The 55,165-nt window shown below is 68.6% G+C and carries 54 protein-coding genes (1 of these 54 cut by a window edge); 40 read left to right on the top strand and 14 right to left on the bottom strand.

Translation table 11 applies throughout. The features are described from left to right. The 7 genes from ACYVKR_RS00270 to ACYVKR_RS00240 all read left to right on the top strand — a co-directional run. Positions 1–558: the 3' portion of an amidohydrolase family protein gene (locus ACYVKR_RS00270; RefSeq protein ID WP_460478699.1), read on the top strand. It extends 360 nt beyond the left edge of the window; 558 of the gene's 918 nt are visible here — the last part of the coding sequence; its start codon lies beyond the left edge, outside the window; it ends in the stop codon at positions 556–558. 2 nt (positions 559–560) lie between these two features. After that, a complete protein-coding gene (ligA, locus tag ACYVKR_RS00265) occupies positions 561–1,016 on the top strand; it encodes a protocatechuate 4,5-dioxygenase subunit alpha (protein WP_460478698.1) in 456 nt (151 codons plus the stop codon). Between the two features lie 4 nt (positions 1,017–1,020). Further along, complete coding sequence (locus ACYVKR_RS00260) at positions 1,021–1,887, top strand: class III extradiol ring-cleavage dioxygenase family protein (protein WP_460478697.1); 867 nt, start codon at positions 1,021–1,023, stop codon at positions 1,885–1,887. Position 1,888: 1 nt separating this feature from the next. After that, positions 1,889–2,839 carry a Gfo/Idh/MocA family oxidoreductase gene (locus tag ACYVKR_RS00255; RefSeq protein ID WP_460478696.1) on the top strand — a complete coding sequence of 317 codons (951 nt, stop codon included), beginning with the start codon at positions 1,889–1,891 and terminating at the stop codon, positions 2,837–2,839. Positions 2,840–2,864: 25 nt separating this feature from the next. Next, entirely contained in the window at positions 2,865–3,770 is a 906-nt protein-coding gene (locus ACYVKR_RS00250; protein WP_460478695.1) for a 4-hydroxyphenylpyruvate dioxygenase, read from the top strand. A 9-nt stretch (positions 3,771–3,779) separates the two neighbouring features. After that, positions 3,780–4,661, top strand: coding sequence for a sugar phosphate isomerase/epimerase family protein (locus tag ACYVKR_RS00245; protein ID WP_460478694.1), 882 nt, complete (start codon positions 3,780–3,782; stop codon positions 4,659–4,661). A 106-nt stretch (positions 4,662–4,767) separates the two neighbouring features. After that, on the top strand, positions 4,768–5,784 hold the full coding sequence (locus ACYVKR_RS00240; protein ID WP_460478693.1) for an aldo/keto reductase: 1,017 nt from the start codon (positions 4,768–4,770) through the stop codon (positions 5,782–5,784). Between the two features lie 86 nt (positions 5,785–5,870). Here ACYVKR_RS00240 and ACYVKR_RS00235 read toward each other — a convergent pair whose 3' ends face one another. Then, a complete protein-coding gene (locus ACYVKR_RS00235; protein WP_460478692.1) occupies positions 5,871–6,650 on the bottom strand; it encodes an IclR family transcriptional regulator in 780 nt (259 codons plus the stop codon). 158 nt (positions 6,651–6,808) lie between these two features. On the opposite strand from ACYVKR_RS00235, the gene ACYVKR_RS00230 reads away from it, so the two are divergent. The 4 genes from ACYVKR_RS00230 to ACYVKR_RS00215 all read left to right on the top strand — a co-directional run bounded on the left by ACYVKR_RS00230 (position 6,809) and on the right by ACYVKR_RS00215 (position 10,868). After that, complete coding sequence (locus ACYVKR_RS00230) at positions 6,809–8,203, top strand: MFS transporter (protein WP_460478691.1); 1,395 nt, start codon at positions 6,809–6,811, stop codon at positions 8,201–8,203. Positions 8,204–8,240: 37 nt separating this feature from the next. Then, a complete protein-coding gene (locus ACYVKR_RS00225; RefSeq protein WP_460478690.1) occupies positions 8,241–9,074 on the top strand; it encodes a shikimate dehydrogenase family protein in 834 nt (277 codons plus the stop codon). Between the two features lie 28 nt (positions 9,075–9,102). Beyond that, positions 9,103–9,531, top strand: a complete 429-nt coding sequence (gene aroQ / locus ACYVKR_RS00220; RefSeq protein ID WP_460478689.1) for a type II 3-dehydroquinate dehydratase — start codon at positions 9,103–9,105, stop codon at positions 9,529–9,531. A gap of 155 nt (positions 9,532–9,686) precedes the next feature. Continuing rightward, positions 9,687–10,868 carry an MFS transporter gene (locus ACYVKR_RS00215; protein WP_460478688.1) on the top strand — a complete coding sequence of 394 codons (1,182 nt, stop codon included), beginning with the start codon at positions 9,687–9,689 and terminating at the stop codon, positions 10,866–10,868. 54 nt (positions 10,869–10,922) lie between these two features. Here ACYVKR_RS00215 and ACYVKR_RS00210 read toward each other — a convergent pair whose 3' ends face one another. Further along, positions 10,923–11,930, bottom strand: a complete 1,008-nt coding sequence (locus tag ACYVKR_RS00210; RefSeq protein ID WP_460478687.1) for a Bug family tripartite tricarboxylate transporter substrate binding protein — start codon at positions 11,928–11,930, stop codon at positions 10,923–10,925. Positions 11,931–12,056: 126 nt separating this feature from the next. Here ACYVKR_RS00210 and ACYVKR_RS00205 point away from each other — a divergent pair, with 126 nt between their 5' ends. Continuing rightward, entirely contained in the window at positions 12,057–12,944 is an 888-nt protein-coding gene (locus ACYVKR_RS00205; protein WP_460478686.1) for a LysR family transcriptional regulator, read from the top strand. Positions 12,945–13,076: 132 nt separating this feature from the next. Here ACYVKR_RS00205 and ACYVKR_RS00200 read toward each other — a convergent pair whose 3' ends face one another. Further along, positions 13,077–13,862 carry an IclR family transcriptional regulator gene (locus ACYVKR_RS00200; RefSeq protein ID WP_460478685.1) on the bottom strand — a complete coding sequence of 262 codons (786 nt, stop codon included), beginning with the start codon at positions 13,860–13,862 and terminating at the stop codon, positions 13,077–13,079. Between the two features lie 132 nt (positions 13,863–13,994). On the opposite strand from ACYVKR_RS00200, the gene pobA reads away from it, so the two are divergent. The 6 genes from pobA (at position 13,995) to ACYVKR_RS00170 (ending at position 20,714) form a co-directional block, all read left to right on the top strand. Beyond that, positions 13,995–15,170 carry a 4-hydroxybenzoate 3-monooxygenase gene (gene pobA, locus ACYVKR_RS00195; protein ID WP_460478684.1) on the top strand — a complete coding sequence of 392 codons (1,176 nt, stop codon included), beginning with the start codon at positions 13,995–13,997 and terminating at the stop codon, positions 15,168–15,170. Positions 15,171–15,312: 142 nt separating this feature from the next. Then, positions 15,313–16,461, top strand: coding sequence for a homoserine O-succinyltransferase MetX (metX, locus tag ACYVKR_RS00190; protein WP_460478683.1), 1,149 nt, complete (start codon positions 15,313–15,315; stop codon positions 16,459–16,461). Then, positions 16,458–17,042, top strand: a complete 585-nt coding sequence (metW, locus tag ACYVKR_RS00185; RefSeq protein WP_460478682.1) for a class I SAM-dependent methyltransferase — start codon at positions 16,458–16,460, stop codon at positions 17,040–17,042. Before metX ends, metW begins: the two co-directional genes overlap by 4 nt. A 53-nt stretch (positions 17,043–17,095) precedes the next feature. Further along, positions 17,096–18,121, top strand: a complete 1,026-nt coding sequence (locus ACYVKR_RS00180; RefSeq protein WP_460478681.1) for a transporter — start codon at positions 17,096–17,098, stop codon at positions 18,119–18,121. 167 nt (positions 18,122–18,288) lie between these two features. Further along, positions 18,289–19,761, top strand: coding sequence for a M20 family metallopeptidase (locus ACYVKR_RS00175; RefSeq protein WP_460478680.1), 1,473 nt, complete (start codon positions 18,289–18,291; stop codon positions 19,759–19,761). Continuing rightward, positions 19,761–20,714: a class I SAM-dependent methyltransferase gene (locus tag ACYVKR_RS00170; RefSeq protein ID WP_460478679.1), complete on the top strand. Its 954-nt coding sequence runs from the start codon at positions 19,761–19,763 to the stop codon at positions 20,712–20,714. Before ACYVKR_RS00175 ends, ACYVKR_RS00170 begins: the two co-directional genes overlap by 1 nt. 107 nt (positions 20,715–20,821) lie before the next feature. Here ACYVKR_RS00170 and ACYVKR_RS00165 read toward each other — a convergent pair whose 3' ends face one another. The 3 genes from ACYVKR_RS00165 to ACYVKR_RS00155 form a co-directional block, all read right to left on the bottom strand. Next, entirely contained in the window at positions 20,822–21,802 is a 981-nt protein-coding gene (locus ACYVKR_RS00165; RefSeq protein ID WP_460478678.1) for an MBL fold metallo-hydrolase, read from the bottom strand. Between the two features lie 100 nt (positions 21,803–21,902). Next, entirely contained in the window at positions 21,903–22,748 is an 846-nt protein-coding gene (locus ACYVKR_RS00160; RefSeq protein WP_460478677.1) for a helix-turn-helix transcriptional regulator, read from the bottom strand. Between the two features lie 35 nt (positions 22,749–22,783). Continuing rightward, complete coding sequence (locus ACYVKR_RS00155; RefSeq protein ID WP_460478676.1) at positions 22,784–23,728, bottom strand: LysR family transcriptional regulator; 945 nt, start codon at positions 23,726–23,728, stop codon at positions 22,784–22,786. Between the two features lie 99 nt (positions 23,729–23,827). Between ACYVKR_RS00155 and ACYVKR_RS00150 the strand changes: the two genes are divergently transcribed. From ACYVKR_RS00150 to ACYVKR_RS00080, 15 genes are all read left to right on the top strand, one after another. Continuing rightward, positions 23,828–25,051 carry an MFS transporter gene (locus tag ACYVKR_RS00150; RefSeq protein WP_460478675.1) on the top strand — a complete coding sequence of 408 codons (1,224 nt, stop codon included), beginning with the start codon at positions 23,828–23,830 and terminating at the stop codon, positions 25,049–25,051. Then, the gene (locus tag ACYVKR_RS00145) at positions 25,048–25,185 is read left to right on the top strand and encodes a hypothetical protein (protein ID WP_460478674.1); all 138 of its coding nucleotides are present in this window, start codon (positions 25,048–25,050) and stop codon (positions 25,183–25,185) included. The genes ACYVKR_RS00150 and ACYVKR_RS00145 overlap by 4 nt, the downstream gene beginning before the upstream one ends. 242 nt (positions 25,186–25,427) lie before the next feature. Further along, positions 25,428–27,593, top strand: a complete 2,166-nt coding sequence (locus ACYVKR_RS00140; RefSeq protein ID WP_460478673.1) for an indolepyruvate ferredoxin oxidoreductase subunit alpha — start codon at positions 25,428–25,430, stop codon at positions 27,591–27,593. A 12-nt stretch (positions 27,594–27,605) separates the two neighbouring features. After that, positions 27,606–29,102 carry an indolepyruvate oxidoreductase subunit beta family protein gene (locus tag ACYVKR_RS00135; RefSeq protein ID WP_460478672.1) on the top strand — a complete coding sequence of 499 codons (1,497 nt, stop codon included), beginning with the start codon at positions 27,606–27,608 and terminating at the stop codon, positions 29,100–29,102. 12 nt (positions 29,103–29,114) lie between these two features. Further along, positions 29,115–30,104, top strand: coding sequence for a PDR/VanB family oxidoreductase (locus tag ACYVKR_RS00130; protein WP_460478671.1), 990 nt, complete (start codon positions 29,115–29,117; stop codon positions 30,102–30,104). A 60-nt stretch (positions 30,105–30,164) separates the two neighbouring features. Next, positions 30,165–31,136 carry a Bug family tripartite tricarboxylate transporter substrate binding protein gene (locus ACYVKR_RS00125; RefSeq protein ID WP_460478670.1) on the top strand — a complete coding sequence of 324 codons (972 nt, stop codon included), beginning with the start codon at positions 30,165–30,167 and terminating at the stop codon, positions 31,134–31,136. 20 nt (positions 31,137–31,156) lie between these two features. Next, complete coding sequence (locus ACYVKR_RS00120) at positions 31,157–32,488, top strand: aromatic ring-hydroxylating dioxygenase subunit alpha (RefSeq protein WP_460478724.1); 1,332 nt, start codon at positions 31,157–31,159, stop codon at positions 32,486–32,488. After that, a complete protein-coding gene (locus ACYVKR_RS00115) occupies positions 32,485–32,973 on the top strand; it encodes an aromatic-ring-hydroxylating dioxygenase subunit beta (protein ID WP_460478669.1) in 489 nt (162 codons plus the stop codon). The genes ACYVKR_RS00120 and ACYVKR_RS00115 overlap by 4 nt, the downstream gene beginning before the upstream one ends. An 8-nt stretch (positions 32,974–32,981) precedes the next feature. Then, positions 32,982–34,562, top strand: a complete 1,581-nt coding sequence (locus ACYVKR_RS00110; RefSeq protein WP_460478668.1) for an ATP-dependent acyl-CoA ligase — start codon at positions 32,982–32,984, stop codon at positions 34,560–34,562. A 15-nt stretch (positions 34,563–34,577) separates the two neighbouring features. Then, positions 34,578–35,543: a Bug family tripartite tricarboxylate transporter substrate binding protein gene (locus tag ACYVKR_RS00105; RefSeq protein WP_460478667.1), complete on the top strand. Its 966-nt coding sequence runs from the start codon at positions 34,578–34,580 to the stop codon at positions 35,541–35,543. Positions 35,544–35,545: 2 nt separating this feature from the next. Continuing rightward, positions 35,546–36,724: a thiolase family protein gene (locus ACYVKR_RS00100; protein ID WP_460478666.1), complete on the top strand. Its 1,179-nt coding sequence runs from the start codon at positions 35,546–35,548 to the stop codon at positions 36,722–36,724. Beyond that, positions 36,721–37,974, top strand: a complete 1,254-nt coding sequence (locus tag ACYVKR_RS00095) for an SDR family NAD(P)-dependent oxidoreductase (RefSeq protein ID WP_460478665.1) — start codon at positions 36,721–36,723, stop codon at positions 37,972–37,974. Before ACYVKR_RS00100 ends, ACYVKR_RS00095 begins: the two co-directional genes overlap by 4 nt. A 1-nt stretch (position 37,975) precedes the next feature. Further along, positions 37,976–38,782 (top strand): cyclase family protein, encoded by an 807-nt coding sequence (locus tag ACYVKR_RS00090; protein WP_460478664.1) that lies wholly within the window; start codon positions 37,976–37,978, stop codon positions 38,780–38,782. Further along, positions 38,779–39,507, top strand: a complete 729-nt coding sequence (locus ACYVKR_RS00085; RefSeq protein ID WP_460478663.1) for an SDR family oxidoreductase — start codon at positions 38,779–38,781, stop codon at positions 39,505–39,507. The genes ACYVKR_RS00090 and ACYVKR_RS00085 overlap by 4 nt, the downstream gene beginning before the upstream one ends. A gap of 14 nt (positions 39,508–39,521) precedes the next feature. Beyond that, complete coding sequence (locus ACYVKR_RS00080) at positions 39,522–40,508, top strand: Bug family tripartite tricarboxylate transporter substrate binding protein (protein WP_460478662.1); 987 nt, start codon at positions 39,522–39,524, stop codon at positions 40,506–40,508. Positions 40,509–40,628: 120 nt separating this feature from the next. Here the strand turns inward: ACYVKR_RS00080 and ACYVKR_RS00075 are convergent, their stop codons facing one another. Then, positions 40,629–41,108, bottom strand: coding sequence for a MarR family winged helix-turn-helix transcriptional regulator (locus tag ACYVKR_RS00075; protein WP_460478661.1), 480 nt, complete (start codon positions 41,106–41,108; stop codon positions 40,629–40,631). A gap of 22 nt (positions 41,109–41,130) precedes the next feature. Between ACYVKR_RS00075 and ACYVKR_RS00070 the strand changes: the two genes are divergently transcribed. Next, positions 41,131–41,289, top strand: coding sequence for a hypothetical protein (locus ACYVKR_RS00070; protein WP_460478660.1), 159 nt, complete (start codon positions 41,131–41,133; stop codon positions 41,287–41,289). 58 nt (positions 41,290–41,347) lie between these two features. Here ACYVKR_RS00070 and ACYVKR_RS00065 read toward each other — a convergent pair whose 3' ends face one another. The 7 genes from ACYVKR_RS00065 to ACYVKR_RS00035 form a co-directional block, all read right to left on the bottom strand. Then, entirely contained in the window at positions 41,348–41,593 is a 246-nt protein-coding gene (locus ACYVKR_RS00065; RefSeq protein WP_460478659.1) for a hypothetical protein, read from the bottom strand. 55 nt (positions 41,594–41,648) lie between these two features. Continuing rightward, the gene (locus tag ACYVKR_RS00060) at positions 41,649–42,638 is read right to left on the bottom strand and encodes a formylglycine-generating enzyme family protein (RefSeq protein ID WP_460478658.1); all 990 of its coding nucleotides are present in this window, start codon (positions 42,636–42,638) and stop codon (positions 41,649–41,651) included. Next, positions 42,635–44,308, bottom strand: coding sequence for an arylsulfatase (locus tag ACYVKR_RS00055; RefSeq protein WP_460478657.1), 1,674 nt, complete (start codon positions 44,306–44,308; stop codon positions 42,635–42,637). Before ACYVKR_RS00055 ends, ACYVKR_RS00060 begins: the two co-directional genes overlap by 4 nt. Before the next feature lie 369 nt (positions 44,309–44,677). Next, a complete protein-coding gene (gene gyrB, locus ACYVKR_RS00050) occupies positions 44,678–47,254 on the bottom strand; it encodes a DNA gyrase subunit B (protein ID WP_460478656.1) in 2,577 nt (858 codons plus the stop codon). Positions 47,255–47,387: 133 nt separating this feature from the next. Next, positions 47,388–48,506, bottom strand: a complete 1,119-nt coding sequence (gene dnaN, locus ACYVKR_RS00045) for a DNA polymerase III subunit beta (RefSeq protein WP_460478655.1) — start codon at positions 48,504–48,506, stop codon at positions 47,388–47,390. A 55-nt stretch (positions 48,507–48,561) separates the two neighbouring features. Beyond that, a complete protein-coding gene (dnaA, locus tag ACYVKR_RS00040; protein WP_460478654.1) occupies positions 48,562–50,064 on the bottom strand; it encodes a chromosomal replication initiator protein DnaA in 1,503 nt (500 codons plus the stop codon). Then, a complete protein-coding gene (locus ACYVKR_RS00035; protein ID WP_460478653.1) occupies positions 50,057–50,419 on the bottom strand; it encodes a hypothetical protein in 363 nt (120 codons plus the stop codon). The genes dnaA and ACYVKR_RS00035 overlap by 8 nt, the downstream gene beginning before the upstream one ends. 84 nt (positions 50,420–50,503) lie before the next feature. On the opposite strand from ACYVKR_RS00035, the gene rpmH reads away from it, so the two are divergent. From rpmH to ACYVKR_RS00005, 6 genes are all read left to right on the top strand, one after another. Next, complete coding sequence (gene rpmH / locus ACYVKR_RS00030) at positions 50,504–50,638, top strand: 50S ribosomal protein L34 (RefSeq protein ID WP_085754374.1); 135 nt, start codon at positions 50,504–50,506, stop codon at positions 50,636–50,638. Positions 50,639–50,668: 30 nt separating this feature from the next. Next, positions 50,669–51,133 (top strand): ribonuclease P protein component, encoded by a 465-nt coding sequence (locus ACYVKR_RS00025; protein ID WP_460478723.1) that lies wholly within the window; start codon positions 50,669–50,671, stop codon positions 51,131–51,133. Beyond that, entirely contained in the window at positions 51,130–51,408 is a 279-nt protein-coding gene (gene yidD, locus ACYVKR_RS00020) for a membrane protein insertion efficiency factor YidD (protein ID WP_460478652.1), read from the top strand. Before ACYVKR_RS00025 ends, yidD begins: the two co-directional genes overlap by 4 nt. Beyond that, complete coding sequence (gene yidC, locus ACYVKR_RS00015) at positions 51,405–53,105, top strand: membrane protein insertase YidC (RefSeq protein ID WP_460478651.1); 1,701 nt, start codon at positions 51,405–51,407, stop codon at positions 53,103–53,105. Before yidD ends, yidC begins: the two co-directional genes overlap by 4 nt. A gap of 103 nt (positions 53,106–53,208) precedes the next feature. Next, entirely contained in the window at positions 53,209–54,792 is a 1,584-nt protein-coding gene (locus tag ACYVKR_RS00010; RefSeq protein ID WP_460478650.1) for an ABC transporter substrate-binding protein, read from the top strand. 180 nt (positions 54,793–54,972) lie between these two features. Next, a complete protein-coding gene (locus tag ACYVKR_RS00005) occupies positions 54,973–55,110 on the top strand; it encodes a hypothetical protein (protein ID WP_460478649.1) in 138 nt (45 codons plus the stop codon). Positions 55,111–55,165 lie beyond the last annotated feature (55 nt).

Genomic DNA, 55,165 nt, shown 5'->3' with positions numbered 1-55,165 from the left:
GTGCGCGGCGTGCGCTTCAACTTCGTCAAGCGCCTGGTGGACTTCACGCCCAAGGACGAGCTGCTGGAGATCGCCGGCCGCATCGCCCAACTGGGCTGGCACGTGGTCATCTATTTCGAGGCCGTGGACCTGCCCGAGCTGTGGGACTTCTTCACCGCGCTGCCCACCACCGTGGTGGTGGACCACATGGGCCGCCCCGACGTGAGCAAGGGCGTGGACAGCGAGGAGTTCGCGCTGTTCCTGAAGTTCATGCGCGAGCACCCCAACGTGTGGAGCAAGGTGTCCTGCCCCGAGCGCCTGTCGGTGACCGGCCCCAGGGCGCTGGATGGTGAGCAGAATGCCTACCGCGACGTGGTGCCGTTCGCGCGCCGCGTGGTCGAGGAGTTCCCCGAGCGCGTGCTCTGGGGCACCGACTGGCCCCACCCCAACCTCAAGGACCACATGCCCGACGACGGCCTGCTGGTGGACTTCATCCCCCACATCGCGCCCACGGCCGAGCTGCAGCGCAAGCTGCTGGTGGACAACCCCATGCGCCTGTACTGGCCGGAGGAAGCCTGACCATGGCGCTCGAAAAACCCTACCTGGACGTGCCCGGCACCATCATTTTCGATGCCGAGCAGAGCCGCAAAGGCTACTGGCTCAACCAGTTCTGCATGTCGCTGATGCAGGCCGAGAACCGCGCGCGCTTCAAGGCCGATGAGCGCGCCTACCTCGACGAGTGGGCGATGACCGAGGAGCAGAAGCAGGCCGTGCTGGCGCGCGACCTGAACTGGTGCATGCGCACCGGCGGCAACATCTATTTCCTGGCCAAGATCGGCGCCACCGACGGCAAGAGCTTCCAGCAGATGGCCGGCTCCATGACCGGCATGACCGAGGACGAGTACCGCGCCATGATGGTGGCCGGCGGCCGCAGCGCCGATGGCAACCGCTACCTCGGCGAGGATGGCGACGCACAGCCGCACCGCCAGCCCCAAGGTGCTGCTGGCGCGGCCGGACAACCCAAGAAGGAGGGCTGAGCCCATGGCCCGCATCACCGCATCCGTCTACACCTCGCACGTGCCCGCCATCGGCGCGGCCATGGACCTGGGCAAGACCCAGGAGCCCTACTGGCAGCCGCTGTTCCAGGGCTATGAGTTCTCGCGCCAGTGGATGAAGGACAACCAGCCCGACGTGGTCTTCCTGGTCTACAACGACCACGCCACGGCCTTCAGCCTGGACTGCATCCCCACGTTCGCCATCGGCACGGCGGCCCAATACCAGCCCGCCGACGAAGGCTGGGGCCCGCGCCCCGTGCCGCCGGTGGTGGGCCACCCCGAGCTGGCCAGCCACATCGCGCAGAGCGTGATCCAGCAGGACTTCGACCTCACCATCGTCAACCAGATGGACGTGGACCACGGCCTGACGGTGCCGCTGTCGCTGATGTGCGGCGAGCAAGACCCGAAGACTGGCGCCTGGCCCTGCCCGGTGATTCCGTTCGCCGTCAACGTGGTGCAGTACCCCGTGCCCTCGGGCCAGCGCTGCTTCAACCTGGGCCGCGCCATCCGCAAGGCGGTGGAGAGCTACGACGAGGACCTGAACGTCCACATCTGGGGCACCGGCGGCATGAGCCACCAGCTGCAGGGCGCGCGCGCGGGCCTCATCAACCAGGAGTGGGACAACCGCTTCCTCGACCGCCTGATCGACAACCCGCACGGCCTCACGCAGATGCCGCACATCGACTACGTGCGCGAAGCCGGCTCCGAGGGCATCGAGCTGGTGATGTGGCTGATCGCGCGCGGCGCGATGGCCGACATCGACAGCCCCGCCCGGCCGCCCAAGGTGGCGCACCGCTTCTACCACGTACCCGCATCCAACACGGCCGTAGGCCACCTGATCCTGGAGAACTGACATGACCATCAAAGTAGCCCTGGCCGGCGCCGGCGCGTTCGGCATCAAGCACCTGGACGGCATCAAGAACATCGATGGCGTCGAGGTCGTCTCGCTCATCAGCCGCGACCTGGACAAGACCCGCGAAGTGGCCGACAAGTACGGCATCCCGCACGTGACCACCGAGCTGGCCGACAGCCTGGCTATCCAGGAGGTGGACGCCGTCATCCTCTGCACGCCCACGCAGATGCACGCCGCGCAGACCAAGGCCTGCCTGGCCGCGGGCAAGCACGTGCAGGTCGAGATCCCGCTGTGCGACGTGCTCAAGGAAGGCGAGGAAGTGCTGGCGCTGCAGCAGCAGGTGGGCAAGGTCGCCATGGTGGGCCACACGCGCCGCTTCAACCCCAGCCACCAGTGGGTGCACAAGAAGATCGCGGCCGGCGAGTTCAACATCCAGCAGATGGATGTGCAGACCTACTTCTTCCGCCGCACCAACATGAACGCGCTGGGCCAGCCGCGCAGCTGGACCGACCACCTGCTGTGGCACCACGCCGCCCACACCGTGGACCTGTTCGCCTACCAGGCCGGCAGCCCCATCGTGAAGGCCAACGCCGTGCAGGGCCCGATTCACAAGGACCTGGGCATCGCCATGGACATGAGCATCCAGCTGCAGGCCGCCAACGGCGCCATCTGCACGCTGTCGCTGTCGTTCAACAACGATGGCCCGCTGGGCACGTTCTTCCGCTACATCGGCGACACGGGCACCTACATCGCCCGCTACGACGACCTGTACAACGGCAAGGAAGAGCAGATCGATGTGTCGCGCGTCGATGTGTCGATGAACGGCATCGAGCTGCAGGACCGCGAGTTCTTCGCCGCCATCCGCGAAGGCCGCGAGCCCAACTCCAGCGTGGCCCAGGTGCTACCCTGCTACCAGGTGCTGCACGACCTGGAGCGGCAGCTGCAGGCTTGATCCACCGATTGCAGGAAAGGCTTCCATGACCACCGCCACCACCGACCCCAACGACCCGGCCTCCACCGGCCGCGAGCACGTGCCCGAGCGGCCGAACCGCCTCGGCATCGAGGGCATAGAGTTCATCGAGTACACCACCAGCCGGCCCCAGGCGCTGGGCCAGGTGCTGGAGGCCATGGGTTTCCGCCCCGTGGCGCGGCACCGCTCGCGCGAGGTGACGCTGTACCGCCAGGGCGGCATGAACCTGGTGGTCAACGCCAGCACCGACGAGGCGCGCCCCGGCGCCGCGGCATCCGAGCAGCCGGTGATCTCGGCCGTGGCGCTGCGCGTGCGCAATGCGCTGGCCGCCCACACCCGCTGCCTGGACCTGGGCGCCTGGGCCGTGCCCAGCCACGCCCAGGCGATGGAGCTGCACATCCCCGCGATCCACGGGCCGGGCGGCAGCCGCTTCTACTTCGTCGACCGCTGGCGCGAGTTCTCGATCTACGACATCGACTTCACGCCCATTCCCTCGGTCGATCCGCACCCGCCGGCGTTGGCCGGCCTGGGCTACTTCGGCGTGGTGCAGTACATCGGCGCGGACCGCAGCATCGACTGGATCACCTACTTCGAGCGCATGTTCGACTTCCACCTGCTGCCCGACGAGGAGCGCTTCGGCATCCTGCCCAAGGGCAAGCTCATGCGCAGCCCCTGCGGCAGCTTTTTGTGGCAGCTGATCGAGCCCGAGATCGGCCAGGAATGGGAGGACGCCGTGCCCGAGTCGCTGCAGCGCATCGGCCTGGGCGCGCCCGACGTCGAGCAGGCCGTGCAGGTGCTCAAGGGCCGCGGCGTGGAGTTCGTCGAATCGAACCGCCTGCACCCCGACGACCGCGGCGCGCTCACCCGCAACGTGCTCGGCACGGTGGCGTTCGAGCTGGTGCATACCCTCTAGGAGACCACCATGCACTTGCTCGACCGCTACGGCATGGACACGATCACGCTGAACGGATCGCTCGAGGCCAAGCTCGACGCCATCGCCGGCGCCGGCTTCGGCCAGGTCATGCTCAACGCCCGCGACCTGGTGGGCCACCCCGGCGGCGTGCGCGCCGCGGCGCAGGCCGTGCGCGCCAGCGGCCTGCGGCCCACGGGCTTCCAGGTGCTGCGCGACTTCGAGGGCCTGTCAGGCCACCTGCACCACTACAAGGTGGACATCGCCAAGTCCATGCTCGAGATGTGCGCCGAGATCGGCAGCCCCGTGCTGCTGGCCTGCTCATCCACCTCGCGCCACGCCACGGACGACCTCGACGCCATCGCGGCCGACCTGCGCAAGCTGGCGATGCTGGGCATACCGCTGGGCATCAAGATCGCCTACGAAGGGCTGTCCTGGGGCCGCACCATCAACGAGTTCACCACCAGCTGGGACGTGGTCTGCCGCGCCGACACGCCGAACCTGGGCGTGGGCCTGGACTCCTTCCACATCTTCGCGGCGCAGACCCCGCTGGACGAGCTGGAGGGGATCGATCCCGCGAGCATCTTCCTGGTGCAGCTGTCCGACTTCATGTGGAACGAGACGCCCACCTTCGAGGACCGCATGACCACGGCGCGCACCTTCCGCGTCTTTCCCGGCGAGGGCGTGCACAGCGAGCAGCTGGCCGACTTCGTGCGCCGGCTCGACCGCCTGGGCTACGGCGGCGACTACAGCTTCGAGGTCTTCAACGACGACTACCAGCAGCTGCCGCTGGCCATGGTGGCCGAGCGCGCGCGCCAGAGCGCGCTGTGGCTGCACGAGGACGTGCTGCACCAGCCCGCGCCGCTGCCCGCGTGGACGCGGCAGCGCAGCTAAAAACATAGCGGCTGGCGCTTGCCATTCCTGGGTTTTGGTATAAATACCATCCAGAAACCAGGAACAGCGAGCGCCAGCCGCTCATCTTTTTGAGGAAGCCATGACCATGCCGTCGCGCCCCGTGGGGCCCTTTTCCGTCAGCGCCCTCAGCCTGGGCTGCATGAACTTCTGCCACGCCTACGGCCTGCCCACCACCACCGAGCAGGCCCATGCCGTGCTGCACGCGGCGCTGGATGCCGGCGTCACCATGTTCGACACCGCGGCGCTGTACGGCTTCGGCGCCAGCGAACTGCTGGTCGGACCGGTGCTCAAGTCGCACCGCAACCACATCACGCTGGCCAGCAAGGGCGGCATGGCCGGCGTGCGCGGCGATGACGGCGTGGTGCGCCGCGTGATCGACGGCCACCCCAAGGCCGTGCGCCGCAACTGCGAGGACAGCCTGCAGCGCCTGGGCACGGACGTGATCGACCTGTACTACCTGCACCGCTGGGACCCGCGCGTGCCGATCGAGGAGTCGGTGGGCGAGATGGCGCGGCTCAAGGACGAAGGCAAGATCCGCGCGCTGGGCCTGTCCGAGGTCGGCGCGGCCCAGCTGCGCCGCGCGCACCGCGAGCACCCCATCGCCGCGCTGCAGAGCGAGTATTCGCTGTGGTCGCGCAATGCCGAGCTGGGCACGCTGGAGGCCTGCCGCGAGCTGGGCATCGCCTACGTGGCCTTCAGCCCCATGGGACGGGCCTTCCTCAGCGGCAAGCTGCAGGACGTGGCCAGCCTCGCGCCCGGCGACATCCGCAGCACCATGCCGCGCTTTGCGCCCGAGGCCTATGCGCGCAACCTGCGGCTGCTCGCGCCCATGCGGGACATCGCCGAGCGCGCCGGCTGCACGCTGGCCGAGCTGGCCATCGCCTGGGTGGTGAACCAGGGCGAGCACGTGGTCGCGCTGCCCGGCACGACCAGCGTGGACCACCTGCGCGAGAACGTGCGCGGCGCCGCGCTGCGGCTCGACGCGGCGCTGCTGGCCGAGCTGGACGAACTGTTCCGCCCCGAAGCCATCGCGGGCGACCGCTACACGCCGGCCTCGCAGCGCGAGGTCGATACCGAGAAGTACGCTTTCGAGACGGTCTGAGCCCGCCCTCATTCAAAAAACATAGCTGCTGGCGCTTGCTGTATGGGCGCCAGCGGCCAATTTAATCTAAAAGCCTGCTGTCCCCGTCAGATCAGGTTGCGCATGGCCTGCGCGGCCTCGCGCAGCACCGGCAGCACGCGGGCCACGGCGTCCTTGCTGCTTTCCTGGCCCATGGGCATGGTGATGTTCAGCGCCCCGGCCAGCGCGCCGTGGCGGTCGCGCAGCGGCACGGCGATGCCGCGCGAATTCAGGTCCAGCTGCTGCTCGGACAGCGCCCAGTCCTGCACGCGGATGCGCGCCATCTCCTGCAGCATCAGCGCCTTGCTGGCGATGGTGTGGGGCGTGAAGATGCTCAGCGCCCGCGTGGCCATCCAGTGCTGCAGCACCTCGTCGCCGCGCATGGCCAGCATCAGCATGCCGGCGGCCGTCACCTGCGCGGGCACGCGCGCGCCCAGCACGTAGCCGGTGTTCATGTTGCGGTTGGGGCCGTTGCGCGCGATGTAGACCACCTCGTCGTCATCCAGCACCGCCAGGTAGGCGGTCTCGTGCGTGCCGGCCGCCACGCGCTGCAGGAAGGGCTGCGCCACGCGCGGCAGCCGCGCCGATTCCAGGTACGACTGGCCCAGCCGCAGCACCCGCGGCGTGAGCCAGAACAGCTTGCCATCCCCCGCCACATAGCCCATGTGCTGCAGCGTCAGCAGGTAGCGGCGCGCGGCCGTGCGCGTCATGCCGGTGCGCTGCCCGGCCTCGGCCGCCGTCATGCGCGGATGGGCGTCGTCGAAGGCCTCGATGATCGACACGCCGCGCTCCAGGCCGGCGATCCAGTCGCGTTTGTCGAGCTCGCCGGGAGCGCTGCAGGAGTCCATGGCCAGTCCTTCGGTGAAAACCCTGGGTGCGATCGATCATCGTACAGAAATGAGCGATCACCGCGCACGCGTTGGGAAAATGGCTTGGGTCGCGCCGGGGCCGGGAACTACATTCAACCCACGTTCCGGGGGCTTCCCCATTCGATCAGGAGACAAATATGAACACAGCCTCGGCCCATGCGCCACAGGGCCAGCACCAGTCCAAGAAGGCCGCCGCCAGCGGCTGGATCGGCTCGGCGCTGGAGTACTACGACTTCTTCATCTACGCCACCGCCGCGGCGCTGATCTTCCCGCAGATCTTCTTCCCCAAGGGCGATCCGGCCATCGCCATCATCGCCTCGCTGGCCACCTACGGCGTGGGCTACGTGGCGCGGCCCATCGGCGCCTTCGTGCTCGGCCACCTGGGCGACACGCACGGGCGCAAGCAGGTGCTGGTGTGGTGCATGTTCCTGATGGGCTTCTCGACCATTGCCGTGGGCCTGCTGCCCACCTACGAGCAGGTCGGCCTGTGGGCGCCGGCGCTGCTGGTGCTGATGCGCCTGATCCAGGGCTTCGCGGTGGCCGGCGAGATCTCGGGCGCCAGCTCGATGATCCTGGAGCACGCGCCGTTCGGGCGCCGGGGCTTCTTCGCCAGCTTCACGCTGCAGGGCGTGCAGGCCGGCCAGATCCTGGCGGCGGCGGTGTTCCTGCCGCTGGCGCACTACATGCCGGCCGAGCAGTTCAACAGCTGGGGCTGGCGCATCCCGTTCATCCTGAGCTTCGTCGTCATCATCGCCGGCTACATCATCCGCCGGGAGGTGGACGAGACCCCCGCCTTCACCGACAAGAACGAGCAGCAGCAGCGCGCGCGCTCGCCCATCGTCGACGCCTTCAAGCACAGCTCGCCCGACATGCTGCGCGTGGTCTGCATGGCGCTGATGAACGTGATCCCGGTGGTGGCCACCATCTTCGGCGCGGCCTACGCGGTGCAGCCGGCCTACGGCATCGGCTTCGAGAAGGACATGTACCTGTGGATCCCGGTGGTGGGCAACATCGTCGCGGTGCTGGTGATCCCCTTCGTGGGCAACCTGTCCGACCGCATCGGCCGCAAGCCGCCCATGATCGTGGGCGCGCTGCTGTCGGGCCTGCTGGCCTTCGCCTACCTCTACGCCATCAGCATCAAGAGCGTGCCGCTGGCCTTCGTCATCTCCATCCTGATGTGGGGCGTGGTCTACCAGGGCTACAACGCCGTGTTCCCGAGCTTCTACCCCGAGCTGTTCCCCACCCGCACCCGGGTGTCGGCGATGGCCATCTCGCAGAACCTGGGCACGGCCGCCACCGCCATGCTGCCGGCGCTGTTCACCGCCGTGGCGCCTCCGGGCTCCAGCAACATCTGGCTCACCGTGGGCGCCATCGCCTTCGGCATCACCATCGTCGCGGCCATCGCCTGCTGGAGCGCCCGCGAAACCTACCGCATCCGCATCCAGGACCTGGGCCATCCCGGCGCCGAGCCGGTGGACAAGGCCGAGTACGACCGGCTGCGTGCCCAGGCCCTGGCCCAGGGCGGCCGCTGAAACGCCCTCTCTGCAACCTTCCGAAGAGACCCCGAGCATGATTTCCGGCAAGACCACCCTCATCGCCCACATCGGCTACCCCACCGAGAGCTTCAAGGCGCCGATGATCTACAACCCCTGGTTCGAGCGCCGGGGCATCGATGCCTTCGTCGTGCCCATGGGCGTGAAGGCCGAGGACTTCGGCCCGGGCTTCGACGCCATCTTCCGCTTCACCAACCTGCGCGGCGCGCTCATCACCATGCCGCACAAGGTGGCGGTGGTGGACAAGCTGGACGAGGTCACGCCCGCGGTGCACATCGCCGGCGCCTGCAATGCGGTGCTCAGGCGCGACGACGGCACGCTGCTGGGCGACCAGTTCGACGGCGCGGGCTTCGTGCGCGGCGTGCTGCGCAAGGGTCGCCAGCTCGACGGCGCGCGCGTGCTGGTCTCGGGCGCGGGCGGCGTGGGCTCGGCCATTGCCGCGTCGCTGGCCGCCGCCAGCGTGGCCGAACTGGCGCTGTTCGATGCCCGCGCCGACAGCGCCGAGGCGCTGGCCGGGCGCCTGCGCCAGCACTATCCGCGCCTGCAGGTGCGCACCGGCTCCAACGACCCGCAGGGCTTCGACGTGGTCGTCAACGCCACGCCGCTGGGCATGAAGCCGGACGACCCGCTGCCCTTCGACGTGGCGCGCATCGGCCCCGAGACCTTCGTCGGCGAGGTGGTGATGAAGAGCGAGTACACGCCGCTGTTGCGCGCGGCCCGCGACAAGGGCTGCGCGGTGCAGGTGGGCACCGACATGCTGTTCGAGATGATCCCGGCCTACCTCGAGTTCTTCGGCTTCGGCAGCGCCACGGCCGACGAGCTGCGCGAGTCCGCCGCCATCGCCTACTGACTTTCAGACCTCCGCGAAAGACCACGCCATGAAGAAAATCCTCGTGCTGCACGGCATCAACCTCAACATGTTCGGCAAGCGCGACCCCAAGCAGTACGGCAGCGCCACGCTGGCCCAGATCGACGCCAGCCTGCAGGCGCTGGGCCAGGAGCTGGGCTGCGCCGTCGAGTGCTTCCAGACCAACCACGAAGGCGCCATGTGCGAGCGCATCCACCAGGCGCACGGCGACGGTACCGACGGCGTGCTCATCAACGCCGGCGCGTGGACGCACTACAGCTACGGCATCCGCGATGCGCTGGCCATCCTCTCGGTGCCCATCATCGAGGTGCATATGAGCAACATCCACGCCCGCGAGGCCTTCCGCCACCACTCGGTGATCGCCGATGTCGCCCGCGGCCAGATCTGCGGCTTCGGTGCCGACAGCTACCTGCTGGGCCTGCGCGCCGCCGCCGCGTGAAATGAAGCACCCCCTGAGCGGCTGCGCCGCTTCCCCCTCTCTCTTCGGGAGGGGGACGACACCCTCGGTGCGGGGCGGCCCTTCCTCGGTGTCCGGCGATGGAGCGCGCCAGCTCCAAGGTTGGTGATCGGTATGCAGCGCTGTGAATAATTGAGATGACCCACACCAACGCCCTGTTTGGCTGGCTGCTGCCGCTGTTGCTGGCGGCGCAGCCCATGGCCACCGACAGCTACCTGCCGGCGCTGCCCGAGATCGCCCGCGCGCTGGGCTCGGCCAGCACCAGCCTCACGGTGTTCGCGCTGGCCTTCGGCTGCGCCCAGCTGCTGTGCGGCCCGCTGGCCGACCGCTTCGGGCGCCGGCCGGTGCTGCTCGCCGGCCTGGCCGGCTATGCGCTGGCGGCATCAGGCAGCGCGCTGGCCGACAGCGCGGCCTCGCTCACCGCCTGGCGCGCCGGCCAGGGCGCGGCGATGGCCGCCATCCTGGTGTGCGCCCGCGCCGCGGTGCGCGACCTTTACCCGGCCCACGAAGGGCCGCAGGTGATGGCGCGCGGCCTCACCGGCCTGGGGCTGATGGCCCTGGTCGCCCCGGTGCTGGGCGCCTACCTGGTGCAGGGCGCGGGCTGGCGCTGGGTGATGGTGCTGATGGCCGGCTACGCGCTGCTGCTGTGGCTGCTGTGCTGGCGCTGCTTCGGCGAGACGCACCAGCCCGCGGCGCCGGCTGGCGCCGCGCTGCAGGGCGGCACGCGCGCGGTGTTCGCCAGCCCGGCCTTCCGGGTCTGGACCAGCGTGGCGGCCACCACCTATGCCGGCGTGTTCTGCTTTCTGCTGCTGTCGCCCATGGTCTACATCGGCTACCTGGGCATGGCGCCGTCGCTGTATGGCTGGGTGCCGGCGGGCAGTTCGCTGGTCTACATCCTCGGCACCGTGGCCTGCCGACGCCTGCTGCACCGCGTGGGCCCGGTGCGCAGCGTGCAGGGCGCGGCGCTGCTGAGCCTGGCGGGGGCGGCGATCCAGGTGCTGGGCTGCTGGCTGGCGCCGGCCAGTGCCTGGCCGCTGATCGCCGGCCATGCCGTCTACATGCTGGGCCACGGCATCCACAACCCCTGCGGCCAGGCCGGCGCGGTGAGCGAGCTGCCCGCGCTGGCGGGGCGGGCGGTGTCGTGGTCGGGCTTTGCGATGATGATCGCCGCCTTCGCGCTGGGCCAGACGGCCGCGCATTTCATGGACCCCGGCCGCGGCGCCTGGCCCATGGTGCTGCCGATGGCGGTGGCGGCGCTGCTGCTGGTGTCCATCGCCTTTGCGTGGCTGCCGCGTTTGCGGCTCCATCAAAAACAATAGCTTCCAGCGCTTGCTGCACAAGCGCTGGAAGCCAATTTAATGCTTGAAGCCGCGTCAGTCCAGCGAGATGCCGGCCTTGCGGATCACGTCGCCGAAGCGCTTGCTCTCGTCGGCCATGAACTGCTTGAACTCGGCCGGCGTGGGCGCGAAGCTCTCGTAGCCGAAGGCGGCGAACTTCTCGTCCACGTCCTTGCCGGTCAGGGCCTGGCGCACGTCGGCGCGGATCTTGTCCTGCACGGCGGCCGGCGTGCCGGGGCGCACGGCCAGCGCGTTCCAGCCGGTGACCACATAGCCCGCCGGGCCGCCTGATTCGGACACCGTGGGCACGTTCTCGAAGCCGGCGATGCGCTTGGGCGCCGCCACGGCCAGGAAGCGCAGCTTGCCGCCGCGCATCAGCGGGCCGGCCGTGCCCAGCGAGCCCAGCGCAAAGCTGAGCTGGCCGGTGGCCACGCCCTGGTAGAGCTGGCTGGTTTCCTTGTAGACCACGTGCTCCATCTTCGTGCCGGTCATGCTTTCGAGCAGGGCCGAGCCCAGGTGCACCGGGTTGCCGATGGACCACGAGCCGTAGTTGAGCTGGCCGGGGCGGGCCTTGGCGTCGGCGATCAGGTCGGCCATGGTCTTGTACGGGCTGTTCACCGGCACGCAGACGAAGAAGAAGTTGCGGAACAGCGGCAGCAGGATCTCGAAGTCCTTGTTCAGGTCGTAGGGCAGCTTCTTGAACAGGTGCGGGTAGGCGGCGATGTGCACGTTGTCCAGCTGGACCATGTCGGTGCCGTCGGTGGCGCCGCGCTTGAAGGCGTCGATGGCGATGAAGCCGTTGCCGCCGGGGCGGTTCTCCACCACCACGGGCTGGCCCCAGGCGCGGCTGAGCTTGTCGGCCACCAGGCGCGAGAGGCCGTCGGGGCCGCCGCCGACCGGGAAGGGGTTGATGATGCGCGAAGGCCTGGTCGGCCATTTGGCGGCGTCGCCCTGGGCCAGCGCGGGCAATGCCGCCATGGCGCCCAGGCCGCCGAGGGCCAGCACCGCGCGGCGGCGGCTGAAGGGAAGGCTATCGTGCTTCATGACTTGTCTCCTTGGAATGGCCGCATTGTGGATAAGCCGGCGTGAACCGCCTATGCGCTATTGCGGCTAGCAGCTATAGCAAAATGGCATAAGAATACCGAACCCATCCAAGGAGCCGCGGCGGCCATGAACCTGCAGCAGATCGAAACCTTTGTGCACGTGGCCGAGACGGGCAGCTTCAGCAAGGCCGCCGTGCTGCTCGATACCGCGCAGCCCGCGCTCAGCCGCCAGGTGCGCGCGCTGGAGACCGAGCTGCGCGAGACGCTCTTGATCCGCACCGGCCGCGGCGTGACGCTGACCGACGCCGGCCGCCGCCTGCTGGAGCACGGCCACGCCATCATGCAGCGCGTGGCGCAGGCCCGCGAAGACCTGGGCGCCCAGCGCGACGAGCCGGTGGGCCGCATCGTCGTCGGCCTGCCGCCCAGCCTGGCGCGGCGGCTGACGCTGCCGCTGATCGACATCTTCAGCCGCGAGATGCCCAAGGCGCGGCTGGCGGTGGTCGAGGGCTTCTCGATGCACATCGCCGAGTGGCTGACCACGGGCCGCATGGACCTGGGCCTGGTCTATTCGCCCGAGCCGCAGCCGCACATCGAGGTCACGCCGGTGCTGGAGGAGCGCCTGTGCCTGGTCGGCCCGCAAGAGGAGCTGGGCGGGCGCGCCTCGGTGCGCTTCGAGGAGCTGGCCGGCTTTCCGCTCATCATGCCGCAGCATGGCCAGATCTTCCGCAAGCTCATGGAGGCCCAGGCCACGCTGTCGCAGGTCAAGCTGCACGTGGTGTGGGAGGTGTCCAGCGTGCCCGTCATCCTCGACCTGGTGCGCGGCGGCTACGGCTACGCGGCCCTCACCCACAGCGCGCTGAGCAACCACGGCGCCCATGCCGGGCTGGCGGTGACGCCCATCGAGTCGCCGCATGTGCCCATCACGCTGTGCCTGGCGCAGTCGGCCAAGCGCAAGGCGACGCCGCTGGTGCGCCGCACCTCCGAGGTGCTGCGGCAGCTCAGCCTGCAGGTCTAGCGAGGGGCGGGGCGCTGTGTCGATGCTTCAGAAAACATAGCTTCTGGCGCTTGATGTACATGGATTTTCAATCGAATAATATTGGAAATCCAATAGTGGTGGGCGCAAGCAGCTCCTGTTTTTGAAGACGGCCTACAGCAGCGGGCGCAGCTCGCGCGCCGCCTCCTGCAGCAGCGGCAGCAGCTGCGCCACCATGGTGGCCGGCTCCATGCGCTGCGGCGAGGTCACCAGGTTGAGCGCGGCCACGGTCTGGCCGGCCATGTCGCGCAGCGGCACGGCCAGCGCCTGCACGCCCAGCTCGTGCTCCTCGCAGGCCAGGCCATAGTCCTGCTGGCGCACCTGCTGCAGCAGCGCGCGCAGCGCCTCGGCGTCGGTGGCGGTGTGCGCCGTCAGGCGCGGCAGCGTGCGCTCGGCCAGCCACCGCTCCAGCTCGGCCGGCGGCAGCGCCGCCAGCAGCACGCGGCCGGTGGAGGTGGCATGCGCCGGCAGCCGGCTGCCCAGGTGCAGGCCGTGGGCCAGCACGCGCTGGCCGCTGTCTTGCACCGCACTGCGCGCCACGATCACCACCTCGCCGCCGTCGCGCACCACGCACGAGAACGACAGCCCCGTCTGCGCCGCCAGCCGGTGCAGCACCGGCTGCACCAGGCGCGGCAGCCGGGCCGAGGCCAGGTAGCTGCCCGACAGGCGCAGCACCTTGGTCGCCAGCCAGAACTGGCGGCCGTCGGTCTCCAGGTAGCCCAGGTGGGTCAGCGTCAGCAGGTGCCGGCGCGCCGCCGCGCGCGTGATGCCGGCCCGCTGCGCCGCCACCGTGGCATTGAGGCGCTGGCGCTCGGTGTCGAAGCTCTCCAGCACGGCCAGGCCCTTGGCCAGCCCGGCGATGAAGTCTGCGGGCGCGATGGGGAAGGCGGGCTGGGGCATGGCGGCTCGGTGGAGTTTTGGGCGATTGTCGCGCAGATTGCGCGGTGATCGCGCAAATTGCCCGGCGGCCCATCGCTTTGTCCGGGGTACTTCCGTAGCCTGGGAGGCATCAACCATCAGGAGACCCACCCCATGCGAACCCAAGTCGCCATCATCGGCGCCGGCCCCGCCGGACTGCTGCTCGGCCAGCTGCTGTACAAGGCCGGCATAGACACCGTGATCCTCGAGCAGCGCAGCGCCGACTACGTGCTGGGCCGCATCCGCGCCGGCGTGCTCGAGCAGGTCACCGTGGACCTGCTCGAACAAGCGGGCGCCGCCGGGCGCATGCGCGCCGAGGGCCTGCCGCACCAGGGCATCGAGCTGCTGTTCGGCGGCCAGCGCCACCGCATCGACCTGCATGGGCTGACGGGCGGCAAGAGCGTCATGGTCTACGGCCAGACCGAGGTCACGCGCGACCTGATGGACGTGCGCGCCGCCGAAGGCCTGGCCACCATCTACGAAGCCAGCAACGTGCAGCCGCTGGATTTTGACGGCCCGCGCCCCCGCGTGCGCTACGAGAAGGACGGCCAGGAGCACGAGATCGAGTGCGACTTCATCGCCGGCTGCGACGGCTTCCACGGCGTGTGCCGCGCCAGCGTGCCGGCGGACCGCATCCAGACCTTCGAGAAGGTCTACCCCTTCGGCTGGCTGGGCCTGCTGACGGACACGCCGCCCGTCTCCGACGAGCTGATCTACGCCCACACCGAACGCGGCTTTGCGCTGTGCAGCCAGCGCAGCAGCACACGCAGCCGCTACTACCTGCAGGTGCCGCTGACCGAAAAGGCCGAGCACTGGAGCGACGAGGCCTTCTGGGACGAGCTGCGCCTGCGCCTGGACCCCGAGGCGCGCGAGCGCCTGGTGACTGGCCCGTCGCTGGAGAAAAGCATCGCCCCGCTGCGCAGCTTCGTGACCGAGCCCATGCGCTTCGGCCGGATGTTCCTGGCCGGCGACGCGGCCCACATCGTGCCGCCCACCGGCGCCAAGGGGCTGAACCTGGCCGCGTCGGACGTGGGCTTCCTCGCCCGGGCGCTGGCCCAGCACTACGCCGAGCACAGCGACGAAGGCATCGACGGCTACTCCGCGCGCTGCCTGGCGCGCATCTGGAAGGCCGAGCGCTTCTCGTGGTGGATGACCTCGCTGCTGCACCGCTTTCCCGAGGCCGGCGCCTTCGAGGCCCGGGTGCAGCAGGCCGAGCTGGACTACATCGTGCACTCGCCTGTCGCCTCGGCGGCGCTGGCCGAGAACTACGTGGGCCTGCCCCTGGCATGACGCGGGCGGCTGGGGTACACTTTGCGACTTCTGGCGCCGATTTGCTGTAGCTTGCGGGCGCTTTATAAATCCAGCTAAAGACTCGCCCGTCGAACCGACATACCTCCGACCCGGCCCGTTTTTAGCGTTGCCGGGTTTTTTTATGTCATTCATCGCGACACCCCAGTCCATGCATTTCGAGGAGGCGCTGCCGCTGGCCAGCGGCGCGTCCATCCGCGGCTACGACCTCGCCTTCGAGACCTACGGCCAGCTCAACGCCGACAAATCCAACGCCGTGCTCGTGTGCCACGCGCTCAACGCCTCGCACCACGTGGCCGGCGTCTACGAGGGCCAGCCCAAGAGCGAGGGCTGGTGGGACAACATGATCGGCCCCGGCAAGCCGGTGGACACGAACCGCTTCTTCGTCATCGGCGTCAACAACCTGGGCTCGTGCTTCGGCTCCACCGGCCCCATGCACCTGAACCCCGATTCGGGCCAAGTCTACGGCGCGGACTTCCCCGTGGTCACGGTCGAGGACTGGGTCAACGCCCAGGCCCGGCTGCTCGACCGGCTGGGCATCCACAAGCTGGCCGCCGTGCTCGGCGGCAGCCTGGGCGGCATGCAGGCGCTGTCGTGGTCGCTGCAGTACCCCGAGCGCATGGGCCATGCCGTGGTGGTGGCCAGCGCGCCCTGCCTCAGCGCCGAGAACATCGCCTTCAACGAGGTGGCGCGCCGCGCCATCGTCACCGACCCGGACTTCCACGCCGGCCACTTCTACCGCCACGGCGTGGTGCCCAAGCGCGGACTGCGCATCGCGCGCATGATCGGCCACATCACGTACCTGAGCGACGACGTGATGAACGAGAAGTTCGGCCGCCAGCTGCGCGAGGGGCTGGAGCTGAAGTACAGCACGCAGGAGGTGGAGTTCCAGATCGAGAGCTACCTGCGCTACCAGGGCGACAAGTTCAGCGACTACTTTGACGCCAACACCTATTTGCTCATCACCCGGGCGCTGGATTACTTCGACCCCGCCAAGCCGCACGGCGGCAACCTCACGCAGGCGCTGGCCGGCGCCGAGGCGAAATTCCTGCTGGTCAGCTTCACCACCGACTGGCGCTTCTCGCCGGCGCGCAGCCGCGAGATCGTCAAGGCCCTGCTCGACAACCGCCGCACCGTCAGCTACGCCGAGATCGACGCGCCGCACGGTCACGATGCCTTTTTGCTCGACGACCACCGCTACATGGGCGTGATGCGCTCCTATTTCGAGAACATTGCCCAGGAACTGGCCGAGACTTCCAAGGAGGCCGCATGACCGAGAAAGCCACCCTGCGCGCCATCGCGCAACTCGTGCCCCAGGGCGCCCGCGTGCTCGACCTGGGCTGCGGCGACGGCACCCTGCTCGCCTACCTGCAGGCCGAGCGCGGCTGCAGCGGCTACGGCATCGAGTACGACGACGAGAACGTGCTCGCCTGCGTGCGCCGCGGCGTCAACGTGCTGCAGCTCAACCTCGAGGACGGCCTGGCCATCTTCGACGACAATAGCTTCGACGTAGTGCTGCAGATCGACACGCTGCAGCACCTGCGCAATGCCGAGGTGATGCTGCGCGAGACCGCGCGCATCGGCCGCCAGGGCATCGTCGCCTTCCCCAACTTCGCGCACTGGCCCAACCGGCTGTCGGTGCTGCTCGGGCGCATGCCCGTCACGCGCCGCCTGCCCTACCAGTGGTACGACACGCCCAACATCCGCGTCGGCACCTTCAAGGACTTCGAGGTGCTGGCGCTGAAGAACCAGCTCAACATCCTCGACGCCTTCGGCCTGCAGGGCGGCGACGTGCGGCGCTTTGCGCCGAATGCGCTGGCGAGCACCGCCGTATTCCACTTCGAGCACGCCTGAAATCTGTCATCAAACGGTCACGCCCCGCGCCGATGATGGCGGGCTGACCGCCCATGAACGATGTCCATTCCCCCGACGACGCCGGCCTGATCTGCGGCTGGCGCTTTGGCTGCGGCAGCCGCCAGCCCGCGCAGGCCATGGCGCTGCCGGCGGCCGCCGACTGGCTGGCGGCCCGGCCGGGCGAAGGCGCCGGCCCGGGCGAATTCCTCTGGTTGCACTTCAACCTGGCCAACACCCGCGCGCTGCGCTGGCTGCAGCGCCATGCCGCGCTGCCCGAGGCCTTCTACACCGCGCTGCGCGAGGGCCTGACCTCCACCCGCCTGGAGCGCGCCGACGACGCGCTGGTGGCGGTGCTCAACGACGTGAACTTCGAGTTCGATTTCGAGTCGGCCGACCTCGCCACGCTGTGGATCTGCCTGGACGAGCGCATGGTCATCACCGCGCGCACCCAGCCGCTGCGCTCGGTCGACACGCTGCGCGACGCCGTGCGCCGGGGCGACAGCCCGGCCAGCAGCGCCGAGCTGCTCGAGCACCTGATGCGCACCCAGGCCGACGTGCTGGTCAAGGTGGTGCGCGAGACCACGGCGCGCGTGGACGACATCGAGGACGCCATCATCGCCCGGCGCTACCACCATCCGCGCGCCCACCTGGGGCGCCTGCGGCGCTTGCTGGTGCGGCTGCAGCGCCTGCTGGCGCCCGAGCCGGCGGCGCTGTTCCGCCTGCTGCAGCAGCCGCCGGGCTGGATGGGCGAGGACGACCGCCGCGGCCTGGCGGCCGCCAGCGAGGAGTTCTCGCTGATGCTGCGCGACATGCAGACGCTGCAGGACCGCATCAAGCTGTTGCAGGAAGAGGTGGCCGCCGCGGTCAACGAGGACAACAGCAACAGCCTCTTCGTGCTGACGGTGGTGACCGTGCTGGCCCTGCCCATCAACATCCTCGCGGGCCTGTTCGGCATGAACGTCGGCGGCATACCGCTGGCCCAGCACGAGCACGGCTTCTGGATCGTGGTCTCCATCGTGCTCGCCTTCACCGCCATCGCCGGCTGGCTCGCCTTCCGCAAGCAGCGGCACGACGATTGAATCGATTGCTATTTAAGTAATAGCTATTGGCGCTTGCTGCACAAGCGCTGGAGGCCGATTTGGCTTGAAATAACCCGACATGCGCGCATCGGCTTTGGTGCGTTTACGCCGATGGCGCCGGAGCGATCCCGGACAATCGGGCATCGATTTCCCTTCAAGGATTTGCCATGAACGCCCGCCTCGACGCCGCCGCGCTGCAGCCCGATGACGCCCTCTCCCACATCAGCCAGCAGTGGGACCGCGACATCGTGCGCCAGCTCACCGACTACATCGCCATCCCCGCCAAGTCGCCGGGCTTCGATGCCGACTGGGCGCAGCACGGCTTCATCGATACCGTGGTGCGCAACGCCGCCACCTGGGTCGAGGCGCAGAAGGTGCCGGGCCTGAAGCTCGAGGTGGTGCGTCTGCCGGGCCGCACGCCGGTGCTGTTCTTCGAGATCGCCGCCACGCAAAGCGCCAGCAAGCAGACCGTGCTGATGTACGGCCACCTCGACAAGCAGCCCGAGTTCTCCGGCTGGCGCAGCGACCTCGGCCCCTGGACGCCCAAGTACGAGGACGGCAAGCTCTACGGCCGCGGCGGCGCCGACGACGGCTACGCCACCTATGCCAGCATCGCCGCGGTGCAGGAGCTCAAGCGCCAGAACGTGCCGCACCCGCGCATCGTCGGCCTGATCGAGACCTGCGAGGAAAGCGGCTCGGGCGACCTGCCCGCCTACATCGACGCGCTCAAGGCCCGCATGGGCGACGTGGGCCTGGTGATCTGCCTGGATTCGGGCGCGGGCAACTACGACCAGCTCTGGCTCACCACCAGCCTGCGCGGCATGGTGGCCGGCACGCTCAAGGTCGAGGTGCTGACCGAGGGCGTGCACTCGGGCGATGCCTCGGGCCTGGTGCCCTCGTCGTTCCGCATCATGCGCCAGGTGCTGGACCGCCTGGAGGACAGCGCCACCGGCCGCCTGCTGCCCGCGGGCTTCCACTGCGAGATCCCGGTCGACCGTATCGAACAGGCGCAGGCCACCGCCGCCATCCTCGGCGACGAGGTGTACCGCCGCTTTCCGTGGGCGCACTTCGACTGCAACGGCTCCACGCTGTTCGCACTGCCCACCACCACCGACCCGGCCCAGGCCCTGCTCAAGCGCACCTGGGAGCCCACGCTGTCGGTGACCGGCGCCGAGGGCTTCCCCGCGCTCAAGGACGCCGGCAACGTGCTGCGCCCCTACACCGCCTTCAAGCTCAGCCTGCGCCTGCCCCCGCTGGTGGACGCCGTGCAGAGCATGCAGACCCTCAAGGCCCTGCTGGAGGACAACGCGCCCTACCAGGCCAAGGTCACCTGGGAAGGCGCCAGCGGCGCCAACGGCTGGAACGCGCCGGGCACCGCGGACTGGTTCCTCAACGCGCTGAACCAGTCGAGCCGCACCCACTTCGGCGCGGACTGCGGCTTCATCGGCCAGGGCGGCTCCATCCCGCTGATGGGCATGCTGAGCCAGGGCTTCCCCAAGGCGCAGATGATGGTCTGCGGCGTGCTCGGCCCCAAGAGCAACGCACACGGCCCCAACGAGTTCCTGCACGTGCCCTACGCCAAGAAGCTCACCGCCGCCGTGGCCCAGGTCATCGCCAGCATGCCCGCTGGCGACGCCTGATGCAGCCGCTGCTGGAGGCCATCGCCCGCACAGCACCCACCGCCGACGCGCAGCGCCTGTTCCACGGGCGCGGCGGCCTGCACCCGGGCTGCGAGCACCTCGCGCTCGACAGCTACCCGCCGGTGCTGGTGCTGACCAGCTTTGCCCCATTGGCCGATGAGGAATTGGCCGCCGTGGGCGAGGCGCTGGCCGCGCGCTGGCGCGAGGCCGCGCCCGGGCAGGCGCTGAACTGGATCTACCAGTGCCGCCACGGCGGCCAGAGCGAAACCCGGCTGATGCACGGCAGCGTGCCCGAGCCGCAGGTGGTGGCCGAAGACGGCCTGCGCTACCAGGTACAGGTGCTGCGCGGCCAGAACCACGGCCTGTTTCTCGACATGGCCGAGGGCCGGCGCTGGGTGCGCGGCCATGTGGCTGCACAGACGGCGGCGCAGGCTGGCGCGCCCTTCAAGGTGCTCAACCTGTTCGCCTACACCTGCGCCTTCTCGGTGGCCGCGCTGGCCGCCGGCGCGACCGAGGTGGTCAACGTGGACATGGCGCGCGGCGCGCTCGCCACCGGCCGCGACAACCACCGCCTCAACGGCCTGGCCGCGGGCGCCGCCTTCTGGCCGCACGACATCTTCAGCAGCTGGGGCAAGATCACGCGCGGCGGGCCGTGGGACTTGGTGATCGTCGATCCGCCCAGCTACCAGAAGGGCAGCTTCGTCGCCACCAAGGACTACGCCCGGCTGATGCGCCGCCTGCCCGCGCTGCTGGCGCCCGGCGGCCACGCGCTGCTGTGCCTGAACGCGCCCGAGCTGCCGCTGTCCTTTTTGCAGGACCAGATGCGCGAGCTGGCGCCGGGGCTCGATTTCGTGCAGCAGGTGGACAACCCGGCCAGCTTTGCCGACGTGTCGCCCGACCGCGCGCTGAAAGTGCTGGTCTACCGGGCGGCAGCCGTGGCGGAGAGTCTGTAATCGATTTTGATAGCTGCTGGCGCTTGTCATGCCATGTTTTTCGGAATGAAAGTGACTGAAAATCAATGGCAACAAGCGCCAGCAGCTATCAAATTATTCAAACTCTCTCAGGGCCGTAGCGGCCCGAACTCCGTCGGCACCCAGGCATAGGCAGGGCCCTCGCGGCGCACATGGCCGAGGCCCGGGAAGGGCAGGTGCGCGCCGGCCACCCACCAGCCGGCATCGGCCGCGCGCGCCAGCATGGCGCGCCGGCTGGCGATGGCCTGCGGCCGGTTGGTGTCGGGCTCGTACGAGGCCTCGGGCTGGGCCAGCTGCACCGCGTGGTAGTGCACCAGGTCGCCCCACACCAGCAGCGGCGCGGCGCCCGGCCCGGCATCCAGCAGGTACGAGACATGGCCGGGCGTGTGGCCCGGCGTGGGCAGCACGGTCACGCCGGGCAGCAAGGCCTCGCCGGGGCCGAAGCGCTGCAGCCGCCCCGCCGCCTCGTAGGGCGCGACGGCATCGCGCGCCATGCCGAAGAGCGGGCGCAGCGCCTCGGGCGCGGCGGGCTCGTTCGCCGGGTCCAGCCAGTAGGCGGCGTCTTCCCGCGACAGGTAGACCTGGGCGTTGGGATAGGCCGGGCGGCCCTCGCCATCCAGCAGGCCGCACAGGTGGTCGGGGTGGGCGTGGGTGAGGAGCACGGCATCGACCTGCGCCGGGTCGTTGCCCGACAGGCGCAGGTGGCGCAGCACCTGGCCCAGCCCGTCGCCGAAGCAGCGCGCCGTGCCGGTATCCACCAGCACGAGCTTGCCGCCCAGGCGCACGAGGTAGGCGTTGACGGCCGTCTGCAGGCCCTGCGGGTCTTCGGGCACATAGCGCTGGTGCAGGAGCTGCTGCACGCCCGCGGCGTCCACGCCCAGGATCTGGCTGCGCGGCAGCGCCACCACACCATCGAACAGCGCGGTGACCTGCAGCGCGCCGATCTGCTGGCGCTGGATGCCGGGCACCTGCTCCCACGCGGCTGGCGGCGGCGCCGTGCAGCCGGCGGCGGCCAGCACGGCCAGGGAACAGGTCAGCGCCTGCACGGCGCGGGAAAACGGGTACCTCATGGACAACAAACTCCTGGTGGGGGCCGGCGACATGCCAGGCCATCCAGCGAAGTTAGCCGGGCCCCGGCGCGCGAGGCGCTCAATCTGGCGCGCGCAACGCTCAATCGCCTGCCGGGCCGCCGGCCTGGTTGCCGATCTGCCCCGGCTCCAGCCCGTAGCGCTCGCCGAAGCGCCGCGTGAAGCTGGCCACCGAGCGGTAGCCCACGCGCGCCGCCACGGTCTTGACGGGCAGGCGCGTGCCATAGAGCAGCTCCAGCGCCCGCGCCAGCCGCGCCTCGGCCACCACGGCGCGCATGCTAGTGCCCTCGGCCTGCAGGCGGCGGCGCAGCGTGGCGCCCGAGAGGCCGAGTTCGGCCTCAAAGTCGCGCGATTGCCAGTCGCGTTCGGGTCGCGCGGCCACCAGCGCGCGTAGCTGCGCCGCAAGGCTGGGCGGCAGCGGCGCAAGAATGGCCGCGTGCCCGGCGCGGCACAGCGCGAGCAGCAGCTCGGTCAGCGCCAGGCGCGCCTGGGCGTAGTCGTCCGCGTGCATGGCGGCGCTCCAGCGCTCGAGGGCACTGGCGTGGTCGGCCAGCGGCAGCTGCACCACGGCGGTGCCGCCGGTGGTGATGGGCTCGGCCCAGAGCAGGCGCGCGGCATCGAGCACCTCATGGCACAGCGAGATGCCCAGGCTCAGGTAGCCACCGTCCTGCGGGCCGGGCGTGTTGGTCACGTCGATGCTGCAGGGCCGGCGCACCAGCAGCAGCTCGCCGGCCTCGACCACATGGGTGCTGCCGTCCACGCGCATCTGCTGGCGGCCCTGCAGCAGCAGGGTCAGCAGCGGGCCGGGCATGTCCAGCGAGCGCACGCCATGCGCGCGGCGCGCGCGAAAGCAGGCCACGCCTTCGGCGGCCAGCTGCGCATCGGCCAGGGCCTGCAGGCTGTGCAGCAGCGCGGTGGGGGAAGCCATGGTGTGTGGATGCATGCGGAAAAAGGTGGCTGGCTTCAGCGGCGGTGGACGCGCACGGGCGGCAGCGGCGCCAGGCCCTGGGCCTCGGCCCTTATCCAATCGATGACCTTGCGCGCGGCCTCGCTGGGTTCCGGCGACACCGGCAGCAGCCAGTGGCTGTACGGGCTGGCCACCAGGCCGGGCGGCCCCACGGCCACCAGCCGGCCGTCGGCCAGCAAGGGCGCCACCAGCTCGTAGCGGCCGATGGCGATGCCCTGGCCGGCGATGGCGGCCTGCACCAGCTGGTCATACTGGTTGAAGAGCAGCATGCCCCGGGGCCGCGCATCGCGCAGGCCCAGCGCGGCCAGCCAGTCGGCCCAGTGCAGCCAGCGGCGCTGCGGCAGATCCAGCTCCAGCAGCACCTGCCCGGCCAGCGCCTCGGGCGAGTCGAGCCGGCCGATCTGCAGCGATGGATGCGCGATGGGTACCAGCGTCTCGCCAAACAGCCGCAGCGCGCCCTCGGGCGCCTCGCGATCGGCGCAGTAGCGGATGGCCAAGTCGATGCCGCCGTGGCGCAGGCTGGCCAGATCCAGCACCTGGTTGTCGGCCGCCACGCGCAGGTCCAGCCCCGGCCACTGCTGCTGCAGGCGCCCCAGCCGCGGCAGCAGCCACAGCGAGGTGAAGCCGATGCTGGCCGAGAGCGTAACGGGAGGCTGCCCGCGCTGGCTGCCGAGCACGGCCACCACGTCCTGCAGCTGCCGCACCGCGCTGTCGGCGCTGCGAAACAGCCGCTCGCCCTCGGGCGTGAACGCGATGGCGCGGTGGCCGCGCACCAGCAGCTGCACGCCCAGGGCCTCTTCGAGCGCGCGCACCTGCCGGCTCACGGCCGACTGGGTCACGCACAAATCATCGGCCGCCAGCGTGATGCTCATGCGCCGGCCCACCGCGACAAAGCCGCGCACCAGGTCGAGCGAAGGGAGCTGGGTGAGGGTGACTGACATTCCTGTTACTCATGCGAGCCGCGCAAAAAAGTCGGTTGAGCCTGCGCAGGCCCCCGAGTGTAATGGCCGGCATGCATGCGTGATGCAGGAAGGGAATCCATGGGCAAGACAGATGAAAGCTGGCGCCGGCGCTGGCTGCTGGTAGTGGCCGGCGGCCTCCTCATGGGAGGTGCGCTGGGCATACGCCATGTGCAGGGGCTGTTCATGCAGCCCGTCATCCTCGACCGCGGCTGGTCGCGCGAGGCCTTCGGTTTTGCAGTGGCACTGCAGAACCTGGTATGGGGGCTGGCCCAGCCCTTCACCGGCATGCTGGCCGACCGCTTCGGCTCGCTGCGTGTGCTGCTGGCCGGGGCGCTGGTGTATGCGGCGGGCCTGGTGTGGATGGCACTGTCGCCGACGCTGGCGGGCTTTACCTGGGGCAACGGCGTGCTGGTGGGCATAGGGCTGTCGGGCACGGCCTTTGGCGTGGTGTACGGCGCGCTCAGCCGCTTGTTCGCGCCGCAGCAGCGCGCCTGGGCGCTGGGCGTGGCGGGCGCCATCGGCGGGCTGGGGCAGTTCCTGGTCGTGCCGTGGACGCAGGCCCTGCTCGGCGGCCTGGGCTGGGGCACGGTGGCGCTGGTGCTGGCCGGCTGCATGGCGGGGCTGGCACCGCTGGCCCTGTGCCTGCGCGATGAACCCCAGTTGCCCGCGGCCGACGAGGTGCAGCAATCGCTGGCGCAGGCCATCCGCGAGGCCTTTGCGCACCGCGGCTTCTGGCTGCTGAACGCGGGCTTTCTGGCCTGCGGCTTCCAGCTCGCCTTCATCGGCGCGCACCTGCCCTCGTACCTGCTCGACCAGGGCCTGGGCGCGCGCGAGGCCGGCGCCTGCCTGGCCATCATCGCGCTGGCCAACGTGGCCGGCACCTACCTGTGTAGCCACGCGGGCGTGCTGGCGCGCCGCAAGCATGTGCTGGCACTGCTGTACCTGGTGCGCTCGCTGGCCATGGCGGCGTTCGTGTGGGTGCCGGTGTCGGCCACCAGCGCCTACGTCTTCTCGTTCGTGATGGGCCTGCTGTGGCTGGGCACTGCGCCGCTCACGAATGCGCTGGTGTCGCAGATCTTCGGCGTGCGCTACATCGCCACGCTGTTCGGCTTTGTCTTCTTCGGCCACCAGCTCGGCGGCTTTCTGGGGGCGTGGCTGGGCGGTGTGGTGTTCGATGCCACGCATTCCTACCAGTGGCTGTGGTTCGCCTCGGTGGCGCTGGGGCTGCTGGCGGCCGTGCTGCACTGGCCCATTGACGACCGGCCGGTGCAGCGCAGCGGGCTGGCCGTGGGGACGGCATGAAGACGGCCCTGCGCCACGGCGCGGCAGCGCTGGCGTTGTGCGCCGCGGCCGGCCTGCTGTGGCGGGCTTTCGAGGGCTGGCTGGCGCCGGCGGCGCTGCTCAGGGTGGTGGATGCATTTGCCTGGTGCGGATAGCGGTTGTCCGTCCCCCTCGGAAGGGCCTGTCACAGGGCCCTTTTCTGTTTTTGCGCTGCATCCCTGGCCCGCGTTTGAGGTGCCTATGGGTGCCAAATGGACCATAGCAATAGCTGTTCTGGTCGCGTCAATCCTAGTAAAAACCATGATTTTGGATATATTTACTTTTAAACTGATGCGTGAGATATTCATCCAAAATCATCAATGCTCGTCCCCACGCGAGCCATGTGAAGGATCTTGCGATGGCAGAACGCTCGTTTGTCGAAGAGGTCAAGAAGCTCCGCCTGGGCGCCGGCGAGGTGTTCCACGGTGAAGGCATCCTGGCCGTGACCAAGGCGCTGCTGGAGTCGGGCGTGAACTACGTCGCGGGCTACCAGGGCGCACCCATCTCGCACCTGATGGACGTGCTGGCCGATGCCCAGGACATCCTGGTCGAGCATGGCATCCGCTTCGAGAACAGCGCCAGCGAGGCCACGGCCGCCGCCACGCTGGCCGCGTCGGTCAACTACCCGCTGCGCGGCGCCGTGACCTTCAAGGCCACGGTGGGCACCAATGTGGCCTCCGATGCGCTGGCCAACCTGGCCTCGGGCGGCGTCAAGGGTGGCGCGCTGGTCATCGTGGGCGAGGACTACGGCGAGGGCTCGTCCATCATGCAGGAGCGCAGCCACGCCTTTGCGATGAAGTCGCAGATCTGGATGCTCGACCCGCGCCCCAATCTGCCGAGCATCGTGCAGGCGGTGAAGGATGGTTTTGAGCTGTCCGAGGCCAGCAACACGCCGGTGATGCTGCAGCTGCGCATCCGCGCCTGCCATGTGCATGGCCAGTTCACCGCCAGCGACAACCGCCGGCCGTCCTACACCATCGAGCAGGCCATGGCCCAGCCGCAGCGCGACGTGGACCGAATCGTGCTGCCGCCGGCGAGCTTCCTGCACGAGCAGGAAAAGCTGAAGCAGCGCTGGCCGGCGGCGGTGCGCTTCATCGAGGAGCGCGGGCTCAACGAGTTCTTCGCCGAGGGTGCCAGCGACGTCGGCATCGCCTGCCAGGGCGGCAGCTACAACACGCTGATCCGCGCGCTGCAGCAGCTCGACCTGGCCGATGCCTACGGCAACACGCAGATTCCGCTGTACGTGATGAACGTGGCCTACCCGCTGGTGGACAGCGAGCTGCTGCGCTTTTGCGAAGGCAAGCGCGCGCTGCTGGTGGTGGAGGAAGGCCAGCCCAACTTCGTCGAGCAGAACGTGGCGACCATCCTGCGCCATGCCGGCTCGGCGACCCAACTGCACGGCAAGGACGTGCTGCCCGCCGCGGGCGAGTACACCACGGCCGCCGTGCTCAAGGGCCTGCGCGCCTTCCTCGAAACGCATGGCAAGCTGCAGCCGCAGCCCGCGCCGCGCAAGGTCATTCCGCTGCAGCCCGCTCCGCCCGAGCCCGAGCGCCCCATCGAGGCCAGCGTGCAGGCCCGCCCGCCGGGCTTTTGCACCGGCTGTCCCGAGCGGCCCATCTTCACCGCGATGAAGCTGATCGAGCGCGAGCTGGGCGAGCACCATGTCAGCGCGGACATCGGCTGCCATCTGTTCTCCATCCTGCCGCCCTTCAACCTGGGCAACACCACGATGGGCTACGGCCTGGGCGCCGCCGGGGCGGCGGCCTTCAATCCGCCCACGCCGCAGGAGGGCGGCAAGCGCGTGGTCTCGGTCATGGGCGACGGCGGCTTCTGGCACAACGGCCTGACCAGCGGCATCGCCAATGCGGTGTTCAACCAGAGCGACAACCTGACCATCGTCGTCGACAACAGCTACACCTCGGCCACGGGTGGGCAGGACATCCTCTCGTCGGCGGCGCAAAACCCCACGCGTAGCACCAACCATGCGATCGAGAAGGCGGTGCGCGGCGTGGGCGTGAACTGGGTCAAGACGGTGCGCCGCACCTACGACCTGAAGACCATGGTCGGCACGCTGCGCGAGGCGCTGACCACCAAGGAACAGGGCCCCAAGGTGCTGGTGGCGCAAAGCGAATGCATGCTCAACAAGCAGCGCCGCATTAAGCCGCAGCAGCGCGCCGCCGTGGCGCGCGGCGAGCGCGTGGTGCGCGAGCGCTTCGGTGTCGACTCCGACACCTGCACGGGCGACCACTCGTGCATCCGCCTGTCGGGCTGCCCCTCGCTGTCCATCAAGCCCAATCCCGATCCGTTGCGCACCGACCCGGTGGCGACCGTCATCGACAGCTGCGTGGGCTGCGGCCTGTGCGGCGAGGTCTCGCATGCGGCCGTGCTTTGCCCCTCGTTCTACCGCGCACAGATCGTGAGCAACCCCACGCGCTGGGACCGCCTGCGCCAGCGCCTGCGCAGCGCCGTGATCGGCTGGCTGCAGGGCCGCGACCAGCACCGCCTCGACAGCCACGCCTTTTGAGCTGACACTGCCATGAAAACCCAACCCATCAAGATTGCGATCCTCGCCATGGGCGGCGAGGGCGGCGGCGTGCTGGCCGACTGGATCGTCGACCTCGCGGAGCACAACGATTACATTGCCCAGACCACGTCGGTGCCCGGCGTGGCGCAGCGCACCGGCGCCACCATCTACTACGTCGAGCTGTTCCCGGCCGAGCAGGCGCGCCGCGACGGCGGCCAGCCGGTGCTGGCGCTGATGCCGCTGCCGGGCGATGTGGACCTGGTGCTGGCGTCCGAGCTGATGGAGGCCGGCCGCGCCGTGCAGCGCGGCCTCGTCACGCCGGACCGCACCACGCTGATCTCCTCCACGCACCGCGTCTACGCCATCGCCGAGAAGACGGCCATGGGCGACGGCCGCGTAGACGATGCCCAGTTGCTGGCCCATGCCGGGCGTGCCGCCAGGCGCTTCGTGCGCTTCGACATGGCAGAGGCCGCGCAGGCCAGCGGCAGCGTGGTCAGCGCCGTGCTGTTCGGCGCGCTGGCCGGCACCGGCGTGCTGCCCTTCAGCCGCGCGCAGTTCGAGACCACGATCGAGCGCGGCGGCGTGGGCGTCAAGGCCAGCCTCAAGGCCTTCGGCGGCGCCTGCGACCGCACGCAACAGGCGGACGAAGCGCCGCAGGCCGGTGCATTCCCGGCCGCGGCGGTGGCCAAGCCCAGCGACCCCCAGGTGGCGGCGCTGCTGCAGCGCGTGGAGCAGGGCTTTGCGGCCGATGCGCGCCCGCTGGTCATCGAGGGCGTGCGCCGCATGATCGACTACCAGGACCTGGGCTATGCCACGCTCTACCTCGATCGTCTGGGTCGGGTGCAGGCGCTGGCCGACGGCTCCGGCCTGCTGCTGCGCGAGACGGCTCGGCACTTGGCGCTGTGGATGAGCTATGAGGACACCATCCGCGTGGCCGACCTCAAGACGCGCGCCAACCGCTTTGCGCGCGTGCAGTCTGAAGTGGGGGTGCAGCAGGACCAGCAGCTGGCGATCAACGAATACATGCATCCGCGCATCGAGGAGATCTGCGAAACCCTGCCGGCCGGCCTGGGCCGCTGGCTGCAGCGCCCGCACGCCGTGCACCGCCTGCTGGCGCGCTTCACGCGCGAGGGCCGCGTGGTCACCACCAGCTCGCTGCGCGGCTACCTGCTGCTGTGGGGCCTGTCGCGGCTGCGCGGCATGCGGCGGCGCACGCTGCGCTACGAGATGGAGAACGCGCGCATCGAGCAGTGGCTGGCCCACATCGAGGCCGCAGCGCAGCACAACCCGGCGCTGGCGGTGGAGGTGGCGCAGTGCCAGCGCCTCGTCAAGGGCTACAGCGACACGCATGCGCGCGGCCTGGCGAACTACCTGCGGCTGATGGACGCGGTGCGCGCCGCGGGCCAGCGCCTGGCCCCGGCCACGCTGCGCGAGCTGCGCGAGGCCGCGCTGGCCGATGAACACGGCAAGGCATTGCAGGCCGCACTCGTGCGCCATGCCCTGGCCTGAAGGAGACCCACCATGGAAACGATTGCTGTCGAAGTCGTTGCGGCCGATCTGCTGAATCCGCTGATCCGCCGTTTCACGCTGCGCGCGGTGGACGGAAGCCCGCTGCCGGGCTTCACTGCCGGTGCCCACGTGCGCGTGCAGGTAGCGCTGCCGGGCAAGGCCCAGGGTGAGGTGCAGGACTGGCGCCACTACTCGCTGGTGAACACCGAGGCTGGCGCCGACACCGGCCTGCCGCAGCCGCACTACACCATCGCGGTGCGCCGCGAGGACGAGGGCCGCGGCGGCTCGCGCTGGATGCATGGTCTCCAGGTCGGCCAGCGTATCGCCATCGAGCCGCCGAAGAACGATTTTCCGCTGGGCACGCATGCGGGTTGCGCGGTGCTGGTGGCCGGTGGCATCGGCATCACGCCGCTGGCCAGCATGGCGGCCGCGCGCCGCGCCGCCGGCCTGCCGGTGCGCATGCTCTACGCGGGCCGCAGCCGCGGGCTGATGGCCTTCCTGCCCGAGTTGCAGGCCCTGCTGGGCGAGTCGCTGGCCGTGCATGCCGACGAAGACCAGGGCGCGCCGCTGGACGTGGCCGCGCTGCTGGACGGCTGCGCCGGCGAAGACCAGCTCTACGTCTGCGGCCCGCGCGTGATGCTCGACGCGGTGCTGGCCGCCACCGATGCGCGCGGCTGGCCACGCGAGCGGGTGCATTTCGAGCTGTTCACCGCGCCGGTGGCGGCTGCGGGCGACCAGGCCATCGAGCTGGTGCTGGCGCAAAGCGGCCGGCAGGTCACCGTGCCGGCCGGCCAGTCCATCCTCGACTGCCTGATCGAGCACGGCTGCGATCCGCTGTTCGACTGCAAGCGCGGCGAATGCGGCGTCTGCGCCGCCGAGGTGATCGAAGGCGAGATCGACCACCGCGATGCCGTGCTGAGCGCCGCCGAGCGCGCCGGCGGCAAGGTGATGCAGATCTGCGTCTCGCGCGCCCGCAGTGCGCGGCTGGTGCTCGACCTCTGAGCCCGGGCCTTTGTCCTTGTCCCCTTTTCTTCCCCACCGATCCGCTTCCAGGAGCCCGCGATGAAATCCACCACGCTGTCCCGCCGCCAAGTGCTCTCCCTGCTGCCGCTGGCCGCGGCGCCCTCGCTGGCCCTGGCCGATGGCAAGCCCATCGAATGGGTGGTCGGCTACGCCCCCGGCGGTGGCTCCGACACCGTGGCGCGCATGCTGGCCGAGGCCATGAGCCGCTCCATGGGCCAGACCATCATCGTCATCAACAAGCCCGGCGCCGGCTCGAACATCGCGGGCGACTACGTGGCCAAGGCGCGCGACGCGGAGCACATGGTGTTCACCGCGGACTCGGCCGTGATCGCCGCCAACCCCTTCCTCTACAGCAAGCTGACCTACAGCGCGGAGAAGGACTTCGCATCGGTGGGCACCATCGCCCGCTTTCCGCTGGTGCTGGTCGTGCAGCCGAATGCCAAGCCCAGGAACCTCAAGGACTTCATGGCCTGGGTGCGCAGCGATCCCGCGGGCATGAGCTATGGCAGCCCCGGCACCGGCAGCCCGCACCACCTGGCGACCGAGCTGTTCCGCCAGCAGACCGGCCTGACGCTGACGCACGTGCCCTACCGCGGCGCGGCGCCGGCTATCGCCGACGTGGTCGGCGGGCAGCTGCCCTTCATGTTCGTCGACACCTCCAGCGGCGGCGCCTTCATCACCTCGGGCAAGGTGCGCGCCATCGGCGTGGCCAGCGCCCAGCGCCTGGCCAGCATGCCCGACATTCCCACGCTGTCCGAGCAGGGCCTGGCCGGCTTCGAGGCCTCGGCCTGGCAGGCGCTGGTGGCGCCCGCCGGCATCAGCGCCGCGACGGTGAAAACGCTGAACAAGCACCTGGTGGACGCACTGAACTCCACCGACATCCGCGCCCGCATGCAGACCCTGGGCATCGAGCCGCTGCCCAGCACGCCGCAGGAGCTGGCCCGGTTCGCGGCGCAGGAGCGCGAGCGCTGGGGCCGCGTGGTGCGCGAAGCCAACATCAAGCTGGACTGAGGGAGGGCGCCATGTCCGCCATGTCTGAGTATCGCGATAACCCCGCAGCCATCCGCGCCCTGGTGCGCGACACCGAGGTGCACAAGGACTGCTACATCCATCCCGAGATCTTCGCGCTCGAGATGGAGCAACTGTTCGCTAACACCTGGATCTATGTCGGCCATGCCAGCCAGGTGCCCCAGCCCGGCGACTACTTCGCCACCACCGTGGGCGACCAGCCGGTCGTCATGGTGCGCCACACCGACCAGAGCATCAAGGTGCTGTACAACCGCTGCGCACACAAGGGGGTCAAGGTCGCGCCCGACGGCTGCGGCAGCACCGGCAAATTCTTCCGCTGCCCCTACCACGCCTGGACCTACCGCACCGACGGCAAGCTGTTGTCCATCCCGCTGAAGAAGGGCTACGAGAACACCGGCCTGGAGAGTTGCGAGGCCAGCAAGGGCCTGACCGCCGTGGGCGCGGTGCAGGTGTACCGCGACTTCGTCTTCTGCCGGCTGAACCCCGAGGGCATGGGATTCGAGGAATTCTTCGGCCCCTCGCTCTCGACGTTGGACAACATGGTCGACCGCTCGCCCGAGGGCCGGCTGGAAGTGGCCGGCGGCGTGATGCGCTACCTGCACCGCTGCAACTGGAAGATGCTGGTCGACAACCAGACCGACACCTGCCATCCGATGGTGGCGCACGAGTCCTCGGCCGGCACGGCCGTCAAGGTATGGGAGAACGCGCCCGAGGGCACGCCCAAGCCCATGGCGGTGGAGCTGTTCGCCCCCTTCGTGAACCCCTACGAGTTCTTCGAGGGCATGGGCATTCGCGTCTGGCCCAACGGCCACGGCCACACCGGCGTCAGCGACTCCATCCACGCGGCCTATTCGCCCGCGCCGGGCTACTGGGAGAGCATGGTCGCCACCTACGGCGAGGAACGTGCCAACGCCATCCTGGGCGATGTGCGCCACAACACCGTGTACTTCCCCAACATCATGGTCAAGGGCCCGATCCAGACGCTGCGCATCTTCCGCCCCTTGGCAGCCGACCGCACGCTGGTCGAGAGCTGGACCTTCCGCCTCGTCGGCGCGCCGGACCTGCTGCTGGAGCGCACGCTGATGTACAACCGCCTGGTCAATGCACCCACGTCGGTGGTCGGACACGACGACCTGGAGATGTACGAGCGCGCCCAGCAGGGCTTGGCCTCGCGCGGCTCGCAATGGGTGAACGTGGGCCGGCTGTTCGATCCGTCCGAAAAGGAACAGGACGAGGCGGTGACCAACGGCACCAACGAATGGCAGATGCGCAGCCAGATGCGTGCCTGGGCGCGCTTCATGACGGCCGGCATGCGTGAAGGAGCCGAGGCATGAGCACCGCACCCACCGACCAGCAGCTGATCGATTTCGTGCTCGACGAAGCCGCCTTGCTCGACGAACTGCGCTTCGACGACTGGCTGGCCCTGTTCACCGAGGACGGCCACTACTGGATGCCGCTGGCCCACGGCCAGACCGATCCACGGCTGCATGCCTCGCTGCTCTACGAAGACCGGCTGCTGCTGCAGGTGCGCATCGAGCGCCTGCGCGGCGCCCGCACCTTCTCGCAGCAGCCCGCGAGCCGCTGCCACCACCTGCTGCAGACGCCGCGCGTGACGGCGCGCGACGACGCGGCCGGCACCTACACCTGCCGCACGGCCTTCCACTACATCGAGACGCGCCAGGACGAGCAGACGCTGTACGCCGGCTGGGCCAGCCACGAGCTGGTGCGGCAGGCCGACGGCGCGCTGCGCATGCGGCTCAAGCGCGTGGACCTGGTGAACTGCGACGCCGCCTTCGGCAACATGCAACTCTTCATGTGAGGCCCGCGATGCCTTCTGCCATCGAAACCTTCGCGCCCGCAGGGCGCACGCTGCCGGCGATGCTGGCGCACCAGTGCCGCCGCTTTGCGGAGCGCACGCTGCTCGTCGCCGGCGACACCCGCTGGCGCTACGCCGATGCGCTGCGCACCGCCCAGGCCATGGGCGCAGTGCTGCAGGCCGCCGGCATCCGCGCCGGCGACCGCGTGGCGCTGATGTGCGGCAACCGCGCCGAGTTCCTGCAGACCTTCCTGGGCTGTGCATGGATCGGCGCCGTCACCGTGCCCATCAACACCGCCGCGCGCGGCACCACGCTGCGGCACATCCTGGCCAACTCCGGCGCGCGGCTGTTCGTGGCCGAGGCCGAAGGCCTGGCTGCGCTGCGCGGGCTCGAAGACCGCGATGGCCTGCCGCTGGAGCGTGTGTGGCGCATCGATGCACCGCCGGAGCCCGGCACCGAGCCTTTTCCGGCGCTCGGCGAGGCGCTGGCGGATGCCGCACCCGTGCAGCCCGGCGACACGCTGGCCATCCTCTACACCTCGGGCACGACAGGCCTCTCGAAGGGCGTGTGCTGCCCGCACGCGCAGTTCTACTGGTGGGGCCGGCACACCGCGGCGCTGCTGGAACTGGGCGACGGCGAGGTGCTGCTGACCACGCTGCCGCTGTTCCACACCAACGCGATGAACGCCTTCTTCCAGGCCCTGCTGACCGGCTCCACGCTGGTGGTCGAGAAGCGCTTCTCGGCCTCGGGCTTCTGGGCCGCGCTGGTGCAGCACCAGGCCACCGCCACCTATGTGCTGGGCGCGATGGTGCCCATCCTGCTGTCCAAGGACGCCACGCCCGACGACCGCGCGCACCGCGTGCGCATCGCGCTGGCGCCCGGCGTGCCGCCGCGCTTCCATGCGCAGTTCAGCGAGCGCTTCGGCATGCGGCTGCTCGACGGCTACGGTTCCACCGAGACCAACTTCGTCATCGGCCTCGATGCCGAGCAGCGCCCCGGCAGCATGGGCCGCGTGGCGCCGGGCTTCACCGCGCGCGTGGCCGACGAGCACGACGAGGAGGTGCCGCCCGGCACACCCGGCGAGCTGCTGCTGCGCGCCGACGAGCCCTTTGCCTTCGCCACCGGCTACTTCGGCATGGCCGACAAGACCGTGGAGGCCTGGCGCAACCTGTGGTTCCACACCGGCGACCGCGTGGTGCGCGATGCCGACGGCTTCTTCACCTTCCTCGACCGGCTCAAGGACGCGATCCGCCGGCGCGGCGAGAACATCTCGTCCTACGAGGTCGAGCAGGTGCTGCTGAGCCACCCGGCCGTGGCCGTGGCGGCGGTGTTCCCGGTGAAGAGCGAGCTGGCCGAGGACGAGGTCATGGCTGCCATCGTGCCGCGCGAAGGCGTTGCGCTGGACCCGGTGGAGCTGGTGCGCTTCTGCGAGCCGCGCATGGCTTATTTCGCCGTGCCGCGCTACCTGGAGTTCATGGCCGCGCTGCCCTCGACCGAGAACGGCAAGGTGCAGAAATTCAAGCTGCGCGAGCGCGGCATCACCGAGCAGACCTGGGACCGCGAGGCGGCCGGCATCCAGCTCAAGCGCTGACCCGAAGGAGCTTCCATGCGAGCTTTGCGAACCCTTGCCCTGCTGCTGTGCAGCGCCTGCCTGGCCTTCGGCGCGGCCGCGCAGGACGCCTACCCCAGCAAGCCCATCCGCATCATCGTGCCTTTCCCGCCCGGCGGCGGCAGCGACCTGGTGGCCCGCACGGTGGCAGCGCGCCTGGGCGAGCGCTGGAAGCTGCCGGTCGTGGTCGACAACAAGCCCGGCGGCAACACCATCATCGCGGCCGAGGCGGCGGCCAAGGCGGCGCCGGATGGCTACACGCTGTTCGTGGCCATCGACTCCACGCTGGCCATGAACCAGAGCCTGTACGGCAAGCTGCCCTACGACCCGGCCAGGAGTTTTGCGCCGGTGACGCTGGCCATCACCATGCCCATGGTGCTGGCGGCGCACCCGTCGGTCAGCGCGCGCAGCGTGGGCGAGTTGCTGGCAGCGGCGCGCGCGCAGCCCGGCAAGCTGGCCTATGCGCATGGCGCCATGCCGGCGCAGGTGGCGGGCGAGGTCTTCAAGAGCGCCACCGGCGCGGACCTGCTGGCCGTGCCCTACAAGGGCGGCGCGCCGGCGATGACCGACACGGTGGGCGGCCAGGTGCCGCTGATCTTCGATGCGCTGGGGCCGGCCATGCCCTACATCAAGGGCGGCAAGGTGCGGGCGCTGGCGGTGACCAGCGCGCAGCGCAACCCGCTGCTGCCCGACATTCCCACGCTGGCCGAATCCGGCGTGCCCGGCGTCGACCTGCTGACCTGGATCGGCTTCGTGGTGCCGGCGGGCACGCCCCAGCCCGTCATAGCCAAGCTGCACCAGGAGCTGACCGCCATCCTGCAGCTGCCGCAGACCCGCGAGCTGCTGTCTGGCATGGGCATGACGGTGGTGGCCGGCACGCCCGAGCAGTTCGCGCAGATCATCCAGGGCGACACCCAGAAATTCGGCCGCATCATCCGCGCGGCCGGCATCAAACTGGACTGAACATGACCGCATACATCCGACGCAGGGGCTATGAGGGCGTGGCGCTGGCCGTGCCCGTCACCGTGCCCTACGAGCGCTACTCCATCCGCGGCGCGCACTGGTTCCTGGGCCAGGCCGTGCGCGGCCTGCTCGCGGGCAGCGGGCTGGCCAAGGAGCAGCTCGACGGGCTGACGGTCAGCAGCTTCTCGCTGGCGCCCGACACGGCCGTGGGCGTGACCCAGCACCTGGGCCTGTCGCCGCGCTGGCTCGACCACATCCCCACCGGCGGCGCCTCGGGCGTGATGGCGCTGCGCCGCGCGGCCCGCGCCGTGCAGTGCGGCGACGCCGAGGTGGTGGCCTGCGTGGCGGCCGACACCAACCATGTGGACTCCTTCCGCCAGACGCTGGGCGCGTTCAGCGATTTCGCGCGCGACGCCAGCTACCCCTATGGCGCGGGCGGACCGAACTCCATGTTCGCCTTCATCACCGCGAGCTACATGCGCACCTACGGCGCGCAGCGCGAGGATTTCGGCCGCATCGCCGTGGCCCAGCGCGCCAACGCGCTGCACAACCCCAACGCGCTGTTCAAGAAGCCGCTGACGCTCGATGAGTACATGGCGGCGCGGCCGATCTCCGAGCCCATACACCTGTTCGACTGCGTCATGCCCTGCGCCGGCGCCGAGGCCTTCCTCGTGATGGCGCCCGAGCGCGCGCGCGACCTGGGCCTGCCGCACGTGCTGCTGCGCGGCGCCATCGAGCGCCACAACGCCTACGCCGACGACCCGGTGATGCTGCGCGGCGGCTGGCGCGTGGACTGCGCTGACCTGTATGCCCAGGCCGGCCGCACGCCGCAGGACATCGACGTGCTGCAGACCTATGACGACTACCCGGTGATCGCGATGATGCAGATCGAGGATCTGGGCTTTTGCGACAAGGGCGAGGGCCCGGCCTTCGTGCGCGCGCACGACCTGACCCATGCCGGCGACTTTCCGCAGAACACCAGCGGCGGCCAGCTCTCGTGCGGCCAGGCGGGCGCGGCCGGCGGCTTCCTCGGCATGACGGAGACGATGCGCCAGCTCACCGGCCAGGCTGGCGAGCGCGGCGTGACCGGCGCGCGCACCGGCCTGGTGGGCGGCTTCGGCATGGTGACCTACGACCGCTGCCTGTGCACCGGGGCGGTGATCCTGGAGACAAGCGAATGACGATGCCCTTCATGAAGCCCCCGCGCAAGAACCCGGTGCTGCGCACCCCGCAGATCAACCTGCCGCCGGCCGCGCGCGGCCGCGTGGCGCTGGGCCTCACCGCCGCGGCCGCCGAAGGCCGTTTCGCGCTGCAGGTCTGCGCCGACTGCGGCGCCGTGCAGTACCCGCCGCGCGAGGCCTGCCACCGCTGCCTGTCGCCCGAGCTGCCCTGGCAGCCGCAAAGCGGCGCCGGCGAGCTGATGGCCTCGACCACGCTGGCGCACAGCAACGACCTGTACTTCCGCGAGCGCCTGCCCTGGCGCCTGGGCATGGTGCAGCTCGACGCCGGCCCCAGCGTCATGGTGCACCTGCATGGCGAGGTCGGCGAGGCGCCCCAGCGCGTGCGCGTCGGCGCACGCCTCGACCGCGCCGGCCAGGCCGTGCTGGTCGGATACCCCGAGAAAGGAACGGAGAACATGGCTGACGACCCCATGCTGCGCGAGATGGCCAGCGACCCCAAATACCGCAAGGTGCTGGTGACGGACGGCAAGTCCGCCACCGGCCAGGCCGTGGTCCGCGCCCTGGTCAAGGCCGGCGCCGACCTCGTCTGGGTCGGCCATGCCGAGCCCTGGAAACAGCTGCCCGGCCTGGCCGAGCTGGCGGCCCTGCCGCAGGTCACGCTGGTGCCGCTGGACGTGACCGACGAGCGCTCGGTCAGCACCCTGGCCGGCCAGATCGGCGGCAAGGTCGACATCGTGGTCAACACCGCCGAGCTGCACCGCGGCTTCGGCATCGCGGCGCGCCGCGGCACCGACGTGGCCAAGGCCGAGATGGAGGTCAACTACCTCGGCCTGCTGCGGCTGGCGCAATGCTTCGGCCCGGCGCTCAAGGGCCGAGCGGCCGACGGTGCCACGCATGCCACGGCCTGGGTCAACCTGCTGTCCATCTATGCGCTGGCCAACTTCCCGCCGCACGGCACCTTCTCGGCCTCCAAGGCCGCGGCGCTGTCGCTGGCGCAGTGCCTGCGCGCCGAGATGCGGCCGGCGGGCATCCGCGTGGTCAACGTCTTTCCCGGCCCCATCGACGACGAATGGAACCAGAACCTGCCGCCCCCGAAGCTGGCGCCGGCCGCGCTGGCCTCGGCCATCGTGAAGGCGCTGAAGGACGGTGTGGAAGACATCTACCCCGGCGACGTCGCCCAGGAATGGCTGGAGCGCTGGCGCCACAACCCCAAGGTACTGGAGCGCGAAATCGCCGCCGGAGGATATTGACATGCAGACCCCCCTCGAACTCCTTGGCGGCATGGCGCTCGCCCTCGCCACCGGCCGCATCCGCATCGTCGACCTGACGCAGACGCTGAGCCCCGACTTTCCCGCCATCGCGCTGCCGCCCGAGATGGGCCAGTGCCAGCCCTTTCGCATCGAGCAGATCTCGGCCTACGACGAGCGCGGCCCCGGCTGGTACTGGAACAACTTCTCCTGCGGCGAGCACACGGGCACGCACTTCGACGCGCCCATCCACTGGATCTCGGGCCGCGACCTGCCCAACAACGCGGTCGACAGCATCCCGCCGCAGCACTTCATCGCGCCGGCCTGCGTGATCGACTGCAGCGCGCAGGCGGCGGCCGACCCCGACTACCTGATGGGCGTGGCCGACATCGAGCGCTTCGAGGCCGCGCATGGCCGCATCCCGGCCGGCCACTGGGTGCTGATGCGCACCGACTGGGCGCGGCGCTGGTCGCAGGCGCGCGACGCCGAGGCCTTCCAGAACTTCGATGCCAGCGGCCAGCACACGCCGGGGCCGAACACCGAGGCCGTGCGCTTCCTGGTCGAAGAGCGCGGCGTGCTGGGCTTCGGCACCGAATCCATAGGCACCGACGCCGGCCAGGGCTACCACCTGCGCCCGCCGTACCCCTGCCACTCGTTGATGCACGGCGCCGGCAAGTACGGCCTGCAGTGCCTGACCAACCTCGACCAGCTGCCGCCCACCGGCGCGCTGGTGGTGGCGGCGCCGCTGAAGATCGAGAACGGCAGCGGCAGCCCGCTGCGCGTGCTGGCACTGGTGGAGGGCAAGCCATGAACCCGAACAAGATTGCAGCGGTGACGGGCGGCAGCGCCGGCATCGGCAAGGTCATCTGCGAACAGCTGCTGGAGCAGGGCTACGAAGTCGTCTCGCTCGCGCGCCGGCGCACCGAGATCGCCCACCCCCGGCTGCACAGCATCGAGGTCGACCTGGCCGACCGCGCCGCCACGGCCGAGGCCGTGCAGGCCATGGTGCGGCAGCACGAGGTCACCACCATCGTGCACAACGCCGGCGTGATCCGCGCCGCGCTGCTGCCCGAGGTAAAGCTCGGCGACCTGGACGCGCTGGTCGACCTGCACCTGGGCTGCGCCATCCAGATGGTGCAGGCCGCGCTGCCGGCCATGCGCGCGCGCCGGTTCGGCCGCGTGGTGCTGCTGTCGTCGCGCGCCGCGCTGGGCCTGCAGACGCGCACCAGCTACTCGGCTACCAAGGCCGGCATGCTGGGCATGGCGCGCACCTGGGCGCTGGAGCTGGCGCCCGAGGGCATCACCGTCAACGTGGTCGCGCCCGGGCCCATCCGCACCGACATGTTCTACGACGTGGTGGAGCAGGGCAGCGACAAGGAGCGCCAGCTCGCCGCCTCGGTGCCCGTGCGCCGGCTCGGCGAATCGGCCGACGTGGCGCGCGCCGTCGGCTTCTTTGCCGACGCGGCCAACAGCTTCGTGACCGGCCAGGTGCTCTACGTCTGCGGCGGCACCAGCGTCGGCAGCCTGGCGCTGTGATCCCGGAGCCGCCGATGCAACAGCCTTCCAACCCTTCGCGCCGCGCCCTGCTGGCGCTGGCCGGCGGCGCGCTCGCCGCCGCATCCACCACCTTCGCGCAGCCCGCCTGGCCCAGCCGGCCGGTGCGCATCGTCGTCGCCTTCCCGCCCGGCGGCCTGGCGGACGTGATGATGCGCCTGCTGGTGCCGCAGCTGGCCGAGGCCCTGGGCCAGCCCGTGGTGGTCGACAACCGTGGCGGCGCCAGCGGCAACGTCGCGGCCGTCGAGACGGCGCGCAACGGCGGCGACGGCCACACCTTCATGGTCAACGTGACCACGCTGGAATCGGTGAACCCGCTGATGTTCGAGCGCATGCCGGTCAACCCGGCGCGCGAGCTGCAGCACGTGGCGCTGCTGGCCAACACCCAGCTGTTCCTCGTCACCCGGCCCACGCTGGCGCCGAACACGCTGGCCGAGTTCGTGGCCTATGCCAAGGCCAACCCGGGCAAGCTCAGCTATGGCTCGGCCGGCAACGGCACCACGCCGCACGTCGGCGGCGAGCTGTTCAAGCAGACCGCCGGCATCTTCGCCGCGCACATCCCCTACCGCGGCGCGGCGCCGGCGATCCAGGACGTGATGGCCGGCCAGATCGACTACGCGCTGGTGCCCGGCACCGTGTTCCCCAGCGTGAAGGCCGGCAAGCTCAAGTTGCTGGCGGTGGCCAGCCGGCGCCGGCCGGCCTACTACAGCGGCGCGCCGACCATCGAGGAGGCCGGCTTCGGCAAAGTCTACGTGGACACGCCCTTCGCCGTCTACGCGCCCGCCGCGATGCCGGCGGCGCACGTCGCGCGCATGAACCGCGAGCTGAACCGGCTGCTGGTGCAACCGGCCATCCGCGCCCGCTTCGCCGAGGTGGGTGGCGAGCCGCTGGCCCTGTCGCCCGCCGAGGTGAGCGCCCTGGTGCGCGACGAGATCGCGCTGTTCGGCCCCATCGTCAAGGCGCGGGGCATCCAGGCAGACTGAATCGAGCTTGGTGGGGTAATGCAAAAAACATAGCTGCTAGCGCTTGATATATCTGTCATCCAGGTAGAAAAATACCTGAAAACCAGTGATATCAAGCGCTGGCAGCTATGTTTTTGAGATTCAGCCCGGCAGCCGGTGCAGCTCGATGATGCGCCGCAGCGTCACCTTGAGCGCCTCGGCGCGCTTGAGGCCGAAGGGCTGCAGCACGCGCAGCTCATGCTCCTTGGCCTTCTGGATCAGGTCGGCCACCAGGGTCTGGCCGGCCGGCGCGATGCGCACCATGGTCACGCGCCGGTCGGTGTCGTGCGCGAAGCGCTCCACATAGCCCCGGGCCTCCATGCGGTCGAGCAATCGCGTGACGGTGGGCTGCTTGCTGACCGAAATCTGCGCCAAGCGCCCGGTGCTGATGCCGGGCGTGCCCGTCAGCGAGGCCAGGATGCGCCACTCGGTCACCGACAGGCCCTCGGCCTCGACCACGGCATGGAACTCGGCCGAGATCAGCTTGCTCGCCTGCGCCAGCAGCGCCGGCAGGTAGTCGTCCACAAACGGCAGGGGCAGCGGGTGCTCCTGCGCTTCCTCGTCCATCGCGGTGGTTCCCATGTCGCGCGGAGGCATCTGTCGGGTGTCAGACAAACTGAAAACGAAGCGCCAGGCTCCGCGAGCAGTGTTTCACGGTGAGGCGGCGACGATCATCTGGAAGCATGGTGTAGAGCTTGAAAAATCCGTGGTGGTTGCCACGGAAGCTGAAGTGCTATGGAAGGGCGCGTTCAACCGGTTGTGACGTACCCATGAAAGGCCATTCTATGTCGCAACAAGCTGCTGAAAAATCAGCACCACGCTCATAGGTCCGGTGCATCCTGCTTCTTCAGCACATGGGCGGGAATCGCAAACTCCGCATCCAACTCGGCTTGTGTCGGCTGCTTTCTTGATGGCCTGTCCACAGGCGTGAAGAATGCGGTCTGCACAGAGCGGCGGTGCTGCTTGATGTCCTGTTGCGTGGCTTCAACGGATGCACCGGTCGTGATATGCCTGTCCTCCCGCGCCGATGCGGTTGCCGCGATGCCTTCCTGAATGCCGTGGTTCATCCGTTTATTCAGCGGCAAACCCATTCAGTCCGCTGTCGCCGCCGGGAGATCCAAGCTACTGCAGCACGGTGCGAAAACCGACGTGTGCCGACGCCACTTGCGTCTCTTGCGGAGAACGCGCCGCCGCGCGGTAACGCACGCAGTAATCGGCCGAGCACAGGAAAGATCCGCCTTTGATGACCGCCGTACGCGCGCCTTGCATGCGCCCCGGCCTCGCCGCGCCCGGATCGCCGTTGCCGTGGGCCTGGCGCGGGCCGCTGTAGTCGTCGCGCGTCCATTCCCAGACATTGCCGATCAGGTCGTAGGCGCCGACACCGTTGGCGGCGAAGCAGCCCACCGGGGCGCGGCCGGCATAGCCGTCTTCCCTCACATCCTGTACCGGAAACGGCCCCTGCCAGTAGTTGGCGGTGGGGTGGCCGGCTTCGTCGCGCGGCGTGCGGTCGAGCAGCTCGGGGCGGCCATGGGCACGCGCGGCGTATTCCCACTGTGCCTCGGTCGGCAGGCTGCGGCCCAGCCACGCCGCGTAGGCCTGCGCGTCGTGCTGTGTCACTTGCACCACCGGTTGGTTGGCGCGGCCGTCGAGACTGCTGTCCGGGCCTTCGGGATGGCGCCAGTCGGCGCCGCGCACGTAGCGCCACCAGGTGCCCGGGCCTTCGGGGTCGCCGGCCTCGAACACCGCGGCGCCGCCTTCGCGCTCAGCCTTGGTGCGGTAGCCGGTGGCGGCGACAAAGGTGGCGAACTGCGCATTGGTGACCTCGGTGCGGTCGATCCAGAAGGGAGCTACGCTCACCTCGCCACGTGGACGTTCCTCGGGGTAGCCGGCGATGGTGCCTGGCACGAAACGGCCACCGGCCACATGCACCATGCCCGCTTTCGAATCGGTGCCAAAGCCTGGGGGCAGTCCGGCGTATTGCAGGCACTGCGCGGAGCTGCCCAGCGCCAGGGCCTGCGGCCCATTGGTATGCAACGGGCCCGCCAGCGAGAGGCCGGCGGCGAGCAGCACCGCGCCCGCTGCCCAAGCCCAGGTGCGTGCACCGGGATTCATGGCTTCGGCCCCGCCAGGATCACGCCAACACGCTTCACGTAGGCATCCCACTGCGCGCTGAGCTCGCTGACCAGATCAGGCCGCGCGGCGCTCTGGTCCTTCGCTTCGGCACGGTCCTTGGTCAGATCGAACAGCTCCCAGCGGCCAGGGCCTTCCGGCGGCGGCACGTGTACCAGCTTCCAGCCATCTTGGCGCACGTAGCGGCCACCAAAAAGCTCGTCCACCAGCACGCTGCCGGGTGCATGTGCCGTCGCGGCGCCGCCGCGGATCGTGGGCAGCAGCGACACGCCGGTGATCGGGTGCACATCGCCACCGCGATAGCGCGCGCCGGGGTTGGCAACGCCGGCCAACTCCAGGAAGGTGGGCGCCAGGTCAGTCACGTGGGCCAGCCCATCGAGTCGCCTGCCGCTCTGCGCGGCCAGCGCCTTGGGCAGCCGCACGATGGCGGGCGCAGAGGTGCCGCCCTCGGTGGGGTTGCCCTTCCACAACCGGAACGGCGTGGCGCTGACCTCGGCCCAGCGCTTGCCATACGCCACGTAGGACAGCGGCCGGCCCAGGTTCTGCAGGCGGTTATCGACATGCTGGGTCGGCTTGCCGATGCCGCCGGCGCCGCCCTCGGCGCCGTTGTCGGACATGAAGAAGATCAGGGTGTTGTCGTACTCGCCCGTGTCCTTGAGCTTCTGGATCAGGCGGCCGATGTGGTGATCGAGGTTCTCCACCATCGCCGCGTAGATCTCCATGCGGCGTGCCTCCTCCTGCTTCTGCGTGTCGCTCAGGTCGGCCCAGCGCGGGTTGCCCTGGGTGGAGGGCAGGCTGGGGCTGGGCTCGAACGCGGCCGGCAGGATGCCGAGCTGCTTCTGCTTGGCGATGCGCGCCGCACGGATTGGCTCGTAGCCCGCGTCGTAGCGGCCCTTGTAGCGGTCGATATAGTCCTCCGGAGCCTGTAGCGGCCAGTGCGGCGCGGTGTAGGCTGCGTAGGCGAAGAAGGGCTGGCCGTCGCGCGGCTGGTCGAGGTAGGCCAGCAGCTTGTCGGTAAAGGTGCGCGTCGAATAGAAATCCGCAGGCTTGGGCACGACCGCATCGCCCTCGCGGAAGGTTCCCAGTGAGGAAGGCTGCGGCTTGCCGGGCACGGCCGCGAAGTGATCCGAGAAGCCTTCCAGCAGCGCGAAGGAGGATTCGAAGCCGCGCACCTTCGGGCTGTGCGCAGCATCCAGTCCCAGGTGCCATTTGCCTGCCATGTAGGTGCGGTAGCCGCCGTCGCGCAGCAACTGGGCAATCGACAGCGAACGATCATTCAGGTAGCCCTCGTACCCGGGCTGCCCGACCTGGTTGGGCGCTAGCACTTCGGCCATGCTGCCCAGGCCTGCCAGATGGTGGTCTGTGCCCGAGAACAGCATCGAGCGGGTGGGCGAGCAGGTGGCGGCCGTGTGGTAGTCGGTCAGCACCTGGCCTTCGGCGGCCAGTGCGTCGAGATGGGGCGTGCGGATCTCACCACCAAAGGCGCCGATGTCGGAATAGCCCAAGTCATCGGCCACGATCAGCAGGATGTTGGGCCGCTTCTGCACCACGGTGCCAGCAAAGCCCTGGCCGCCATCACCACCGCCGCAACCGGCCAGCAGCGCGGCCAAGGCCCCGGCAGCCGCCAGTGCCAGCCGGGGGCGCAATGCCACCTGAAAAGACGAAAAAGCCGCCGCCTTGGCGGCGCGGACGCCAGAGATCCTGCGTAGATGCCACATGGTGTGCACTGTGCTCCCAATCACAAACTCCGATGCACCACCCCGCGTGGAGCATTCGAAGCTGGAATGCTAGGCAGGCAGCGCTTGCAGCCCAACGAAGGATTCCGTATTTGCTTAGAAACTGTTTGCGATCTCTGCGATGTGACGCAGGCCGTCTTGCCACTGCACGGCAAAACCGCCTAGTCAAATGAAAAAAAGAGCCCGGAACAATCCAGGCTCTTCTCGGGGTGCTGATTCACTGAGTGCGCCAGAGATTTTTCACCAACTTGGCACCGTTTTCACTTTCTCTGTCACCCGACAACATCAGACGTCGATATTCCCCGCCCGCAGTGCGTTCGTCTCGATGAAGTCGCGGCGCGGCTCCACCTCGTCGCCCATCAGCATGGTGAACACGCGGTCGGCCTCGACCACGTCGTTGATCTTCACCTGCAGCAGGCTGCGCACGGACGGGTCCATGGTGGTTTCCCACAACTGCTCGGGGTTCATCTCGCCCAGGCCCTTGTAGCGCTGGCGCGCGGTGGTGCGCTCGGCTTCGGAGATCAGCCACTGCATGGCCTGGCGGAAGTCCTCCGCCTTCTCGGTGCGGGCCTTCTCGCCTTCGCCGCGGATGACCTTGGCGCCCTCGGCCAGCAGGCCGTGGAAGTTCTGGGCCTCGGCGGCCAGTGCGGCGTAGTCGTGGCCTTCGACGAACTCCTGCGTGATGATGGAGCTCTTGATGTTGCCGTGGTGGTGGCGGCTGATGCGCAGGATGGGCTTCTCGGTGTGCGGGTCGATCTCGCCGCTCACCTCGGCGGGCACGCCGGTGGTGGAGAGCTCGCGCAGCTTGGCCTCGAGCACCGGGGCGCAGGTCATGGCCTCGTCCAGCGAGTCGAGCTTGATCTGCACGCCGTCGGCAATGGCGCGCAGCGCCTCGGCGTCGAGGTGGGCCGACAGGCGCTCGATCACGGTCTCGGCGGCCAGGTGCATCTGGGCTAGGCGGGCCAGCTCCTCGCCCTCGATGGTGCGCGGGTGCTCGCCGCCGGTGGTCACGCTGGCGTCGCGCAGCGCGATGCGCAGCAGGTATTCGTTGAGCGCGCCGCCGTCCTTCAGGTACAGCTCTTCCTTGCCGCTCTTGACCTTGTACAGCGGCGGCTGGGCGATGTAGATGTGGCCGGCGGCGACCAGGTCGGGCATCTGGCGGTAGAAGAAGGTCAGCAGCAGCGTGCGGATGTGGGCGCCGTCCACGTCCGCGTCGGTCATGATGATGATGCGGTGGTAGCGCAGCTTGGAGAGGTCGTAGTCGTCGTTGCCGCTCTTGCCCGATTCGATGCTGGCCTTGCCGATGCCGGTGCCCAGGGCGGTGATCAGCGTGATGATCTCGGCGCTGGACAGCAGCTTCTCGTAGCGTGCCTTCTCCACGTTCAGGATCTTGCCGCGCAGCGGCAGGATGGCCTGGAACTTGCGGTCGCGGCCCTGCTTGGCGGAGCCGCCTGCGGAGTCGCCCTCGACGATGTAGATTTCGCACAGCGCCGGGTCTTTCTCCTGGCAGTCGGCGAGCTTGCCGGGCAGGCCCATGCCGTCGAGAACCCCTTTTCTGCGGGTCATTTCACGTGCTTTTCGGGCAGCCTCGCGGGCACGCGCGGCCTCGACGATCTTGCCGCAGAGGATCTTGGCGTCGGTGGGCTTTTCCTCGAGGTACTCGGCCAGCGCCTTGGCGACGATGTCTTCCACCGGCGCGCGCACTTCGCTCGATACCAGCTTGTCCTTGGTCTGGCTGCTGAACTTGGGCTCGGGCACCTTCACGCTCAGCACGCAGCACAGGCCTTCGCGCATGTCGTCGCCGGTGACCTCGACCTTGGCCTTCTTGGCCAGCTCGTTCTGCTCGATGTACTTGCCGATCACCCGCGTCATCGCGGCGCGCAGGCCGGTCAGGTGGGTGCCGCCGTCACGCTGCGGGATGTTGTTGGTGAAGCACAGCACGTTCTCGTTGTAGCCGTCGTTCCACTGCATCGCGACCTCGACGCCGATCTCGGTGCCGGGGATGCCGCCGTAGCTCTCGGCCGGGCGGTTGCCCGTGGCGTGGAAGGCCGTGGGGTGCAGCACCTTCTTGTTGGCGTTGATGAACTGCACGAAGCCTTGCACGCCGCCGGCGCCCGAGAAGTCGTCCTCCTTGCCGTCGCGCTCGTCCTTGAGGCGGATGCGCACGCCGTTGTTCAGGAACGAGAGTTCGCGCAGGCGCTTGGCCAGGATCTCGTAGCGGAACTCGTAGTTCTCCTTGAAGATCTCGGTGTCAGGCAGGAAGTGGACCTCGGTGCCGCGCTTTTCGGTGTGGCCGACGACGCGCATCGGCGAGACTTCCACGCCGTCCACCAGCTCGATCAGGCGGTTCTGCACCTGGCCGCGCGAGAAGTCGATCTGGTAGACCTGGCTGTCGCGGCGCACGATGAGGCGCAGCTTGATCGACAGCGCGTTCACGCACGAGACGCCCACGCCGTGCAGGCCGCCCGAGACCTTGTAGCTGTTCTGGTTGAACTTGCCGCCGGCGTGCAGCTCGGTCAGCGCGATCTCGGCCGCCGAGCGCTTGGGCTCGTGCTTGTCGTCCATCTTCACGCCGGTGGGGATGCCGCGGCCGTTGTCGACCACCGACAGCGAGTTGTCGGCGTGGATGGTGACCACGATGTCGTCGCAGTAGCCGGCCAGCGCCTCGTCGATGGAATTGTCCACGACCTCGAACACCAGGTGGTGCAGGCCGGTGCCGTCCGAGGTGTCGCCGATGTACATGCCGGGGCGCTTGCGCACGGCCTCGAGGCCTTCCAGGATCTGGATCGCGCCTTCGCCGTAGCTGCCGTCGGCGCCCGCGGGGGTGTTGGTCTGAGGTGCTGGCTGGTTCTCTTCGATCATGAAGCTGCCTTGTGCTGCAAAAACAAGAGCTGATGGCGCTTGTTTTTGTTGGAATTCAAATAGATTCTTATGAAAAAACGAGCGCTGGCAAGCGCCAGTTGCTCCTTTTTTGTAAGTAAATGGGTGCGCTCACTTACATGCGCATCGGCATCACCACGTACTTGAACGCTTCGTTCTCGGGGTTGGAGATGAGCGCGGAGTTGTTGCTGTCGGCGAAGTCGATGCGCACCATGTCCTGGCTCATGTTGGTGAGCACGTCGATCAGGTAGGTGACGTTGAAGCCGACCTCGACCGCCGGGCCGCCGTAGTCGATGTCCAGCTCGTCCATCGCCTCTTCCTGCTCGGCGTTGTTGGCGGCCACGCGCAGCGTGCCGGGCTCGATGGTCAGGCGCACGCCCTTGAACTTGTCGCTGGTCATGATGGCCGAGCGCTGCAGGCTGGCCAGCAGCGGCGCGCGGCCCAGGGTCACGCTGTTGGGGTGGTTGCGCGGGATCACGCGGTTGTAGTCGGGGAACTTGCCCTCGACCAGCTTGGTGACGAACTCCATGCCGCCGAAGGTGAAGCGCGCCTGGTTGCTGGCGAACTGCATCTCGATCACCGGCTGGTTGTCGCCGCTGGCGTCCGACAGCAGGCGCTGCAGCTCGAGCACGGTCTTGCGCGGCAGGATCACTTCCTGCTTGGGCACTTCCACGTCCAGCGTGGCGCTCGAAAACGCCAGGCGGTGGCCGTCGGTGGCCACCAGCGACAGCGTGTTGCCCTCGGCCACGAACAGGATGCCGTTGAGGTAGTAGCGGATGTCCTGCACCGCCATCGCGAACGACACCTGGCCCAGCAGGCTCTTGAGCACGTTCTGCGGCACGCTGAACACGGGGCCGAACGACGGCGCCTCCTGCACCAGCGGGAAGTCCTCGGCCGGCAGCGTCTGCAGCGTGAAGCGGCTCTTGCCGCCCTTGAGCAGGATCTTGTTCTGCTGGGTCTCCAGGCTCACGGTCTGGTCGCCGGGCATGGTCTTGAGGATGTCGATCAGCTTGCGCGCGCCCACGGTGGTGGTGAAGTCGCCCGCGTCGCCGCCCAGCTCGGCCGTGGTGCGGATCTGGATCTCCAGGTCGCTGGTGGTCAGCTGCAGCGCATTGCCGGTCTTGCGGATCAGCACATTGGCAAGAATCGGCAGGGTGTGGCGCCGCTCGACGATGCCGGACACGGACTGCAGCACGCCGATGACTTTGTCTTGGGTGGCCTTCAGAACGATCATTTCAACCTCTACCTCTTGTCAATGTTCGGGAAATTGGGGGGAAATCCGCGCAATCTTAGCCTTTGAGCGTCTGCTCCAGCACGTGCAGCTGCTGGTTCAGGTCGGTGAGCTGCTGGCGCTCGGCGCCGATCTTGCGCACCGCATGCAGCACCGTCGTGTGGTCGCGGCCGCCGAAGAGCTCGCCGATTTCGGGCAGGCTCTTCTGCGTCAGCTCCTTGGCCAGGTACATGGCAATCTGGCGCGGCCGCGCGATGCTGGCCGGGCGCTTCTTGCTGTACATGTCGGCGACCTTGATCTTGTAGTAGTCGGCCACCGTCTTCTGGATGTTCTCGACGCTGATCTGGCGGTTCTGGATCGACAGCAGGTCGCGCAGCGCCTCGCGTGCGAGCTGGATGGAAATCTCTTTCTGGTTGAAGCGCGAGTACGCCAGGATCTTGCGCAGCGCGCCTTCGAGCTCGCGCACGTTCGAGCGCACGTTCTTGGCCACGAAGAAGGCCACTTCCTCGGGCATCTCGGTGTGCTCGGAGCGGGCCTTGTTGATCAGGATCGCCACGCGCATCTCCAGCTCGGGCGGCTCGATCGCCACCGTCAGCCCCGAGTCGAAGCGCGACACCAGCCGCTCGTGGATGTTGGCCAGGCCCTTGGGGTAGGTGTCCGACGTCATCACGATGTGGCTCTTCTTGGCCAGCAGCGCCTCGAAGGCGTTGAAGAATTCTTCCTGCGTGCGGTCCTTGTTGGCAAAAAACTGCACATCGTCGATCAACAGCAGATCGAGCGAGTGGTAGCGCTCCTTGAACTCGTCGAAAGTGCGCCGCTGGTAGGACTTAACCACATCCGTGACGAACTGCTCGGCGTGGATGTAGAGAACTTTGGCATCGGGGTTGTCGGCGAGCAGCTTGTTGCCCACGGCGTGCACCAAGTGGGTCTTGCCCAGGCCCACGCCGCCGTAGATGAACAGCGGGTTGTACAACTGGCCCGGCGACACCGCCACGTGCATGGCGGCGGCGCGCGCCATGCGGTTGGCCGTACCTTCCACCAGCGTGTCGAAGGTCAGTACCGGATTGAGGCGGTTGCGGAAGGCAGCGCCGCTCGCGGCGTCCTCGTTGCCCGCTGCCGCAGGCGCCGCCACCGGGTCGGCGCCAAAGCCGGCATCGGCCGCGGCTACGGTGACGGGGGTGGCCGGACGGCCCATGGCGCCGCCGCCCAAGGCCGCGCCAGGCGCGGCGCTGCGCGCGGGCCGCACCACGGTGCGCGCGACGGCCTCGCGCTGGGCGATGGCCAGCTCCAGCGCCACCGGCTGGCCGTAGGTCTCCTCGAGCATGGCCGAGAGCCGGCCGGCGTACTGCGCGCGGATCCAGTCGAGCTTGAAGCGGTTGGCCACGTACAGCGTGACCTTGGACAGGTCGTCGGCCACCACGGCCGTCAGCGGCTTGATCCAGGTGTTGAACTGTTGCTCGGGCATTTCCTGCGCCAGTTGCTCGACAACTGCACGCCACAAGCCTTGGCCGAGGCCTGCTTCTTCCATTGCGATCTCTCGGGAAAGGTGTTCCTCAGTCATGAATCTTCGGGTTGTGGATAACGAGGAACGTTGTTTGGTCGGCCATTCTAGCTTGTGCAGGGGTTATCCACAAACTGCTGCGCAGGCAACCATGTGGGCCGATCGATGCTATGAACAGGTTGTGAATACCTTGTTGAGGGCGGCAATTATGATCGAGAAACCCCTGTGCAAAAACCCAATCCGTTGCCAAGGCGGCCAGATACTGCGATAATTCACGGTTTCCCTGAGTTTCAGGGTGATTTTTGTGCGCCATGGCCTGGCGTTGCAGGTGTCCGGCCCCTTCGGGGGCGAAGGCTGCATGCGACGCGCCGGATGCCGGGCGCTGTTTTTCGTCACCGGTATTGCGCTTGAGCAAGGCTTGAGCCCGGGTCCTGCCACTCTCGAAGATTGTTGACAGACCCCGGATGACCGGAACCAAGCCCCTCAAGGACTGAGCATCATGAAACGTACTTACCAAGCTTCCAAGACCCGCCGCGCCCGCACCCATGGTTTCCTGGTGCGCATGAAGACCAAGGGCGGCCGTGCCGTGATCAACGCACGCCGCGCCAAGGGCCGCAAGCGCCTGGCCGTCTAAGGCCATCGCCGGCATGTGATCGTGCATGCCATGCACCGGCTGAAGACGCGCGCGCAGTTCCAGGCTGCGCTGGCGGGCGGAACGATTGCGCGCACCGCGCATTTCGCCTTGCACCGTGTGGTGCTGGCCGCCGCCGCAAGCGACCACCAACCAGGGCCCGGCCCCTTGCCTTTCGTGCAAGGGCCGCAGGCCCTGTTTGCGCAGCCCGGCATCTGGCTGGGCGCGATGGTGCCCAAGCGCTGGGCCCGGCGCGCGGTGACGCGCAACGCCATCAAGCGGCAGATCTACAGTGTGGCCCCCGAGTTCGAGGGCCGCATGCAGGAGGCCGCGCACGTGGTCCGATTGCGCGCTGCGTTCGACCGCAAGCAGTTCATCAGTCCTTCGTCCGAGGTGCTGAAGAAGGCCGTGCGCGCCGAGCTGCAGCAGCTGTTCGCCCGCGCCGCCCGCTCTGCGGGGCCGGCATCCGGTGCCGTGCCGCAGGAGCCTGGCGTATGATGCAGCGCCTGCTCATCGGCCTGGTGCGCGGCTACCGCCTGCTGCTCAGTCCCTGGCTGGGTTCGGCCTGCCGCTTCGAGCCGACCTGCTCGGTCTATGCGATCGAGGCCCTGTCCCGTCACGGGGCGGCCATGGGCAGCTACCTGACCGTGCGCCGGCTGGCGCGCTGTCATCCCTGGTGTCCGGGGGGGGCCGATCCGGTTCCCCGGCATCCCCGCTGGTTCAGCAGCTTGCTTCGTGCCGCTGATTCATCCTCTTCCGAGAAGTCTTCATGAACGACATCCGCCGCACCATCTTGTGGGTGATATTTGGGTTCTCGCTGGTCCTGCTGTGGGACAAGTGGCAGATCCATAACGGCCACAAGCCCACCTTCTTCCCCACGCCCGAAGCCGCGCAGACTGCACCGGCTTCCGGCGACGCCGGCAAGCCTGCGGGCAGCAGCGCCGTGCCCGATGCAGCGGCGGCCAAGTCCGCCGACAGCAGCGCGGTGCCTGGCGGCGCGGCCGCACCGGCAGCGCCTGCGGCGGCGCGCGAGAAGGTCACGGTGAGCACCGACCTGTACCGCCTGACCTTCGACGGCGAAGGCGGCTCGCTGGTGGGCGCCGACCTGCTCAAGTATGCGGACCAGGAAGACCGCAACAAGCCGTTCCGCCTGTTCGACGAAAGCGCTGCGCGCGTCTACGTGGCGCAGACGGGCCTGATCGGCGGCGACTTCCCCACCCACAAGACGGTGATGAAGCTGCAGCCCGGCCCGCGTGAGCTGGCCGAAGGGCAGAACGAGCTGAAGGTGGTGTTCGAGTCGCCCGACTTGGGCGGCCTGAAGCTGGTCAAGACCTGGACGGTCAAGCGCGGCGACTATGCCATCGGCGTCAAGCACGAGGTGGTGAACACCGGCAGCGCGGCCGTCAATCCGCAGCTGTACCTGCAGCTCATGCGCGACGGCAACAAGCCGCCGGGAGAGTCGTCGTTCTACTCCACCTTCACCGGTCCGGCCGTCTATACCGAAGCCAAGAAGTACCACAAGGTCGAGTTCAAGGACATTGAGAACGGCAAGGCCGAGGTGGACAAGTCCGCCGACAACGGCTACGTGGCCATGGTGCAGCACTATTTCGCCAGCGCATGGCTGCTGGACGCCGGCGCGCAGCGCGACATCTATGTGCGCAAGGCGGGCAACAACCTGTACTCGGTGGGCGAGATTACCCAGTTCGGCGCCATCGCGCCGGGTGCCTCCAAGGCCATCGAGGCGCGCCTGTTCGCCGGCCCGCAGATCGAGAAGACCCTGGAAGCCATGGCTCCCGGCCTTGAGCTGGTCAAGGACTACGGCTGGGTGACCATCCTGGCCAAGCCGCTGTACTGGCTGCTCGACAAGCTGCACGGCTTCCTGGGCAACTGGGGCTGGTCCATCGTGGCGCTGGTGCTGCTGCTGAAGATCGCGTTCTTCTGGCTCAACGCCAAGGCCTACGCCAGCATGGCCAAGATGAAGGCCATCAACCCGCGCATCATGGAAATGCGCGAACGCCTGAAGGACAAGCCGCAGCAGATGCAGCAGGAGATGATGCGCATCTACCGCGAGGAAAAGGTCAACCCGATGGGTGGCTGCTTCCCCATCCTGATCCAGATTCCGGTGTTCATCGCGCTGTACTGGGTGCTGCTGTCGAGCGTGGAAATCCGCAACGCGCCGTGGGTCGGCTGGATCCACGACCTGTCGGTGCCCGATCCGCTGTTCATCCTGCCCATCGTGATGACGCTGTCGTCGCTGCTGCAGACCGCGCTCAACCCCGCGCCGCCGGACCCGATGCAGGCCAAGATGATGTGGATCATGCCGTTGATGTTCAGCGTGATGTTCTTCTTCTTCCCGGCCGGCCTGGTGCTGTACTGGTGCACGAACAACATCCTGTCGATTGCGCAGCAGTGGCTCATCAACACCCGCCTGGGCGTGCCGCCGCAGTTCAATCTGCCCAAATTCAAATAGGTGTAAATCAGGGCTTGCCATGGCCTGGCAGCCCTCGTAAGAATCCCCGGCAATGGTCGCTACTGGCGACCATTGCTTTTTTTATTTGGAAAAGGGGATTGATATGCCGAAAATTTTGGGTTGGCGACGCAGCGCACTGGCCGTGGCCGCGCTGGTATGCGTGGGCGCGGTGCAGGCAGCCACGCTGCGCTGGGCGGGCGCCAATGACATCCTCACGCTGGACCCCCACGCGCAAAACCACCAGACCACGCACGCCTTCCTGCAGCAGGTGTACGAGCCGCTGGTGCGTTACGACAAGAACTTCCAGTTGGAGCCGGCACTGGCCACCAAGTGGACCACCGTCAGCCCCACGCAGTGGCGCTTCGAATTGCGCAAGGGCGTCAAATTCCACGACGGCGCGCCCTTCACCGCCGATGATGTGGTGTTCTCACTCACCCGCGTCATGACGCCGCCCTCCAACATGATGAGTGCGACGCAGAGCATCAAGGAGGTGAAGAAGGTGGACGACTACACCGTCGACCTGATCCTCAAGGGCCCCAACCCCATCCTGCTGCGCGAGTTGACCGAGGCCCGCATCATGAACAAGGCCTGGGCCGAGAAGCACAACTCCGTCAAGACCCAGGACTACGCCAGCAAGGAAGAGAGCTATGCCTCGCGCAACACCAACGGCACGGGCTCGTTCATCGCCACCGGCTGGCAGCCTGACGTAAAGCTCACGCTCAAGAAGAACCCGAACTGGTGGGACAAGGCGACCGGCAATGTGGATGAAGTGATCTTCACCCCGATCAAGTCTGCCGCCACCCGTACCGCGGCGCTGGTCTCCAACCAGGTGGACTTCATGGTCGATCCGCCCCCGCAGGACCAGGCGCGTATCAAGGGCAGCAGCGACCTCAAGCTGCTCGAAGGCACCGAGAACCGCACCATCTACTTGGGCCTGGACGTCTTCAGGGACGAATTGCAGGGTGGCGGCACCGCGGGCAAGAACCCGCTGAAGGACGTGCGTGTGCGCAAAGCTATGTACATGGCCATCGACAGCGATGGCCTGCACAAGCGCACGATGCGCGGCATGTCCATACCTGCCGGCACCATGGTTGCGCCCATGGTCCACGGCTGGAGCAAGGAACTGGAGGTGCGCTCGGACAAGTACGACTCTGAAGCCGCCAAGAAGCTGCTGGCCGAGGCTGGCTACCCCAATGGCTTCAACCTCAAGCTGGAGTGCCCGAACGACCGCTACGTGAACGACGAGGCCATCTGCCAGGCCGTCACCGCGATGTGGACGCGCATCGGCATCAAGGCCTCGCTGCAGACCGCGCCCATGGCCACCTATGTGACCCGCGTGATGAACTCCGAGCCCAATGCCTACCTGTTCGGTTGGGGCGTGGCGACCTTCGATGCGTTGTACACACTGGATGCGCTGCTGCACTCCAAGGGCGCTGCGGGTGGCGGTGTCTACAACGGTGGGCGTATCAACGACAAGGAACTGGACGCCAAGATCGACCAGATCAAGACCGAAATCGATGAGACCAAGCGTGACCAGCTGATCCGTGCTGCGCTGCAGCAGGCCAAGGACAACTACTACACCATCCCGCTGCACCACCAGATCCTCCCCTGGGCCATGCGCAAAGGCATAGACACGGTGTACCGTGCCGATGCCCGCCCGATCCCGGCCTGGACGACCATCAAGTAAGAAGCCTCAGGGCCTCCTCCGCAAAGAGCCTGCGCAAGCAGGCTCTTTGCCTTGTTGAGGGGGGCGCACCAGCTTATTTCGAATTTTTTCGCAGAACTTGCGTAGTGCCCAAAATTGTGTGTAGAATAGCGGTCTTCGCAGCACAGAACCTCTCTGGTTGGGTGATGCGGAAGTGCAGAGATGCAGCGAGATGTTGATGAGATTTTTCAAAAACTTCTTGCAGAGCAAAAAATCTGTGCTACAATGCAAGGCTTCGCTGATCGCAGCGAGGTTGATCAGAAAGACGGTCTGGTGATTGTGTTTCTGGCGGGTCTTTAAAAATTAACAGCCGATAAGCGTGGGCGTTTGGTGGCGATTGCCAAGTTCTTTGGAA

The organism is Comamonas humi (genome assembly GCF_054782535.1).
Note: the sequence above shows the minus strand (reverse complement) of the source record. Positions and strands in the feature narration are given on the sequence as shown.

Excerpts from the sequence above, each read along its gene's own strand:
- ACYVKR_RS00215 (WP_460478688.1), top strand. The coding sequence starts at position 9,687 with ATGACCCACACCAACGCCCTGTTTGGCTGGCTGCTGCCGCTGTTGCTG.
- ACYVKR_RS00160 (WP_460478677.1), bottom strand. The coding sequence starts at position 22,748 with ATGGCTTCCCCCACCGCGCTGCTGCACAGCCTGCAGGCCCTGGCCGAT.
- ACYVKR_RS00140 (WP_460478673.1), top strand. The coding sequence starts at position 25,428 with ATGGCAGAACGCTCGTTTGTCGAAGAGGTCAAGAAGCTCCGCCTGGGC.
- yidD (WP_460478652.1), top strand. The coding sequence starts at position 51,130 with ATGATGCAGCGCCTGCTCATCGGCCTGGTGCGCGGCTACCGCCTGCTG.
- pobA (WP_460478684.1), top strand. The coding sequence starts at position 13,995 with ATGCGAACCCAAGTCGCCATCATCGGCGCCGGCCCCGCCGGACTGCTG.
- ACYVKR_RS00250 (WP_460478695.1), top strand. The coding sequence starts at position 2,865 with ATGACCACCGCCACCACCGACCCCAACGACCCGGCCTCCACCGGCCGC.
- ACYVKR_RS00110 (WP_460478668.1), top strand. The coding sequence starts at position 32,982 with ATGCCTTCTGCCATCGAAACCTTCGCGCCCGCAGGGCGCACGCTGCCG.
- ACYVKR_RS00085 (WP_460478663.1), top strand. The coding sequence starts at position 38,779 with ATGAACCCGAACAAGATTGCAGCGGTGACGGGCGGCAGCGCCGGCATC.
- ACYVKR_RS00060 (WP_460478658.1), bottom strand. The coding sequence starts at position 42,638 with ATGAATCCCGGTGCACGCACCTGGGCTTGGGCAGCGGGCGCGGTGCTG.
- rpmH (WP_085754374.1), top strand. The coding sequence starts at position 50,504 with ATGAAACGTACTTACCAAGCTTCCAAGACCCGCCGCGCCCGCACCCAT.
- ACYVKR_RS00255 (WP_460478696.1), top strand. The coding sequence starts at position 1,889 with ATGACCATCAAAGTAGCCCTGGCCGGCGCCGGCGCGTTCGGCATCAAG.
- ACYVKR_RS00260 (WP_460478697.1), top strand. The coding sequence starts at position 1,021 with ATGGCCCGCATCACCGCATCCGTCTACACCTCGCACGTGCCCGCCATC.
- gyrB (WP_460478656.1), bottom strand. The coding sequence starts at position 47,254 with ATGATCGAAGAGAACCAGCCAGCACCTCAGACCAACACCCCCGCGGGC.
- ACYVKR_RS00145 (WP_460478674.1), top strand. The coding sequence starts at position 25,048 with ATGAAGACGGCCCTGCGCCACGGCGCGGCAGCGCTGGCGTTGTGCGCC.
- ACYVKR_RS00225 (WP_460478690.1), top strand. The coding sequence starts at position 8,241 with ATGATTTCCGGCAAGACCACCCTCATCGCCCACATCGGCTACCCCACC.
- ACYVKR_RS00100 (WP_460478666.1), top strand. The coding sequence starts at position 35,546 with ATGACCGCATACATCCGACGCAGGGGCTATGAGGGCGTGGCGCTGGCC.
- ACYVKR_RS00155 (WP_460478676.1), bottom strand. The coding sequence starts at position 23,728 with ATGTCAGTCACCCTCACCCAGCTCCCTTCGCTCGACCTGGTGCGCGGC.
- ACYVKR_RS00095 (WP_460478665.1), top strand. The coding sequence starts at position 36,721 with ATGACGATGCCCTTCATGAAGCCCCCGCGCAAGAACCCGGTGCTGCGC.
- ACYVKR_RS00165 (WP_460478678.1), bottom strand. The coding sequence starts at position 21,802 with ATGAGGTACCCGTTTTCCCGCGCCGTGCAGGCGCTGACCTGTTCCCTG.
- ACYVKR_RS00115 (WP_460478669.1), top strand. The coding sequence starts at position 32,485 with ATGAGCACCGCACCCACCGACCAGCAGCTGATCGATTTCGTGCTCGAC.
- ACYVKR_RS00080 (WP_460478662.1), top strand. The coding sequence starts at position 39,522 with ATGCAACAGCCTTCCAACCCTTCGCGCCGCGCCCTGCTGGCGCTGGCC.
- ACYVKR_RS00240 (WP_460478693.1), top strand. The coding sequence starts at position 4,768 with ATGCCGTCGCGCCCCGTGGGGCCCTTTTCCGTCAGCGCCCTCAGCCTG.
- aroQ (WP_460478689.1), top strand. The coding sequence starts at position 9,103 with ATGAAGAAAATCCTCGTGCTGCACGGCATCAACCTCAACATGTTCGGC.
- ACYVKR_RS00105 (WP_460478667.1), top strand. The coding sequence starts at position 34,578 with ATGCGAGCTTTGCGAACCCTTGCCCTGCTGCTGTGCAGCGCCTGCCTG.
- ACYVKR_RS00135 (WP_460478672.1), top strand. The coding sequence starts at position 27,606 with ATGAAAACCCAACCCATCAAGATTGCGATCCTCGCCATGGGCGGCGAG.
- ACYVKR_RS00175 (WP_460478680.1), top strand. The coding sequence starts at position 18,289 with ATGAACGCCCGCCTCGACGCCGCCGCGCTGCAGCCCGATGACGCCCTC.
- ACYVKR_RS00120 (WP_460478724.1), top strand. The coding sequence starts at position 31,157 with ATGTCTGAGTATCGCGATAACCCCGCAGCCATCCGCGCCCTGGTGCGC.
- ACYVKR_RS00130 (WP_460478671.1), top strand. The coding sequence starts at position 29,115 with ATGGAAACGATTGCTGTCGAAGTCGTTGCGGCCGATCTGCTGAATCCG.
- ACYVKR_RS00245 (WP_460478694.1), top strand. The coding sequence starts at position 3,780 with ATGCACTTGCTCGACCGCTACGGCATGGACACGATCACGCTGAACGGA.
- dnaA (WP_460478654.1), bottom strand. The coding sequence starts at position 50,064 with ATGACTGAGGAACACCTTTCCCGAGAGATCGCAATGGAAGAAGCAGGC.
- ACYVKR_RS00150 (WP_460478675.1), top strand. The coding sequence starts at position 23,828 with ATGGGCAAGACAGATGAAAGCTGGCGCCGGCGCTGGCTGCTGGTAGTG.
- yidC (WP_460478651.1), top strand. The coding sequence starts at position 51,405 with ATGAACGACATCCGCCGCACCATCTTGTGGGTGATATTTGGGTTCTCG.
- ligA (WP_460478698.1), top strand. The coding sequence starts at position 561 with ATGGCGCTCGAAAAACCCTACCTGGACGTGCCCGGCACCATCATTTTC.
- ACYVKR_RS00200 (WP_460478685.1), bottom strand. The coding sequence starts at position 13,862 with ATGCCCCAGCCCGCCTTCCCCATCGCGCCCGCAGACTTCATCGCCGGG.
- ACYVKR_RS00125 (WP_460478670.1), top strand. The coding sequence starts at position 30,165 with ATGAAATCCACCACGCTGTCCCGCCGCCAAGTGCTCTCCCTGCTGCCG.
- ACYVKR_RS00010 (WP_460478650.1), top strand. The coding sequence starts at position 53,209 with ATGCCGAAAATTTTGGGTTGGCGACGCAGCGCACTGGCCGTGGCCGCG.
- dnaN (WP_460478655.1), bottom strand. The coding sequence starts at position 48,506 with ATGATCGTTCTGAAGGCCACCCAAGACAAAGTCATCGGCGTGCTGCAG.
- ACYVKR_RS00230 (WP_460478691.1), top strand. The coding sequence starts at position 6,809 with ATGAACACAGCCTCGGCCCATGCGCCACAGGGCCAGCACCAGTCCAAG.
- ACYVKR_RS00205 (WP_460478686.1), top strand. The coding sequence starts at position 12,057 with ATGAACCTGCAGCAGATCGAAACCTTTGTGCACGTGGCCGAGACGGGC.
- ACYVKR_RS00180 (WP_460478681.1), top strand. The coding sequence starts at position 17,096 with ATGAACGATGTCCATTCCCCCGACGACGCCGGCCTGATCTGCGGCTGG.
- ACYVKR_RS00025 (WP_460478723.1), top strand. The coding sequence starts at position 50,669 with ATGCACCGGCTGAAGACGCGCGCGCAGTTCCAGGCTGCGCTGGCGGGC.
- ACYVKR_RS00090 (WP_460478664.1), top strand. The coding sequence starts at position 37,976 with ATGCAGACCCCCCTCGAACTCCTTGGCGGCATGGCGCTCGCCCTCGCC.
- ACYVKR_RS00235 (WP_460478692.1), bottom strand. The coding sequence starts at position 6,650 with ATGGACTCCTGCAGCGCTCCCGGCGAGCTCGACAAACGCGACTGGATC.
- ACYVKR_RS00170 (WP_460478679.1), top strand. The coding sequence starts at position 19,761 with ATGCAGCCGCTGCTGGAGGCCATCGCCCGCACAGCACCCACCGCCGAC.
- ACYVKR_RS00210 (WP_460478687.1), bottom strand. The coding sequence starts at position 11,930 with ATGAAGCACGATAGCCTTCCCTTCAGCCGCCGCCGCGCGGTGCTGGCC.
- metX (WP_460478683.1), top strand. The coding sequence starts at position 15,313 with ATGTCATTCATCGCGACACCCCAGTCCATGCATTTCGAGGAGGCGCTG.
- ACYVKR_RS00065 (WP_460478659.1), bottom strand. The coding sequence starts at position 41,593 with ATGAACCACGGCATTCAGGAAGGCATCGCGGCAACCGCATCGGCGCGG.
- ACYVKR_RS00075 (WP_460478661.1), bottom strand. The coding sequence starts at position 41,108 with ATGGGAACCACCGCGATGGACGAGGAAGCGCAGGAGCACCCGCTGCCC.
- metW (WP_460478682.1), top strand. The coding sequence starts at position 16,458 with ATGACCGAGAAAGCCACCCTGCGCGCCATCGCGCAACTCGTGCCCCAG.
- ACYVKR_RS00005 (WP_460478649.1), top strand. The coding sequence starts at position 54,973 with ATGCAGCGAGATGTTGATGAGATTTTTCAAAAACTTCTTGCAGAGCAA.